General features: G+C 45.3%; 61 protein-coding genes (1 of these 61 cut by a window edge). 37 read left to right on the top strand and 24 right to left on the bottom strand.

Annotation, left to right across the window (positions count from 1 at the left end; translation table 11 throughout):
- Together V6D44_RS15545 and V6D44_RS15540 are read right to left on the bottom strand one after the other, a co-directional pair.
- On the bottom strand, positions 1–518 hold the beginning of the coding sequence (locus V6D44_RS15545; protein WP_202328278.1) for a hypothetical protein. The gene continues 706 nt to the left of window position 1, outside the view; 518 of the gene's 1,224 nt are visible here — the first part of the coding sequence; the start codon lies at positions 516–518; the stop codon falls past the left edge of the window.
- Positions 519–523: 5 nt separating this feature from the next.
- Positions 524–838, bottom strand: a complete 315-nt coding sequence (locus tag V6D44_RS15540) for a WXG100 family type VII secretion target (protein WP_087992581.1) — start codon at positions 836–838, stop codon at positions 524–526.
- Between the two features lie 335 nt (positions 839–1,173).
- Here V6D44_RS15540 and glvA point away from each other — a divergent pair, with 335 nt between their 5' ends.
- The 12 genes from glvA to V6D44_RS15480 all read left to right on the top strand — a co-directional run bounded on the left by glvA (position 1,174) and on the right by V6D44_RS15480 (position 15,454).
- Positions 1,174–2,523 carry a maltose-6'-phosphate glucosidase gene (gene glvA / locus V6D44_RS15535; protein ID WP_333516698.1) on the top strand — a complete coding sequence of 450 codons (1,350 nt, stop codon included), beginning with the start codon at positions 1,174–1,176 and terminating at the stop codon, positions 2,521–2,523.
- 64 nt (positions 2,524–2,587) lie between these two features.
- Positions 2,588–3,352 carry a MurR/RpiR family transcriptional regulator GlvR gene (gene glvR, locus V6D44_RS15530; protein ID WP_333516697.1) on the top strand — a complete coding sequence of 255 codons (765 nt, stop codon included), beginning with the start codon at positions 2,588–2,590 and terminating at the stop codon, positions 3,350–3,352.
- A gap of 15 nt (positions 3,353–3,367) precedes the next feature.
- A complete protein-coding gene (malP, locus tag V6D44_RS15525; RefSeq protein WP_333516696.1) occupies positions 3,368–4,954 on the top strand; it encodes a PTS maltose transporter subunit IIBC in 1,587 nt (528 codons plus the stop codon).
- A gap of 105 nt (positions 4,955–5,059) precedes the next feature.
- Complete coding sequence (locus V6D44_RS15520; protein WP_333516695.1) at positions 5,060–6,781, top strand: ABC transporter ATP-binding protein; 1,722 nt, start codon at positions 5,060–5,062, stop codon at positions 6,779–6,781.
- Positions 6,775–8,589, top strand: a complete 1,815-nt coding sequence (locus tag V6D44_RS15515) for an ABC transporter ATP-binding protein (protein ID WP_087992586.1) — start codon at positions 6,775–6,777, stop codon at positions 8,587–8,589. Before V6D44_RS15520 ends, V6D44_RS15515 begins: the two co-directional genes overlap by 7 nt.
- Positions 8,590–8,742: 153 nt before the next feature.
- Complete coding sequence (gene catD, locus V6D44_RS15510; RefSeq protein WP_148963640.1) at positions 8,743–9,147, top strand: DoxX family oxidoreductase CatD; 405 nt, start codon at positions 8,743–8,745, stop codon at positions 9,145–9,147.
- A 17-nt stretch (positions 9,148–9,164) separates the two neighbouring features.
- Positions 9,165–10,022, top strand: coding sequence for a VOC family protein (locus V6D44_RS15505; protein ID WP_333516694.1), 858 nt, complete (start codon positions 9,165–9,167; stop codon positions 10,020–10,022).
- A 117-nt stretch (positions 10,023–10,139) separates the two neighbouring features.
- The gene (locus V6D44_RS15500) at positions 10,140–11,342 is read left to right on the top strand and encodes a sensor histidine kinase (RefSeq protein ID WP_333516693.1); all 1,203 of its coding nucleotides are present in this window, start codon (positions 10,140–10,142) and stop codon (positions 11,340–11,342) included.
- A complete protein-coding gene (lnrK, locus tag V6D44_RS15495; protein WP_148963643.1) occupies positions 11,339–12,001 on the top strand; it encodes a two-component system response regulator LnrK in 663 nt (220 codons plus the stop codon). The genes V6D44_RS15500 and lnrK overlap by 4 nt, the downstream gene beginning before the upstream one ends.
- A gap of 143 nt (positions 12,002–12,144) precedes the next feature.
- Complete coding sequence (locus V6D44_RS15490) at positions 12,145–13,080, top strand: ABC transporter ATP-binding protein (protein ID WP_333516692.1); 936 nt, start codon at positions 12,145–12,147, stop codon at positions 13,078–13,080.
- Between the two features lie 11 nt (positions 13,081–13,091).
- A complete protein-coding gene (locus V6D44_RS15485) occupies positions 13,092–14,282 on the top strand; it encodes an ABC transporter permease (RefSeq protein ID WP_333516691.1) in 1,191 nt (396 codons plus the stop codon).
- A 14-nt stretch (positions 14,283–14,296) separates the two neighbouring features.
- A complete protein-coding gene (locus V6D44_RS15480) occupies positions 14,297–15,454 on the top strand; it encodes an ABC transporter permease (protein ID WP_333516690.1) in 1,158 nt (385 codons plus the stop codon).
- Positions 15,455–15,490: 36 nt separating this feature from the next.
- Here the strand turns inward: V6D44_RS15480 and V6D44_RS15475 are convergent, their stop codons facing one another.
- The 6 genes from V6D44_RS15475 to V6D44_RS15450 form a co-directional block, all read right to left on the bottom strand.
- A complete protein-coding gene (locus tag V6D44_RS15475) occupies positions 15,491–16,090 on the bottom strand; it encodes a GNAT family N-acetyltransferase (RefSeq protein WP_202328269.1) in 600 nt (199 codons plus the stop codon).
- Positions 16,091–16,139: 49 nt separating this feature from the next.
- A complete protein-coding gene (locus V6D44_RS15470) occupies positions 16,140–16,688 on the bottom strand; it encodes a PadR family transcriptional regulator (RefSeq protein ID WP_333516689.1) in 549 nt (182 codons plus the stop codon).
- Between the two features lie 48 nt (positions 16,689–16,736).
- Positions 16,737–17,390, bottom strand: coding sequence for a TetR/AcrR family transcriptional regulator (locus V6D44_RS15465; protein WP_087992595.1), 654 nt, complete (start codon positions 17,388–17,390; stop codon positions 16,737–16,739).
- 74 nt (positions 17,391–17,464) lie between these two features.
- A complete protein-coding gene (locus tag V6D44_RS15460) occupies positions 17,465–18,103 on the bottom strand; it encodes an NAD(P)-dependent oxidoreductase (RefSeq protein ID WP_087992596.1) in 639 nt (212 codons plus the stop codon).
- Between the two features lie 16 nt (positions 18,104–18,119).
- Complete coding sequence (locus V6D44_RS15455; RefSeq protein WP_289346715.1) at positions 18,120–19,127, bottom strand: ABC transporter permease; 1,008 nt, start codon at positions 19,125–19,127, stop codon at positions 18,120–18,122.
- Entirely contained in the window at positions 19,124–19,843 is a 720-nt protein-coding gene (locus V6D44_RS15450) for an ABC transporter ATP-binding protein (protein ID WP_333516688.1), read from the bottom strand. The genes V6D44_RS15455 and V6D44_RS15450 overlap by 4 nt, the downstream gene beginning before the upstream one ends.
- Before the next feature lie 502 nt (positions 19,844–20,345).
- Here V6D44_RS15450 and V6D44_RS15445 point away from each other — a divergent pair.
- Entirely contained in the window at positions 20,346–21,434 is a 1,089-nt protein-coding gene (locus tag V6D44_RS15445; protein ID WP_202328265.1) for an acyltransferase family protein, read from the top strand.
- 35 nt (positions 21,435–21,469) lie between these two features.
- On the opposite strand, the gene V6D44_RS15440 is transcribed toward V6D44_RS15445, so the two are convergent.
- Entirely contained in the window at positions 21,470–22,087 is a 618-nt protein-coding gene (locus V6D44_RS15440) for a TetR family transcriptional regulator (RefSeq protein ID WP_087992600.1), read from the bottom strand.
- Positions 22,053–23,306: an MFS transporter gene (locus V6D44_RS15435; RefSeq protein WP_202328264.1), complete on the bottom strand. Its 1,254-nt coding sequence runs from the start codon at positions 23,304–23,306 to the stop codon at positions 22,053–22,055. Before V6D44_RS15435 ends, V6D44_RS15440 begins: the two co-directional genes overlap by 35 nt.
- A 123-nt stretch (positions 23,307–23,429) precedes the next feature.
- Between V6D44_RS15435 and bstA the strand changes: the two genes are divergently transcribed.
- Positions 23,430–23,966 (top strand): bacillithiol transferase BstA, encoded by a 537-nt coding sequence (bstA, locus tag V6D44_RS15430; protein WP_289346720.1) that lies wholly within the window; start codon positions 23,430–23,432, stop codon positions 23,964–23,966.
- On the opposite strand, the gene V6D44_RS15425 is transcribed toward bstA, so the two are convergent.
- Positions 23,963–25,519 carry an MFS transporter gene (locus tag V6D44_RS15425; protein WP_333516687.1) on the bottom strand — a complete coding sequence of 519 codons (1,557 nt, stop codon included), beginning with the start codon at positions 25,517–25,519 and terminating at the stop codon, positions 23,963–23,965. The genes bstA and V6D44_RS15425 overlap by 4 nt on opposite strands.
- A gap of 110 nt (positions 25,520–25,629) precedes the next feature.
- Complete coding sequence (locus tag V6D44_RS15420; protein WP_087992603.1) at positions 25,630–26,112, bottom strand: MarR family transcriptional regulator; 483 nt, start codon at positions 26,110–26,112, stop codon at positions 25,630–25,632.
- Positions 26,113–26,283: 171 nt separating this feature from the next.
- On the opposite strand from V6D44_RS15420, the gene mprF reads away from it, so the two are divergent.
- Positions 26,284–28,854, top strand: a complete 2,571-nt coding sequence (gene mprF / locus V6D44_RS15415) for a bifunctional lysylphosphatidylglycerol flippase/synthetase MprF (RefSeq protein ID WP_087992604.1) — start codon at positions 26,284–26,286, stop codon at positions 28,852–28,854.
- Between the two features lie 17 nt (positions 28,855–28,871).
- Here the strand turns inward: mprF and V6D44_RS15410 are convergent, their stop codons facing one another.
- Positions 28,872–29,849 carry an ABC transporter substrate-binding protein gene (locus V6D44_RS15410; protein ID WP_087992605.1) on the bottom strand — a complete coding sequence of 326 codons (978 nt, stop codon included), beginning with the start codon at positions 29,847–29,849 and terminating at the stop codon, positions 28,872–28,874.
- A 130-nt stretch (positions 29,850–29,979) separates the two neighbouring features.
- Here V6D44_RS15410 and V6D44_RS15405 point away from each other — a divergent pair, with 130 nt between their 5' ends.
- From V6D44_RS15405 to V6D44_RS15390, 4 genes are all read left to right on the top strand, one after another.
- Positions 29,980–30,981, top strand: coding sequence for a FecCD family ABC transporter permease (locus V6D44_RS15405; RefSeq protein ID WP_202328260.1), 1,002 nt, complete (start codon positions 29,980–29,982; stop codon positions 30,979–30,981).
- A complete protein-coding gene (locus V6D44_RS15400; RefSeq protein ID WP_202328259.1) occupies positions 30,978–32,009 on the top strand; it encodes a FecCD family ABC transporter permease in 1,032 nt (343 codons plus the stop codon). Before V6D44_RS15405 ends, V6D44_RS15400 begins: the two co-directional genes overlap by 4 nt.
- A gap of 110 nt (positions 32,010–32,119) precedes the next feature.
- Complete coding sequence (locus V6D44_RS15395) at positions 32,120–33,001, top strand: PhzF family phenazine biosynthesis isomerase (protein ID WP_333516686.1); 882 nt, start codon at positions 32,120–32,122, stop codon at positions 32,999–33,001.
- A gap of 86 nt (positions 33,002–33,087) precedes the next feature.
- On the top strand, positions 33,088–33,672 hold the full coding sequence (locus V6D44_RS15390; RefSeq protein ID WP_087992609.1) for a nitroreductase family protein: 585 nt from the start codon (positions 33,088–33,090) through the stop codon (positions 33,670–33,672).
- A 38-nt stretch (positions 33,673–33,710) separates the two neighbouring features.
- Here V6D44_RS15390 and V6D44_RS15385 read toward each other — a convergent pair whose 3' ends face one another.
- The 3 genes from V6D44_RS15385 to V6D44_RS15375 form a co-directional block, all read right to left on the bottom strand.
- Positions 33,711–33,902 (bottom strand): YfhD family protein, encoded by a 192-nt coding sequence (locus V6D44_RS15385; RefSeq protein WP_087992610.1) that lies wholly within the window; start codon positions 33,900–33,902, stop codon positions 33,711–33,713.
- 66 nt (positions 33,903–33,968) lie between these two features.
- Positions 33,969–34,079: a YfhE family protein gene (locus V6D44_RS15380; RefSeq protein WP_003223230.1), complete on the bottom strand. Its 111-nt coding sequence runs from the start codon at positions 34,077–34,079 to the stop codon at positions 33,969–33,971.
- A 53-nt stretch (positions 34,080–34,132) separates the two neighbouring features.
- Positions 34,133–35,044 carry a TIGR01777 family oxidoreductase gene (locus V6D44_RS15375; protein ID WP_333516685.1) on the bottom strand — a complete coding sequence of 304 codons (912 nt, stop codon included), beginning with the start codon at positions 35,042–35,044 and terminating at the stop codon, positions 34,133–34,135.
- A gap of 88 nt (positions 35,045–35,132) precedes the next feature.
- On the opposite strand from V6D44_RS15375, the gene recX reads away from it, so the two are divergent.
- The 3 genes from recX to V6D44_RS15360 all read left to right on the top strand — a co-directional run bounded on the left by recX (position 35,133) and on the right by V6D44_RS15360 (position 37,583).
- On the top strand, positions 35,133–35,924 hold the full coding sequence (gene recX / locus V6D44_RS15370) for a recombination regulator RecX (protein WP_087992612.1): 792 nt from the start codon (positions 35,133–35,135) through the stop codon (positions 35,922–35,924).
- A 7-nt stretch (positions 35,925–35,931) separates the two neighbouring features.
- Positions 35,932–36,252: a YfhH family protein gene (locus tag V6D44_RS15365; protein ID WP_087992613.1), complete on the top strand. Its 321-nt coding sequence runs from the start codon at positions 35,932–35,934 to the stop codon at positions 36,250–36,252.
- 137 nt (positions 36,253–36,389) lie between these two features.
- On the top strand, positions 36,390–37,583 hold the full coding sequence (locus V6D44_RS15360) for an MFS transporter (RefSeq protein WP_253268956.1): 1,194 nt from the start codon (positions 36,390–36,392) through the stop codon (positions 37,581–37,583).
- Between the two features lie 32 nt (positions 37,584–37,615).
- Here the strand turns inward: V6D44_RS15360 and V6D44_RS15355 are convergent, their stop codons facing one another.
- Complete coding sequence (locus V6D44_RS15355) at positions 37,616–37,768, bottom strand: small, acid-soluble spore protein K (RefSeq protein WP_010330867.1); 153 nt, start codon at positions 37,766–37,768, stop codon at positions 37,616–37,618.
- Between the two features lie 124 nt (positions 37,769–37,892).
- Here V6D44_RS15355 and V6D44_RS15350 point away from each other — a divergent pair, with 124 nt between their 5' ends.
- Complete coding sequence (locus V6D44_RS15350; RefSeq protein WP_010330866.1) at positions 37,893–38,162, top strand: YfhJ family protein; 270 nt, start codon at positions 37,893–37,895, stop codon at positions 38,160–38,162.
- A 31-nt stretch (positions 38,163–38,193) separates the two neighbouring features.
- Here the strand turns inward: V6D44_RS15350 and V6D44_RS15345 are convergent, their stop codons facing one another.
- Both V6D44_RS15345 and V6D44_RS15340 read right to left on the bottom strand, forming a co-directional pair.
- Positions 38,194–38,577 carry a hypothetical protein gene (locus V6D44_RS15345; RefSeq protein WP_087992616.1) on the bottom strand — a complete coding sequence of 128 codons (384 nt, stop codon included), beginning with the start codon at positions 38,575–38,577 and terminating at the stop codon, positions 38,194–38,196.
- Position 38,578: 1 nt separating this feature from the next.
- Positions 38,579–38,791, bottom strand: coding sequence for a helix-turn-helix transcriptional regulator (locus tag V6D44_RS15340; protein WP_087992617.1), 213 nt, complete (start codon positions 38,789–38,791; stop codon positions 38,579–38,581).
- A gap of 191 nt (positions 38,792–38,982) precedes the next feature.
- On the opposite strand from V6D44_RS15340, the gene V6D44_RS15335 reads away from it, so the two are divergent.
- From V6D44_RS15335 to V6D44_RS15315, 5 genes are all read left to right on the top strand, one after another.
- A complete protein-coding gene (locus V6D44_RS15335; RefSeq protein ID WP_202328256.1) occupies positions 38,983–39,501 on the top strand; it encodes an SH3 domain-containing protein in 519 nt (172 codons plus the stop codon).
- Positions 39,502–39,585: 84 nt separating this feature from the next.
- Positions 39,586–39,918: an SdpI family protein gene (locus tag V6D44_RS15330; protein ID WP_202328255.1), complete on the top strand. Its 333-nt coding sequence runs from the start codon at positions 39,586–39,588 to the stop codon at positions 39,916–39,918.
- The gene (locus tag V6D44_RS15325; RefSeq protein WP_202328254.1) at positions 39,905–40,765 is read left to right on the top strand and encodes an alpha/beta fold hydrolase; all 861 of its coding nucleotides are present in this window, start codon (positions 39,905–39,907) and stop codon (positions 40,763–40,765) included. The genes V6D44_RS15330 and V6D44_RS15325 overlap by 14 nt, the downstream gene beginning before the upstream one ends.
- 228 nt (positions 40,766–40,993) lie before the next feature.
- Entirely contained in the window at positions 40,994–41,983 is a 990-nt protein-coding gene (locus tag V6D44_RS15320; protein ID WP_087992620.1) for a glycosyltransferase family 2 protein, read from the top strand.
- 63 nt (positions 41,984–42,046) lie between these two features.
- Entirely contained in the window at positions 42,047–44,632 is a 2,586-nt protein-coding gene (locus tag V6D44_RS15315; protein ID WP_253268957.1) for a YfhO family protein, read from the top strand.
- Here V6D44_RS15315 and V6D44_RS15310 read toward each other — a convergent pair.
- On the bottom strand, positions 44,625–45,608 hold the full coding sequence (locus V6D44_RS15310; protein ID WP_087992622.1) for a metal-dependent hydrolase: 984 nt from the start codon (positions 45,606–45,608) through the stop codon (positions 44,625–44,627). The two genes, V6D44_RS15315 and V6D44_RS15310, sit on opposite strands and share 8 nt — an antisense overlap.
- Before the next feature lie 215 nt (positions 45,609–45,823).
- Here V6D44_RS15310 and mutY point away from each other — a divergent pair, with 215 nt between their 5' ends.
- Positions 45,824–46,933: an A/G-specific adenine glycosylase gene (mutY, locus tag V6D44_RS15305; protein WP_253268958.1), complete on the top strand. Its 1,110-nt coding sequence runs from the start codon at positions 45,824–45,826 to the stop codon at positions 46,931–46,933.
- Between the two features lie 6 nt (positions 46,934–46,939).
- On the opposite strand, the gene V6D44_RS15300 is transcribed toward mutY, so the two are convergent.
- Positions 46,940–47,164, bottom strand: a complete 225-nt coding sequence (locus tag V6D44_RS15300; protein ID WP_148963672.1) for a hypothetical protein — start codon at positions 47,162–47,164, stop codon at positions 46,940–46,942.
- An 82-nt stretch (positions 47,165–47,246) separates the two neighbouring features.
- Between V6D44_RS15300 and fabL the strand changes: the two genes are divergently transcribed.
- The 5 genes from fabL (at position 47,247) to V6D44_RS15275 (ending at position 51,256) form a co-directional block, all read left to right on the top strand.
- Positions 47,247–47,999, top strand: coding sequence for an enoyl-[acyl-carrier-protein] reductase FabL (gene fabL, locus V6D44_RS15295; RefSeq protein WP_087992625.1), 753 nt, complete (start codon positions 47,247–47,249; stop codon positions 47,997–47,999).
- A gap of 67 nt (positions 48,000–48,066) precedes the next feature.
- The gene (locus V6D44_RS15290) at positions 48,067–48,321 is read left to right on the top strand and encodes a gamma-type small acid-soluble spore protein (protein ID WP_148963673.1); all 255 of its coding nucleotides are present in this window, start codon (positions 48,067–48,069) and stop codon (positions 48,319–48,321) included.
- 172 nt (positions 48,322–48,493) lie between these two features.
- Positions 48,494–48,754 (top strand): YgaB family protein, encoded by a 261-nt coding sequence (locus V6D44_RS15285; protein ID WP_087992627.1) that lies wholly within the window; start codon positions 48,494–48,496, stop codon positions 48,752–48,754.
- 144 nt (positions 48,755–48,898) lie between these two features.
- Complete coding sequence (ntdP, locus tag V6D44_RS15280) at positions 48,899–49,429, top strand: nucleoside tri-diphosphate phosphatase (protein ID WP_003223272.1); 531 nt, start codon at positions 48,899–48,901, stop codon at positions 49,427–49,429.
- A gap of 84 nt (positions 49,430–49,513) precedes the next feature.
- Entirely contained in the window at positions 49,514–51,256 is a 1,743-nt protein-coding gene (locus V6D44_RS15275) for an ABC transporter ATP-binding protein (protein ID WP_141113416.1), read from the top strand.
- A 74-nt stretch (positions 51,257–51,330) separates the two neighbouring features.
- Here the strand turns inward: V6D44_RS15275 and V6D44_RS15270 are convergent, their stop codons facing one another.
- Together V6D44_RS15270 and V6D44_RS15265 are read right to left on the bottom strand one after the other, a co-directional pair.
- A complete protein-coding gene (locus V6D44_RS15270) occupies positions 51,331–52,392 on the bottom strand; it encodes an aromatic acid exporter family protein (protein ID WP_087992629.1) in 1,062 nt (353 codons plus the stop codon).
- A 219-nt stretch (positions 52,393–52,611) separates the two neighbouring features.
- Positions 52,612–53,901 (bottom strand): glutamate-1-semialdehyde 2,1-aminomutase, encoded by a 1,290-nt coding sequence (locus tag V6D44_RS15265; protein ID WP_253268959.1) that lies wholly within the window; start codon positions 53,899–53,901, stop codon positions 52,612–52,614.
- Between the two features lie 152 nt (positions 53,902–54,053).
- Here V6D44_RS15265 and bcp point away from each other — a divergent pair, with 152 nt between their 5' ends.
- Both bcp and perR read left to right on the top strand, forming a co-directional pair.
- A complete protein-coding gene (gene bcp / locus V6D44_RS15260; RefSeq protein ID WP_003223280.1) occupies positions 54,054–54,527 on the top strand; it encodes a thioredoxin-dependent thiol peroxidase in 474 nt (157 codons plus the stop codon).
- 114 nt (positions 54,528–54,641) lie between these two features.
- Positions 54,642–55,079: a peroxide-responsive transcriptional repressor PerR gene (gene perR, locus V6D44_RS15255; RefSeq protein ID WP_003223285.1), complete on the top strand. Its 438-nt coding sequence runs from the start codon at positions 54,642–54,644 to the stop codon at positions 55,077–55,079.
- A gap of 34 nt (positions 55,080–55,113) precedes the next feature.
- Here perR and V6D44_RS15250 read toward each other — a convergent pair whose 3' ends face one another.
- The gene (locus V6D44_RS15250) at positions 55,114–55,467 is read right to left on the bottom strand and encodes a YgzB family protein (RefSeq protein WP_253268960.1); all 354 of its coding nucleotides are present in this window, start codon (positions 55,465–55,467) and stop codon (positions 55,114–55,116) included.
- Positions 55,468–55,674: 207 nt separating this feature from the next.
- On the opposite strand from V6D44_RS15250, the gene V6D44_RS15245 reads away from it, so the two are divergent.
- Positions 55,675–56,559: a nucleotidyltransferase-like protein gene (locus V6D44_RS15245; RefSeq protein ID WP_087992632.1), complete on the top strand. Its 885-nt coding sequence runs from the start codon at positions 55,675–55,677 to the stop codon at positions 56,557–56,559.
- Positions 56,560–56,818 lie beyond the last annotated feature (259 nt).

Genomic DNA, 56,818 nt, shown 5'->3' with positions numbered 1-56,818 from the left:
AATGGCCGGTTTGTCTTTTTAAACAAATATTTAGGATTCAAAAGCACTCTGGCGGCTTTTTGATAACGTGACCTGTCGACGGCTCCGGAAATATCCAAGAGAAGCTTGGAATGACGGGCGGTATGTAATCCGCTTGGCTGTTTTTCGAATTTCGTAAGCCCGAGCCCGTAGTATTTTCCCTGCGTCAGCATAAGAGCGGTTAAGCTTGTCATTGTCCCATATTTGTCATAAGCATGATAAAGCTTTCGTAACATATCATCCTGTTCAACAAATTTATCGCCCGTTTTCCTGATGAAAATGTCATTGTCACTCAGCTTGGTGACAAGCGCTTTTCCTGAACTCCACGCATCGCCGACTCCGGAAAAACAGCTGCTGTAGCGGGGATCGCATTGCAAAATCATCTGCCCCAGCTCCACATGCAGGTCCTTATATTTGTTTTCCATATCGGTTAATTCAGTGACAACATCATTTGCCAGCTGTTCGAGCTTATCCGGATCAACTGCAATGTTTCCTGACACACTGTTCACCCCCTGAGTTTATGTCTTTCCTCTCTGGCTTTACGTTCCATTTCTTCCATTCTGGCAATCTCTGCTTTTCGTTCTTCTATTTTGACGGCGGCTGCTTTAAGTTCTTGGCTTGTTTCAAGCAGTTCCAGTTCGAATTGATCGTAGGCCGCTTTCGTTTCCTCGAAATCCTGGTCGAACGAATCTCTTGCTTTCCCCTGCCAAGCATCCCCTAATGCAGATAACCGGGATTCAAGGAGCATTTTGGAGCTTCTGACCTCTTCCGCGGCCGCACTGTACTTGTTTGCCAGCTCAATGACTTTATATGAGTCCAACTTTTGTCCCCTGCCTTTCCTAAAATCACGCACAAATGGATGTTTTCTATAAATGATTATAAATAATTCGGCATGTATCCGAATCGTACAAAAGAACCTTTTCATAAGAACTGGAAGGGTGTATATTCACTTAAATTTCACAGTTGGTGAGACTTTAAGATTACAAAAAAGGTAAAAAAACCAAATCTATCAGACGCAAGGTAAATGAGAAATTTCCCGCTCTATGAGAAAAAACACTAAAGTTGATTAAATGATCTAAGTGGCCCAAACGTGTTACGGGACGGGCTCTCCCATGGTATAAATAAAAATGTAAACGTTATCAAGGAGGTCGTCATATGAAGAAAAAATCATTCTCAATCGTAATAGCGGGCGGAGGAAGCACATTTACTCCCGGGATTGTTCTGATGCTCTTGGACCATTTGGAGGAGTTTCCGATCAGAAAGCTCAAGCTGTATGATAATGATAAGGAAAGACAGGATCGCATTGCGGGCGCCTGTGATGTTTTTGTTAGAGAAAAAGCGCCGGACATTGAATTTACAGCGACAACTGACCCGGAAGAAGCTTTTACAGATGTCGATTTTGTCATGGCGCACATTAGGGTAGGGAAATACGCGATGCGTGCGCTCGATGAGCAAATTCCGCTGAAGTACGGAGTTGTCGGCCAGGAGACGTGCGGGCCGGGCGGTATCGCATACGGCATGCGTTCGATCGGCGGCGTGCTTGAAATAGTAGATTACATGGAAACATACTCGCCTGATGCATGGATGCTTAATTACTCCAACCCGGCGGCGATTGTAGCCGAAGCTACGAGACGCCTCAGACCGAATTCGAAAATTCTTAATATCTGTGATATGCCGGTCGGAATCGAAGACCGGATGGCGCACATTCTCGGCCTGTCCTCAAGAAAAGACATGAAGGTCCGCTATTACGGTTTAAATCATTTCGGCTGGTGGACATCGATTCATGATCAAGAGGGCAACGATTTAATGCCGAAGCTGAAGGAGCATGTATCTCAATACGGGTATATTCCGAAGACGGATGCTGAAGCTGTAGAGGCGAGCTGGAATGATACGTTCGCCAAAGCGCGTGACGTACAGGCCGCAGATCCTGACACACTGCCGAATACGTATTTGCAATATTATTTGTTCCCGGAAGATATGGTGAAAAAATCAAATCCGAATCATACGCGGGCAAACGAAGTGATGGAAGGGCGCGAAGCCTTCATTTTCAGTCAATGTGACATGATCACACGCGAGCAGTCCTCGGAAAACAGCGAAATCAAAATAGATGATCACGCATCATATATCGTTGATCTGGCCCGGGCAATTGCCTACAACACAGGTGAAAGAATGCTGTTGATCGTTGAAAACAACGGCGCGATTGCGAACTTTGACCCGACTGCGATGGTCGAGGTGCCATGTATCGTCGGCTCTAATGGGCCTGAACCGATCACAGTCGGCACCATTCCGCAATTCCAAAAGGGGCTGATGGAGCAACAGGTATCGGTTGAAAAACTAACTGTTGAAGCGTGGGCAGAGAAATCGTTCCAAAAGCTCTGGCAAGCGCTGATTCTGTCAAAAACAGTGCCGAACACGCGTGTGGCAAGGCTCATTCTCGAGGATTTAATAGAGGCCAACAAAGACTATTGGCCACAGCTTGATCAAAGCCCAATCCGCATTTCATAACTGAAATTCCCCCATTTTTGAATCTGTAATTGTATATAATAGAAAGAAAATGGGGGAATCTGATATGCAGCTCGAAGAACTGATTAATCAGCACTATAACAAATTAAATGACAACGATTTTCATATTTTAAAATATATATTGAATCACAAGCACACGTGCTATCACCTGGGAATCGACGCCATGGCCAAAGCCTGCAGCGTATCGCGTTCCTCGATTTTGCGGCTTGCCCAAAAGCTCGGTTTCAGCGGCTACAGTGAATTTCGCGTTTTTTTAAAGTGGGAAGATCAGCCGGAAGAAGGCGAGAATATGAGTTTTCAAAAGCTGCTTGACGATATTGAATCAAATCTGAAGTTCTTGAGGACAAAGGACATGACGGAGATGTGCCAGCTGATTGATGAAGCAGACCGCATTTTCGTGTACGGATCAGGAAATGCGCAAAAGATCTGCGCTCGTGATCTGCAAAGAATGTTTATTCCGCGCCATCGGTATCTCATTTTGATTGAAGACAGAAATGAATTTAATCTGATGCGGGACGATTTTAAAGTAAACGATCTGTTTATCATCATTTCTCTTTCCGGAGAAACACCGGAGCTGATTCCTCAGGCAAAAATGCTTTCTGCAAAGGGTATTCCTTTTATTTCCATTACGAATTTAAAAAACAATGTCCTCGCCCAGCTGACTCCGCACAATCTTTATGCGACAAGCAAACCTGTGACATTAAGCGATAAAACGGAAATTGTCGCTTTTGCACCTTTTTTTCTCGTTGGCGAAGCATTGTTCCGCGCATATGTTGATTACAAAGAGGCAGAAAAAAATGACATTGAGTAACAGGGGGTTTCTGGTATGATGCAAAAAATTCAGCGCTTTGGAAGCGCGATGTTTGTGCCTGTTCTATTATTCGCGTTCTCCGGCATCATCGTAGGGGTTAGTACGCTATTTAAAAATCAAACCCTCATGGGTCCGCTCGCCGATCCAGACGGGTTGTGGTACCAGTGCTGGTATATCATTGAGCAGGGCGGCTGGACAGTATTTAATCAAATGCCGCTCTTATTCGCCATCGGAATCCCGGTTGCTTTGGCGAAGAAAGCTCAGGCTCGCGCTTGTTTGGAAGCGCTTACGGTTTACTTGACATTCAATTACTTTGTGAGCTCAATCTTGACGGTATGGGGAGGCGCATTTGGCGTCGACATGAACCAAGAGGCCGGCGGAACGAGTGGGTTAACGATGATCGCGGGCATCAAAACGCTTGATACCAACATTATCGGGGCCATCTTTATTTCTTCGATTGTCGTCTATTTGCATAATCGTTATTTCGATAAAAAACTGCCCGATTTTCTCGGCATCTTTCAAGGCTCAACGTATATTGTGATGATTTCCTTCTTCATTATGATCCCGATTGCCTTGGCCGTGTCTTATATTTGGCCGATGGTTCAGACGGGAATCGGCTCGCTGCAAAGCTTCCTGGTTGCTTCGGGGGCGGTGGGCGTTTGGATTTATACGTTTTTGGAACGGATTTTGATTCCGACCGGGCTTCATCACTTTATTTACACGCCGTTTATTTACGGGCCTGCTGTAGCGGAAGGCGGGATCGTCACGTATTGGGCACAGCATCTCGGTGAATATTCGCAAAGTGCCAAATCGCTGAAGGAGCTTTTCCCGCAAGGCGGCTTCGCGCTCCACGGCAACTCGAAAATCTTCGGCATTCCGGGGATCGCCCTGGCGTTTTATGCCACAGCCAGCAAGGAAAAGAAAAAACTCGTCGCAGGACTGCTGATTCCTGTTACGCTGACGGCGATTGTCGCCGGTATTACAGAGCCGATTGAGTTCACTTTCTTATTCATTTCTCCTTTCTTATTTGCGGTTCACGCCGTGCTTGCGGCATCAATGTCGACCGTCATGTATTTGGCTGGTGTCGTCGGAAACATGGGAGGCGGGCTGATCGAAGCGGCTACCTTGAACTGGATTCCGCTCTTTGGCAGCCACGGTATGACGTATGTGTATCAAATTTTGATCGGGCTCTCTTTTACAGCTATTTATTTTTTCGTCTTCCGATTTTTAATCCTCAAATTCAATATCGCCACACCAGGACGGGAAAAGGATGACCAGCAGGAAACAAAGCTGTATTCGAAACAAGAATACAAAGACAGAAAAAACAAGAGGGACGAAACGGCCGCCGCTGCTGAAACGGCAGATGACACCGCTTTTCTGTATGTTGAAGCGCTGGGCGGAAAAGACAACATCACAGAAGTCACAAACTGCGCCACCCGCCTCAGAGTCAGTGTCAAGGATGAAACAAAGGTTGAATCCGACAGCGTATTCCGCGCGCTTGGCGCACACGGGGTCGTCAGGAATGGGAAAGCGTTTCAGGTGATTATCGGATTGAGCGTTCCGCAGATGCGGGAGCGTGTGGAAAAAATATTGAATCAATAAAGCCAGCCCTCCTTTTCGGGAGGGTTTTCGTTTGCCGTCAAAAAGACCATCATAGTAAAGTAAAGAAAGAGACAATCGAGTAAAAAGGGGTTTGGAGGCTTTTACATGCAAAAGGCTTTATCATTTTTAAAACCACATTCATTCCTGGTGGGAATTGCCCTGGTTCTCATGCTGACGGAGCTTGCGGTTGAACTGGTGCAGCCTCTATTGATCGCAAAAATCATCGACGATGGGATATTGAAGCAAGATCTCCGGCATGTGTGGACATGGGGCGCGGTCATGATTGGACTGACCGTGTTATCATTTGCGGGGGGAATGCTGAATTCCTTTTATGCCGCCCATGTCAGCCAAAGCTTTTCCTATGATACGAGAAAAGGGCTTTTTCAAAAAATCCAGTCCTTCTCCTATTCGACATTTGGACAGTTTTCGTCCTCTTCTTATATCACAAGGCTGACAAACGATGTCACACAGGTTCAAAATATGATTTTTATGAGTTTGCGGTTTATGCTGCGGGCTCCGTTAATGATTGCAGGCGGCATTGTGCTGTCGCTGGCCGTTAATGTGAAGCTCGGCTTTTTTCTGCTTGTGACCATTCCGATCTTGATCTTGTTTTTGCTATGGGTATTAAAGAAAGGCGGGGCGCTGTTCCGCTCAGTGCAGAAACGGCTGGATCAGGTGAACACCGTCATGCAGGAAAACTTAACCGCAATCAAGCTGATCAAAGCGCTGCTTCGCGGCAGCCACGAGGTCAAAAGATTTATCAAAGCCAACACAAGGCTGATGGAAAAAACAGTTTCAGCATTTCAGCTTGTGGAATTCACGATGCCTGTGCTGATGCTGCTGATGAACCTCTGCATTCTTTTGATTTTGTGGGCAGGGGCCCACAGTATCACGAGCGGAAGCACTCAGGTCGGTGATGTTGTCGCGATTATTAACTACGCAACACGAATTACGGGCGCGCTTTCGATGTTTCCGTTTTTGATTATGATTTTCACCCGGGCTAAAGCTTCTGGAGATAGAATCGGCGAGGTGCTTGAAACGGAGGGCGACGAAGGAGAGGAAGGGATCATAACTGATCGTTTGTCGGGACGGATTGTGTTTCAGCATGTATCCTTCCGTTATCCTGACATGGACAGAGAAGCGCTGCGAGATGTTTCATTTTCCGTAAATCCAAGGGAAACAATCGCGATTCTCGGTGCGACGGGAGCGGGCAAATCCACGCTCTTTCAGCTCATTCCGCGGCTTTATCAGCCGGATTCAGGCAGCATTTACATAGATGAAAAGCCGATTCGTGATGTTCCGGCCGAGGGGCTTCGCAAGCAAATTGGATATGTACCGCAGGAAGTGCTCCTGTTTTCCGGCACAATCAAAGAAAATATCGCTTGGGGCAAAGAAAATGCTTCACTTGATGAAATAATGGAAGCGGCCAAACATGCGCAGATTCATGAAACGATTATGAAGCTCCCGAATGGATATGACACTGTATTGGGACAAAGAGGCGTCAACCTGTCCGGCGGCCAGAAGCAGCGGATTTCCATTGCGCGGGCGCTGATCCGAAAGCCGGCCATCCTTCTTTTAGATGACAGCACAAGCGCACTCGACCTGCAAACGGAGGCAAAGCTGCTTGAGGCGATCAGCACCTATGAGTGCACAACTTTGATCATTACGCAAAAAATGACCACGGCGATGAAAGCTGATGAGATTTTGCTGCTTGAGGATGGCGAACTGATTGAAAAAGGCACGCACAGTGAGCTGCTTTCTGAATCTCAGTTATACAAGCGCATTTACGAGTCGCAATTCGGAAGGGAGGGGAGTGAGTCGTGCTAAAAGACATCCGCAAGCCTTTCCAATATCCTAAACTGCCAATCGACAAAAAAGAAAGCGCGAAAAAGCGGACGAAAGCAAAGGATGCAAAAGGCACACTGAAGCGAATCTGGTTTTACTTGGCTGAACGAAAAGGACTGCTCATCCTTGTCATGCTGATGGTTGTCATCAGCGCGATATTCGGGCTCCTCGGCCCCTTTGTGATCGGAAAGGCCATCGACCATTTCATTGTCGGGCGAACGGTAAGCGGACTGGTTCCCGTTTTGCTTCTTCTGCTTGTCATTTATGTAATTCAGTCCCTGTCACTCTGGTTTCAAAACTATTGGATGATTACGATTTCCCAAGGCACTGTTTTCAGAATGAGAAGCGAGTTGTTTACCCATCTGCATGAGCTGCCGATTCCGTTTTTTGATAAACAGCGGCACGGCGAGCTGATGAGCCGGGTGACAAATGACATCGAAAATGTCAGCTCGACCTTAAACACGTCAGTCATTCAAATATTGTCAAGCGTCATCACCTTTGTCGGGACGGTTGCGGTCATGCTGTACTTGAGCCCGCTCCTTACAGTGATTACCCTGACCATCATTCCGGTGATGGCTGTGAGCCTGAAATGGATCACCAACCGGACGGGAAAGCTGTTTAAAGAACAGCAGAAAAACCTTGGTGAGCTGAATGGATATATTGAGGAATCCGTTTCCGGCGCAAAGGTCATCAAAGCCTATTCGCGTGAAAAGCAAATCACAGCCGAATTTCTCGAAAAAAACGCCGCACTCAAGACGTCGGGCTTCTGGGCACAGACGATTTCCGGGTTTATCCCGAAAGTCATGAACTCTTTGAATAACCTAAGCTTTACGATGATTGCGGCAATCGGCGGTCTGTTCGCGCTGAAAGGCTGGATCTCGATCGGCTCCATCGTCGTCTTTGCCGAGTATTCAAGGCAATTCACACGCCCTTTAAACGATCTGGCTAACCAGTTTAATACAATGCTGTCCGCCATTGCCGGTGCTGAACGGGTGTTTGACGTGCTTGATGAAAAAGAAGAGCGCGAGGATGAAAAGAACGCCGTTCATCAGCCGTTCCAAACAGGCAGTATTGAATTCCGGGATGTGTCCTTCGGTTACGATGAAGGGCAGCAGACACTGCAGCATTTACAGTTTACCGTGCCTGCCGGACAGTCCATCGCGTTTGTCGGCCCGACGGGAGCGGGGAAAACAACCGTCACGAACCTGCTCGCCCGTTTTTACGAACCTAATGAGGGAAGGATTTTAATCGACCGTACAGATATTAAAACCCTTACTAGAGCAAGCCTTAGGAAAAACATGGGGTTTGTGCTTCAGGATTCGTTCTTGTTTCAGGGAACGATCAGAGAAAATATTCGCTACGGCAGGCTCGATGCTTCTGATCAGGAAGTCGAAGCCGCTGCAAAAACAGCGAACGCCCATAGCTTTATTGAAAGGCTGCCAAAAGGATACGAAACCGTGTTGACGCAAAACGGATCAGGCATCAGCCAAGGACAAAAACAATTGATTTCTATAGCGAGGGCGGTGCTTGCCGACCCGGTTCTTCTCATATTGGATGAAGCGACAAGCAACATTGATACCGTAACAGAAGTCAACATTCAAGAAGCGCTCGCCCGTTTAATGGAGGGGAGAACAAGCGTCATCATTGCCCACAGGCTGAATACCATTCAAAGAGCGGATCAGATTGTGGTGCTAAAAGACGGCGAAATGATTGAAAAAGGCAGCCATAGCGAGCTGCTTCGGCAAAAAGGATTTTACAGTGACTTATATGAAAGCCAATTTGAGAAATAGACCTTTGTCCTGCACAAAGGTCTTTTTTGTTACAGTTTTATAGTTCTTTTATTTCATTTTTGTAAAATGTAACGAAATTACTTGACGTAAATAAGTTATGTATATATACTAACTTACATTAAGTAACTGATAACATTTATCAAGGAGGATAAAATGAATAAATCATTTGAAATTGGCACATTACTTTTAAGAGTTATGACAGGTATTATCTTTTTTGTTCACGGTTTATCAAAGTTTCAGGGAATGGAGGGCACCATCCAATTTTTCGGCAGCATAGGCCTTCCAAGCTTTATGGCGTATGTCATCGCAGCAATTGAACTCGTTGGCGGCGTGCTCGTCTTCTTCGGATTGGCTACACGTATTGTCGGTGTTCTGTTTGCGCTCACGCTGATCGGAGCCATCATCACAGTCAAGCTGAAAGCGCCTTTCATGGGCAATGCAGAATTTGATTACCTTCTGCTTTTGACATCCATCCACCTGGCGCTTTCAGGAAGCCGTTTCTTGGCACTGGATCCATTTGTGTTTAAAGGAAAAAAGAGCGAAAACGTAGCAGCATAAGAAAAGAGGCATTCAGCATGACCAGCATTCATGATGATACAAATATTGGCTATGTCAAACTCACAATCCGCAGTCTCGAGCGTTCTCTTCAGTTCTACTGTACCGTCATCGGCTTTCAAGTCTTACAAAAGACGGATCGGCAAGCTGAATTAACGGCTGATGGAAAACGAGTACTGCTTATTCTTGAAGAAAATCCGAGCGCCGTCGTCTTGCCTGAACGGTCTGTTACGGGCCTATATCACTTTGCAATTCTTCTTCCGAACAGAAAAGAACTTGGTATCGCGCTTGCCCGGCTGATTGAATATAGCATTGCGATCGGACAAGGGGATCATGCAGTCAGCGAAGCACTCTACCTGTCTGATCCTGATGGGAACGGCATTGAAATGTACGCTGACCGCCCCCGCAGCACGTGGCAGCGTGATCGTGAAGGAAACTACGTCATGAGGACAGCCGCTGTTGACATCGAAGGTCTATTGGAAGAAGCCGGAGATGAGCGGAAAACAGCGCTTCCGGACGATACCATCATCGGACACATTCATTTGCATGTCAGTGATTTGAACGAAGCAAAAGCGTTTTATACAGATGTGCTGGGCTTTGATATTGTCGGAAACTATGCTGGCATGTCCGCCCTCTTCGTTTCAGCAGGAGGCTACCACCATCATATCGGCTTAAACATTTGGGCGGGAAGAAACGCGCCGCCTAAACCGACAAATGCCAGTGGATTAGACGATTACACTGTTGTCTTGCCTCATCAAGAGGAACTGGATCGAGTGGCAGACCGAGTCAAACATGCCGGATATTCGATCGAAGAAACGGAAAACAGCTTCCGTGTGAAAGATCCTGTTTCCGGCGTCCAAATTATGTTTGTTAGTTAACTGTAATCTCCTTGCCGAAAAAACGGCAGGGGGATTTTTTGATTTCCAGAAACTCCTGTCAAAAATACCTTGAGGCAGGTATGATAAGAAGGGAATTGGGTAACGGGAGTGATGAGCGTGAAGGCTCTGTTTTTGACGAGAATGTTCACCCTGATGGTGAGCTGTTTGATGTATCTGTCCATTGTGAAAGAGAATAACTGGTTTGAATATGCATTTATATCAGCAGGTGCTGCCGTGTATGCAGCCAATCATTTATTACAGAAGCCAGAGACAAATGCCGTTTGGTTTTGTTTAATTGATATCGCGGTCGGCTTTTCGTTCGGATTTATCTTTCCCGGCACAGGTTTATTCATTATCATGCTCTGTCCGGTTGCAGTCGCCTTTTTTCTGTGCGGGTTTCATAAAAGAATCGCTTGGTCTGTCTTATGTCTATGCTCTATTTTGTTTTTGATCGTCCTCATCCGTACATATTTGATGTTCGGCAATGAATCTGTCATCGATCATTTGTCGAGCATGACATTCGTCGTCTTCTGCGGAGTCGTCGGCAAATTAATCCGCAAGCTGCTGGATGCGCAGGAAACGGCAAAACAGCAGTATCAGGAATTGACGGAATCCCATCTGGCGCTGTCTGCTGCGCACCAGGAGCTGCATTTATATGCGAAGCAGGTTGAAGAGCTGACTGCCATTTACGAGCGGAACAGAATGGCAAGGGAAATCCATGATACAGTGGGGCATAAAATGACGGCGCTGCTCGTCCAGCTGCAGCTTCTGCGTGAATGGCAAAAAAGAGACGGCCAAAAAGCTGAGGAGACGGTCGGGGTATGTGAAACGCTTGCCCGTGAAGCGCTTGATGATGTCCGCTTATCAGTGCGCACTCTGCAAACGGAAAATGCTCCTTCGGTCATCGATTCACTAAAACAGCTGACAGAAGACTTTTACAAAAATGCGGGCGTCACAACCGAATTTGAGGTCAGCGGTGATCCGGCGACGATCCCGCTGTCTCTTCATCCGACTCTGGTCAGGACGGTGCAGGAAGCTCTCACCAATGCCAAACGGCATGGCGGCGCCACAGCCTGTTCGATCCAGCTTGCCTGCACCACAGACAGCATCAGCCTTGTCATTAAGGATGACGGAAAAGGAAATCCCGAGGCGGTACTCGGCTTTGGCCTTTTGAATATGAAAAAACGGACAGCGGAGCATGGCGGAATGATCCGCTTTGAGAGCGAACGGGATCAAGGATTTACTGTAATCGCGGAATTTTCACTTGCCAATAAAAAATGGAGTTTCGGGCCCGCGCAGCAAAAGGAGAGTTTATCATGATTAAGATCATCATTACCGACGATCAGGATATCGTCAGAGAAGGCCTGGCATCGCTGCTTCAGCTTAGAGAAGAGCTTGAGGTGATCGCAACAGCGCGAAACGGGCAGGAAGCCTTCGAAAAGGCGAAAGAATTTGAGCCGGATATTGTGTTAATGGACATCCGAATGCCGGTGTCCAACGGAGTTGAAGGGACAAAACTGATTACAAGCTCGCTGCCCGGCGTAAAGGTTTTGATGCTGACAACCTTCAAGGATTCAGAGCTGATTGCAGAAGCGCTAGAAGAAGGAGCGAGCGGGTACCTGCTGAAGGACATGTCAGCCGATACGATTGTCAAAGCGGTGATGACCGTTCAATCTGGCGGAATGGTGCTTCCCCCGGAACTGACTGCCCAGATGCTGAATGAATGGAAGCGCGAAAAACAGCTGAAAGGAATAAACGAGACAGATAAACCTAAGGAGTTGCTCGACCTGACCGAGCGCGAATTGGAAGTTCTGGCTGAGCTGGGGTACGGGCTGAATAACAAAGAAATTGCCGAAAAGCTGTACATTACAGAAGGCACAGTGAAAAATCACGTGTCGAACATTATCAGCAAGCTATCTGTCAGAGACAGAACCCAGGCCGCTATCTATTCGGTCAGACATGGTGTATCTGACTTTTGACATATGACATTCAGCATATGCGTTTCTCTGAAAAGGCCTGCAATAGGCCTTTTTTTCATGCCTTACATTCTATCTGCCGCTACATGCCGCACGCCTTGCTTTTTTCTACAATGACAATGGGTATAAAAAAGGAGTGAAACGACGTGCTGCAAGCAGAAAACATCAAAAAGGCCTATGGAAAAAAAATAATCGTGAAAGGCATCTCTTTTTCCCTCCAAAAAGGGGAGTCGTTCGGGCTGCTCGGGCCGAACGGTGCGGGGAAGTCCACAACCATCTCGATGATTTCCGGCCTCATACCGCATGACAGCGGGAATATCACAGTGGGCGGCTATATAATTGGCAAAGAAACCACCAAAGCGAAACAAAAAATCGGCGTTGTGCCGCAGGAAATTGCTTTATATCCGACGCTGACGGCCCATGAGAATCTTATGTTTTGGGGGAAAATGTACGGACTAACGCACGGCGAGGCTAAAAAAAGGTCGGCAGAGGTCCTTGATTATGTCGGCCTGACTGAGCGGGCCAAAGATAAAATTGAAACATTCTCAGGCGGAATGAAACGGAGAATCAACATCGGTGCCGCCTTAATGCACAAGCCTGAGCTGCTGATCATGGATGAACCGACTGTCGGCATCGATCCTCAATCGAGAAATCATATTTTAGAAACGGTGAAACAGCTCAATGAAACGGGCATGACGGTGATCTATACGAGTCATTACATGGAAGAGGTCGAGTATTTATGCGACCGGATCGGCATTATTGATCAGGGAGAAATGATTGCGATCGGCACAAAAAGCGATTTATGCACCCGCCTTGGAGGCGATACCATCATTCAGCTCACTGTCAGCGGGCTCGATGAAGCATTTCTTTTTGCGATCCGTTCTCTGGCCCATGTGAATGATGTGACCGTACATGAGTCAGGACTCAAAATTGACATTTCTGCGGCCCGCCATGAGAAAGTCGTCACCGGTCTGCTTGCGGAGGCCGCTGCCCATCATATCAACCTGCTGTCTCTTCAAGTGCAGGAACCAAATCTGGAGCGCCTGTTTCTGAATCTGACCGGCCGCACGTTGCGGGATTAGGAGGAACGGCTATGAAAAAAAGCATGTGGATCGCATGGAAAGATCTCAAAATCAGAATCACGGACAGAAAAGGGTTTATGATGCTGATCTTAATGCCGCTGATCTTGACCTGTATTTTAGGGGCGGCGCTCGGATCGGTTGTTGACGGAGGCAATCAGATTGAAGACATCAAAGTCGGCTATGTCCAATCAGACCAGTCAGATGCAGCGAACATGTTTAAAACAGATGTGCTCAAAAAAATGAAGTCGATAAAGGTCACACAAGCCGGCAGCGAAAACGGGATGAAGAAACTGCTTGAAGAAAAGAAAATTGATGTCGGCATCGTCATCCCGAACGATTGGGAAGCCGGCAAAACTTCAGCTTTTGTTTATGCTGATCCTGATCAAACATTAAAAAGCTCCGTCATCGATACAGCCGCCGCATCTTTCATAGACCAATATAAAGCGGTAAAAGAAGCCGCATCAGCCTCAATGGACTACGTCAGTGAAACAGCAGCTGTCAAACAAGGAAAACTTGAACCTTCACAGCTTGCCGAAAAGCTGGTAAAGACGCTTGAAAAAGAAACGGGTGACAAGATTACTATTAAGGAACAATCAGTCGGCAGCAAGGCTGTTACCAGTTTTCAATACTATTCGGCGGCCATGCTTTGCATGTTTATGCTGTTTCATATGACAGTCGGGGCGAAATCATTTTTACAAGAAAAGGATACGGAAACGCTTGCCAGAATGCTGATGACGCCTGCGCAAACATACGCCATCCTCTTCGGAAAATGGCTCGGAACCTATCTGTTTGCCATCATACAATTTTTTATATTTCTGATTGTCACGATCAATGTATTTGGTGTGGATTGGGGCGGCAACCTGCTGTTTGTGAGTGTGCTCGGGCTTTCATACGCTGCCGCTGTATCCGGCATTTCAATGCTGCTTGCATCGTGTATCAGCGACATGAAATCGGCCGATGTGATAGGCGGCTTCGGCATTCAATTGCTTGCGGTTCTTGGCGGGTCCATGCTGCCGCTGTACCAATTTCCGGACTTCTTACAGTCTGTATCCAAAGCGGTGCCGAATCGATGGGCGCTTGACGGCTTTCTTTCTTTAATGGAAGGGGGAGGCTGGGCTGACCTTCAAAAGCCTGTGCTTCTTTTTGCGGCGATCGGCCTTTGTTCACTCGTGCTAGGTATCAGACGGCTTCATACAAGATAAGGAGGTACACCGAGATGAAAAAAATCATAGCCATTTGCGGTATTGAGCTTTCTCTTATTTTCAAGAAGCGGCAGAACTATTTGATGATGTTCGCTGCCCCGCTTTTGCTGACCTTTGTATTTGGAGGGATGCTCGGCAGCAGTGATGACAAGCTGCGCCTTGCGATCGTTGATCAGGACGACACGATTCTTTCGCAGCATTATATTCGGCAGCTGAAGGCACACGATGATATGTATACATTCGATAACATGTCTGAAAACAAAGCGTCAGAAAAGCTGAAACAAAAGAAGATTGCCGGGATCATCACCATTTCCCGCTCGTTCCAGGCACAGCTGGAAAAAGGAAAACATCCTGAGCTAATTTTCCGCCATGGCCCAGAACTGTCGGAAGCGCCGATGGCCAAACAATATGCGGAAAGCACATTGGCAAAACTCAATATTCAGGTTACCGCGGCGAAAACGGCAGCTCAGGCAGCGGGGGAGAACTGGAAGGCGGCGTATAAGACAGTTATCGCCAAAGATCATGAAGATGCGGCACCAGCCGTCAAACGAAAGACGCTCAGCGATAAAAAAGAAGGTGCGGGCGGAAGTGACACAGCCTCCAGAGCAGCCGGCTTTTCTATTTTGTTTGTCATGCTGACCATGATGGGGGCGGCGGGAACCATTTTAGAAGCAAGAAAAAACGGCGTCTGGTCCAGATTGCTTACAGCCTCTGTCAGCCGGGCGGAAATCGGTGCGGGGTATGTGCTGTCCTTCTTCGTCATTGGCTGGATTCAATTCGGCATCTTGCTTCTCGCTACCCATTGGCTGTTTGGCATCAGCTGGGGCAATCCGGCTGCGGTGATTGTGTTAGTGTCGCTTTTCCTGCTGACCGTTGTCGGCATCGGGTTGGCCATTGCGGCCAATGTCAGAACGCCGGAACAGCAGCTTGCGTTCGGCAACTTGTTCGTCATCGCAACGTGTATGGTAAGCGGAATGTATTGGCCGATAGACATTGAGCCGAAATTGATGCAGTCCGTTGCTGAATTTCTTCCGCAAAAGTGGGCGATGAGCGGGCTGACTGAGATTATCGCTAACGGTGCACACGTCACAGATATTCTCGGGATCTGCGGCATCTTGCTTGCTTTTGCGGCGGTTACCTTCGCAGCGGGGCTGAAAGCGCTCCGATCCTAAAAAACATCTGCCTTCGGGGCAGATGTTTTTTTAGGATCATTTTGCTTTTTCTGTAAGCTTCAGTCTCTGTTCCAAATGTTGTTTCACGGACGGCCAGTCACTGTCGATAATGCTGTAAAACACCGAATTACGGAATGTTCCGTCTTTTCTAATCATTTGGTTTCGCAATATGCCTTCTTTGACTGCTCCCAGCCGTTCAATCGCCTTTTGCGATCTGACATTCCGCTCATCTGTTTTAAACTGCACCCGAATCGTTTTGAGCTGTTCAAAGCAATACTGTAACAGCAAATACTTGCATTCTGTGTTGACCGAGGTGCCCCACACTGAAGGGTGCAGCCATGTCCAGCCGATCTCAAGGCTCCTTGAAGCGGATGACATATACAGAAATCGCGTCGTGCCGACGATTTTGCCAGTTTCACGATGAATCATCACGAATGGAAATTCTGCTCCGGACGCTTTCATTTGCAGCGCTTCCTCTATAAAATCCTCCATATCATGCAGTGTTGTAATCGTTTTCGGTAAATGAGCCCAGATGGTTTCATCATTTGCAGCTTCATATAAACCTTGAATATGGCTTTTGTCCATCGGCACCACCCGGATCAGTTCCCCTGTTAATTCACGCAATGTCACATTCATCGTTCGTCCCCCCGCATAAAGTATGGGAGTAGCCTGAAGGCTGCTCCCGCTAATCCTCATCTATCATCGCTAAAATCGATTCCAGCCAAGAAACGTAATTTTTCTCCCGCTCCAGCGCTTTCGTCAGCACGAGATAGTGGCCGAAGTCCGGTGAAGTAAACGACATCGTCTCCGCTGAAACCATAAGATTTTTATAGCTTTCCTGCAAATCAGACAGCTTGGCTTTGTGTTTTCGCAGCTGGTCTGTGAACAAATCAGAAGCCTCCTGCCGCGACAGGGAAGAAATGAAATAAGCCTTCAGCATAAATTCATCCTTCACCGTCTCCGGTATCGGCTGATGGCGGATCAGCCACTCATGCAGCTCCTGCTTTCCGCTGTCTGTCAGGGTGTACATCTTTTTCTCCAGCTTCGTGCCTTGAATCGTTGTGCGGAACGTGATAAACCCTTCATCCGTCAGCTTTTTGAGCTCAGGATAAATCTGGCTGTGCTTGGCGCTCCAAAATTGGCCGAGCTCCTCTTTAAAATAACTCGTAATATCATAGCCGCTCAATTCGCCTTTTCGCAAAAGCCCTAATATGGCGTATTTTAATACTCTCATGCTATCCTCCGTGTCTATGGCTGTTTCATAAAAAAGATGAGCCAGCGCTCATCTTTTTTGTTTAACTCCATACAAAATAAATTGAATCGTCCGCTCTTTTTCAAGCTCTTCATCCATTTCTTCTCCCATCAGCAAAAATCGAGTAATGATAAGTCCGATGATAGAAGAGATCGTCGTGCGGATGATGGTATCCGCCGGAAGGTCCCGCAGTTCGCCGGTGCTTTGGAAATGCTCGATAATGTGCTTGAACTTATCGTATACGTGTTCATTGAAGACCTGCTTATACACATTTCTGAATTCTTCCTGATAGAAGGCTTCCTGAATAAAAATCTTCAACACGGGGAAGTGCTTTTTAACAAATTCAAAGCGGTTGTTCAGCATTTCCCGAATGAACACCTCATAAGACGGATAATCCTGCTCAAACACTTCTTTGCTGAAGTTTTTGGCAAAAGCGGGAGCAACGACCTTTGTTACCGTCGGCATTACAATTGACAACAGCAAATCCTTTTTCGTCTTATAATGCCTGAAAATCGTCCCTTCAGCAACGCCGGCTTTTTTTGCTATTTCGCTTGTGGATGTTGAGGCAAAACCTTTTTCGGCAAACATTTCAATAGCCGCATTCAGAATGAGCCGCTGTTTTTCGCTCATTTTCATTTGTTCGCCTTCTATATACAATAATTCTTCAAGAGATTTCGCATCCATTGTTCGTACTCCTTCTGAAAGCCTGTTCCCTTTATTATAGAAAAGGCGGACAGGGAACACAACCAATCCCGCTGTTAATTTGAGATAAACGGTGTTTTTTGTGAAAAGGAATGACCCTCAATCTGCTGAACCAAAAAGGCAGCAATATCTGAATTGGTAATCCTCATTCCGGGTGAATTGAGGAAATCAACTTTTACAGCGCCTTGAGCCTGAGCTTCTGTTACAAAAGGAAGGCGGACAAGCGTCCAGTCCAATCCGCTGTCTATTACTATATGAAGCTCTTTCTTTTTGTCGGCGATCATTTGCGGATAGAGGAGGCGAAAGAGAAGCGCGCCTATTCTATAAACCAATGATTTTCGGTCGCCTTCGATATCTAACGAAGCGCCGGTCACACCGATATATCTGTCTATGTTGTATTCTTCCATGACAGTAAGGATGAGTTCTGTCACTGTACTGTATAACGGGACAGCTCTCTCAGGCTGTCCAAACGTATTGATGACGGCGCTGCATCCTTCCAGCAGCGTGCGGATGCTTTGGGGATGCTGGGCATCTCCGCGAATGACTTCTATTCTTTCATCAAGATGGGGATGCCGCTCCGGGTGCCGGACGAGCATGCGGACTTGATAGCCTTTTTCAAGAGCCTGACCGGCAATAAAGCGGCCGGCTTTACCCGTTCCGCCGATAATAGCGATTTTTTCACTTCGATTTGTCAATCAGAGAACACCTCTTTTACAGTCTTCGATATTTTTTCAAAATGAGAATGTTTAATAATGCGAATAAAATGGTGAAGCCCGCCAGTATAAGCAAATCAGACGTAATATGTGAGACGCCTTGACCTTTCATCATAATCAGCTGTAAGGCGTCGGCCCCGTAGTACAGGGGCATCACCAGCTGCAATGACTGTAGCCAGCTTGCCAGACTGTCCATCGGGAATAGGCCTGAGAAAAACACCTGCGGCACGATGACGAGCGGAACAAATTGAATCAGCTGAAGTTCGTTATTGGCAAACGCGGATAAAAATGTGCCAAGTGTTAGTGCTGTCAAAGAAAGCATGACCGTTACGAGCAAAACAAGCCAGAACGATCCATCCTGGTACAATCCGAGGATTTGAACAGCATACCAAGTGATCAACAAAGATTGGAGGGTTGTAAACAATCCAAACCCTAATCCATAGCCGGCCACAATTTCCCAGCGGCGCAGAGGCGTTGAGAGAATCCGGTCAAGCGTGCCGTTCGTCCGTTCTCTTAAAAAAGAAATACCAGCGATTAAAAAGACAAAGAAGAAAATAAATAAGCCGATCAATGTCGGACCGGTATAATCAAACGTGCTCAAATCCTCTTTGCCGTACGCATAAGAGATCTCTGCCGGCTGTTTTTGCTGATTGCCTTCAGCTGTGATGATCTGAAGCAATTGTTCATTCTTAGATTGGCTGCCATCAAGTGTTACTTTCATATGCTGATCCGTGAATGAAATAAACGCGTCCATCTGGTCATCATCTATATGCTGTTTTGCATCGGCGTTTGAAAATTCCGTCACTTTGATGTCTTTTGTCTCCAGCTGCTGTGTCATTTCGTCCGGCAGATGATACCCTCCGACATGAAATGAGTCCTCCTTATGATCAAGGATGAGGTGAACCAAAGTCAAGACCAAAAGCGGAGCCAGCAGCATCAAAAGAAGTGTTCGTTTATCCCGGTAAAATTGCAGAATGATTTTTACAGCAAGTACAGCTACTCTCATGTTGGGTTTCCTCCTGAAAGAAGAAAAACATCTTCAATAGATGCTGCTTCGTATTTGTTCATCAGTTCGTTAGGCGAACCGCTGTCAATCATCTTACCATCCCTGATCAGCCCAAGCCGGTCGCATTTTTCAGCCTCGTCCATAACATGTGTCGTCACAACAATGGCGGCTCCGTTTTCTTTCAGGCGGCCGAGTTCCTCCCAGATCGCCCGGCGCAAAACGGGGTCAATCCCGACCGTCGGTTCATCAAGAGCGAAAACGTCCGGCTCGTGAACGAGTGTTATCGCAAGGGACAGCCTTCTTTTCATCCCTCCAGAAAAAGCATTCACTTTCTTGTCGGCATGTTCAGTCAAGTCGACCAAGTGAAGAACCTGATTCATCCGCTCGCGCTTTCGTTTTCCCCTCATTCCAAACAGTCCGGCAAAAAATGAAAGATTTTCCTTTGCGGTCAAATCTTCATAAAGCGCGTCAGACTGGCCCATATAACCGATACGGTGAAACATGTTCAAATTCGGCATCGGCGTTTCGCACACAGCAACTGTACCTGTTGATGGCTTCAGCATCCCGATCATCATTTTAATCAGCGTCGTTTTTCCTGATCCGGAGGGGCCCAGCAATCCAAAGATTTCGCCCTGTTTCACAGAAAAGGTGAGAGGCTCTAAAACTGTTTTGGTGCTGAATCGTTTGCTGACATCCCGCAATTCTATGATGTCCATATTAATCTGACCTCCTTATTTTTAAAAGTGAGTAATCACTCATCTATAAATTATCATGAATGGAGGAGATTGTAAAGTGAGTAATCACTCACTTCTATACTATGGAAATATGTATTTGAAACATTCTATCGTATGTGACTATGGTTTTGAAGCATGAACAAGAAACCGAGGACGCTTCCTAAAGGTTATGAAAAGACGGCTGATGCGCCCGTATATGAATCGGATAAGACGTAATGCGGATCGGGTTACCGTTAAGAAAGGCATTTTGCAATTTTGCGGGTTCGAACATGTGAATAGGACTTTGTTTTCACACGTTAAACATAGCACTCTGGATGTACAGAACAAATGGCTGGAGAGCGCCTATCAAAAAATCAGGGATATATATGGCTGCTAGTCTTTCATGCATAGAGAAAGATAAGACATCAGCCACTTTTTCAATTAGAGCAGGTGTGTTAAGGTACAACCAACGATTTCTAAAAATTTGTAATAAAGGAGCGCTGTTATGCAAATTAAAGAAATTTTTATGATCCGTTGCATTTCGTGCTTATGTGTTGTCCTGCTCCATATCATTTCAATGGTCCTGATGCTTCAGGCAGAAGCTCTCGCTAATATTTCTCACACCGTAGATTCTTTTCGCACACTCCTGATGTTCAGCACGCCTGCTTTCATTTTCATCTCTGAATTTTTGCTGGCCCGTTCTTATCCTGATGGGGTTCCGGACGGTTTTTTAAAGAAACGGGGAAAAGTGATTTTCGTTCCTTTTTTATTTATCGCGTCTATTGATGCACTGTTGATGACCAGTGCGATGGGAGGAGAGGTGACCTTTCTCGCGTTTGTGCAAAAATACCTGGCGAACGTATTGTTAGGAAACTTTATCGGATACTTTATTCTCGTTATCTTTCAGTTTTACATTCTGCATATAATTTTTCATGAGTATTTGAAAAAAGCATCGCCGAAATGGGTGCTGTCCATCTCATTTGTGGTGACAGCCGCTTATTTAAGCTATTTCTCAGCAGCCAGCCCGGCTCCTGCTTCTGAAGAGGGAGGGGCGTTTCCATTCTTCTGGGTTCCGTTCACAGGCTGGCTTTTCTACTTTTGTCTGGCCTACTATTGCGGAAAAGAGTACAAGCGTTTTTTAGCGCTGCTGAACCAATACCGCTGGGTGATATACGGCGCCGCGCTAGCTTCTGCTGCGCTGGTTGTCACTGTTTCTTATGGCGGAGAAACCGGCATGATCAGTTCGAAACGGCCTGATATTATGCTGTATTCGACAAGCGTGATTTTCCTGTGCTTTCACTTGTTTTCTAACATGAAGCATGTGCCGAAAATCGTGATGTTTATCAGCAACTATTCCTTTTCGATTTATCTGCTGCATGCCTATTTTATGATCATAGGCTATGTTTTGTTTACAAACATGCCAGGAATTCCTGCCGTACCTGCTGTTCTTCTGTTGTTTGCCGTGTGCACAGCCGGTCCGATCCTGACCTCATGGGCATTGAATAAATTCAAATACGGTTATTTATTTGTTGGGAAGGTCTATCAGCCAAAACAGAAAAAAGTAACAGTAGAAGTGGGTGATCACGCAGGGTGAAAAACACGGCAGGAGCCTCTCTCCTGCCGTGTTTTTTATTTCTCATCCACTTGCAGTACCGTTTTGAAATATAATTTTGCAGATTCAGCAAGTCCAGATACATCAGCCTTTTCCTCATCGAAATAAAGCGCGTTCTGGATGATGCCGTCATTCATATTGAGGAAAAACTTCGCAATCGTCGCCAGCGGCTGCAGAGGCTGAAATTCCCCCTGATCAATTCCTTTTTGCAATAGCTTTGAAAACCTTTCTACAAAAAGATCATACCGTTTCTCCAAATACTGCCGCCGCTCTTCATTGCGCCAAGCTGTTACCAAATATTCAAATTGCACCGGCGCCAATGTATCCGCTGCATCAAGCAGGCCATCAGCCAGTTCATCCAAGTAGCTGGAAATGGCGGCCCAAACGCTTTGGTGCTCAGCTGATTTATCAAGCTTTCGGAGCCCTTCATCAAGCCCGGCTTCAATGATGCGGCGAAACATCTCCTCAGTGCTTGAAAAATAAAGATAGACACCGCCTCGGCTAAAACCTGACTCTTCCACAACGTCTTTCATTGTCGTTAATTCGAATCCTTTTCGTTTAAAAACGGTTTTGGCAGCCTCTAAAATCTCGGCCTGCCGTTTATCCTTGTGCTCCTTTGTTACTTTCGGTGACAAGATATCGCCTGCTTTCTGCAATTTTCTTACCTACAAGTGTAATCAACCCAACCATGATCAGCAAGCAGCCGCAGACAAGAAATGCAAGTGATACACCGATCCATTCCGCCAGTACACCCCCGCCCGCCATGCCGAGGATGGAGGCGAGGGTCGTCGCGCTCTGAATGGCGCCAAACACTCTGCCGCTGTAATCGACAGGCACTGTTGTCTGCACGAGAATTTGAAATGGAATATGGACAAGACCGAAAGCCGCTCCCATGATGAAAAAAGCGAAAATAAAAAGAGCGATGCCGGCTATTCCCATGCCGCTGAGAAATGGCACACCCCCAGCCGCTATTCCAAGCAGAAAGGTTCCAGCTGAGAAATAAAGTAAATAAGAAGTGATTCGCCGCCTGCCGGCAATTGCCGCTGTAAGGAGCATTCCGGCTCCGCTTACGGCCATGCACCAGCCTGCAAGCTCGGGAGGAGCGCCGGAAAAGGAGCGGATGAGAATGATCGCCTGCGAATCACCAATCTGCAAAACAAAGAGAACAATACAAGCGGTGAGCAAGCCTGTTAAAAGAAGCGGCACCCGTTTCATAAACTGAAGGCCTTCTTTTATAGAAGCAAGTGCCGATGTTTTTTCTTGAGGTGTATGGGCTTTTGGTAAAAAAGCATCTTTGGGGAGAAAAAACAAAATAACAGCGGATAGAAGAAAGGCGCCGGCGTTGATATAGAAAACAGAATGAATAGAGACTGTGCCGATCAGCATGCCGCCAAGGGCAGGACCGAAAATTTTAGAGCTGTTATCAATGATGCTGCTGACGGAAACGGCCTGCTGAATGTGCGCTTCTGGAGTCAATTCCTTAAGCTTCCCGTTTTTAGCAGGTGAAAAAAGTGAAGAAAAACAGCTCTGGAGGCTTAGCAATATGTAAAGATGCCAAAGCTCACTGACATAAACGCAGCTGATAACGGTGAGGGCACGGCCGATTTCCGATAGAAACATGATCGTTTTTCTGTCAAAGCGGTCGGCAAGCAAACCCGATACCGGACCGAGTACAATGACAGGCAAAGCGAAGGACATCATCAAAAATGACATATCTAACGGTGAAGCGTGAAGCTGAAAAGCGGCTAACGTTAGCACGGCCAAAATGTGAAGCCAGTCTCCAAGTGAAGAAATGGTTTGCGAGGCTAACAGTGTCATCAGCCCTTTTTGGTTGCGAAACAACGGTTTTTCCATGATTTATCCTCCTGTTTAATAAAAATGACAATAGTGTCGTTTTTATTGTATGAGAAATAATCGCAAGATACAATCTTTTTCTTGTAAAATAAAGGAGAAGATGAATCAGAAGGGGGAACGTACATGACTATAGCCAATCTAAGCTATCCAATTGGAGAATACAAGCCGAGGAAATCCGTATCGAAGGAGCAAAAAGCAGAATGGATTCAAGCCCTTGAAGAAGTGCCGGCAAAACTGAAACAAGCCGTTGAAGGCATGACGGACAGCCAGCTTGACACACCGTACCGGGACGGGGGATGGACCGTTCGGCAAGTTGTTCACCATCTGGCTGACAGTCATATGAACAGCTATATTCGTTTTAAGCTGAGCTTGACGGAAGAGACACCGGCCATCCGTCCATATGATGAAAAAGCGTGGTCGGAGCTAAAGGACCCGAAAACAGCTGATCCGAGCGGTTCACTCGCACTTTTGCAGGCGCTTCACGGGCGATGGGCGGCTCTTCTCCGCACCCTGACGGATCAGCAATTTCAGTGTGGTTTTTATCACCCCGACACAAAAGAGATCATGACCCTGGAGAACGCACTGGGGCTGTATGTCTGGCACTCACATCATCATATCGCCCATATTACGGAGCTTTCCAAACGGATGGGGTGGTCTTAACGCTTTTGCCGGCGGAAAGCCGGAAGAGTCATAGCGGCAATCACCAGCAGTGAAATCACAGCCGCCGCTGCATATAAATGATCATAGCCGCTGGCGACACTCGCGTGAATGGCATCGCTTATCGCGGTTTTGACTTCAGGCACGGGAATGCGTTCGATTTGTGCTTGTAAAGCAGAAACATCAGAACTGTCGATTTTCGGAATCGCTTGCATCGCCGTTTCTGATTGTCTGCTATCCGATAAGCGGTTTTTGATTTCATCACCGATTTGGTCAAAACCGGCTGTGATAAAACCTGCATAAAGAGTAGGCGCCAATGTCAGTCCGATTTGCCTCACCAATGAAAGCGTGCCAAGCGCTGTGCCTTTATTCGTTTTCGCCGCCTCTGATACAAGGACGTTCAGCGGGGCGCCTAACAGAAAGCCAAAACCGATGCCTGCCGCCACACTAGCGATTACAAACTCCCATTTCTCCGTCACCCAAAGCGGAAATAAAGCAAATCCCGCACATGAAATGATTCCTGAAAGAATAACGGTTTTCACCGGACCTTTTTTGTCGGTGAGCGCTCCGCCAAGCCAAGCGCCGATTCCTGAAGCTAACGCAAGCGGTGTCATCCAATAGCCTGCTTTTGCAGCAGGGACACCCAAATACTGCTCAACATATGACGGGATAAAAATGACCGCCGCCAAGAGTCCGCCAGATAACAAACCGATAATAAGCGTGCGCTGAAACATGTGGTTGCGCAGCAGAGAATACGCCAAAATCGGATCGCCCCCGCGCATTTCAATCCGCCTTTCAAACAAGATAAGCCCTGCAAAACAAAGAATGCCAAAACCAATACATCCATAAACCTCTAGATCTCCCAAGCTGTTTAAGAGATTTGCACCGTCAAGATTCGTCATGCCGTACATCACAGCTAAAATCGACAGGGATAGAAGGAGGATTCCCGCTGTATCAAGGCGTTTAGCTTCAGGCGCTTTTGTTTCTGCAATAAAACATGCACCGAAAACAACCAATAACACGGCAATCGGCAGATTAATCAAAAACAGCCAATGCCAAGATCCGGTCCAGTCAAGCAGAAAGCTTCCGATATTCGGCCCGAGAACAGCGGCCATCCCGTTCATCGCACCAAGTAGCCCAAGCGCCTTCCCCTGTTTTTCTTTTGGAAGAGTAGCGAGAATGTGTGAGCTGCCGATAATGAAAATCCCGCCGCCCCCAAGCGCCTGAATCAGCCGTGAGATCAGAAAGAGCGGGAAGCTTTGGCTCAAAGCAACAAGCAAAGAACCAAGTCCGAACAGGCAAACCTCAATGAGAAAGAGTTTCTTTCTGCCGTAGCGATCGGAAAGCTTTCCGACGATTGGCACACTGACGCTAAGGCCGAGCGTATAAAGGGTAATGCCCCACGACCCCCAGGAAGGAGAAACGGCAAACGACTCGTTTATCGTTGTTAAAGCCGCCGAAATAATTCCGTTATCCAGCGCAGCCATAAACACACCGATGGTAAACAGGCTGATCGCCCACTTTTGGCTTTTCTGCTCTACCGATGCTTCAGACATATTCATCAACCCCTTTTTATTCACTTTGAATATATTATTCATTCAAAATGAACTAAATGTCAAATAAAAAAAGCCTGCTTCCGCGGTTTGCGGAGGACAGACTTAAAAATTTATTCTTTTTTCACTTTCTCTAACGCTTTTGAAAGGATAGAAAGCCCTTCGGAAACAGCCCGCTTTTCTTCAGGAGACAGCAGTTCAAGGGAACGCTTTAATTTCAGGTGGCCCTTTTCATAAAGACCACGAAAAATATTTTTTGCATTCTCAGTCAACTGAACAACCACTGAGCGGCGATCCTCTTCAGAATGTGAGCGTTTGACAAACCCTGATTTCTCAAGGCGGTCAAGCAGCCCTGTTGTATTGGACAGGGAAGCCCCCATTTTTTCAGCAATGTCGCTTACTTTCAGTGTTCCATGGTTGTTTAATAGCATCAGCACTTTCATTTGCGGCATGCTCATATCCAGCTTCATCCACTCGGACACGTCACCGAGCCCGGCAGAGGTTAAGACTTTCATATAAAGCACCCATATTTCCCGTTCCTCAGATGAAAGAATGTTTTCGTTTAATACCGTTGTATCATGTAAATTATATTCCATTTCATCACTTCCTCATCATTCGCTCCTCTTACCATATTACTCGATTTTCACTCTCGAAAGAAAGTGAGCAGAAACCGCATGCGGGACTTTGTCCGAAAAATAACGGTAGTGTATAATGAGTGGGAGATTATTAGGGAAGCAGATTGAACTAGAATATGATTGGAGAGACCATTGCTGATTAAAAAGAATGCTTTATCCGTTTTAAAAATTGTTTTTCCTATTGCGGTTTTACTATTTGTTATTTATCAATCAAAAAAAGAACTGACAAATCTGTCATTCAAACGCACGCTCATGGTCATCAACGGCCTGGAACGTACGGACTTATTTATCCTTGTATTGGTCGGCTTGCTGGCTGTTGCGGCCATGTCGCTGTATGATTATGTCTTGAAATACTCACTGCGCCTTTCGATCACAAACGGAAAGGTATTCAGGGTTTCCTGGATCGCCAATTCATTTAATAATGTGCTCGGGTTCGGCGGTTTAGCCGGAGTCGGGTTAAGAATGATGTTTTATAAAGAGCATACGAAAGACCATAAGGCGCTCGTAAAAGGAATCGCCTGGCTTACATCCTCAATGCTTCTCGGGTTATCTGTTTTCAGCATTTTCGTCGCCGCACGAGTGCTGCCAGTGGATGAAGTGATTCATGAAAAGCCTTGGCTGTGGGCGGTCATTATCGGTTTCGCGCTGTTATTGCCGCTATCACTAGCGGTTTCTAAATTAAAAGGCCGTAAAACCGGAGACGAAGAAAATGCGGACAAAGTGAAAAATCCGATTTTCGCTTATATCGGCGCTTCCGTTGCCGAATGGCTAATGGCTGGAGGCGTCATCTATCTGTCTTTGTTCGCCATGGGTATTCATGCTGATATCCGGTATGTGTTCGGGGTATTCGTCATTGCGGCGATCGGAGGGATGATTAGTCTCGTGCCGGGCGGCTTCGGCTCATTTGACCTTTTGTTTTTGCTCGGGATGGAGCAGCTTGGCTATCATCAGGAGGCCATTGTGACATCTATTCTCTTGTACAGGATCGTCTATTCATTTATCCCATTCGGTCTGGGATTGTTCTTTGCTGCCGGCAACCTGACCGAAAATACAATGAGACGGCTCGAAACGAATCCGCGCATCGCACCGGCAATTGAGACGACAAACGTTTTGCTTGTCGTCCAGCGGGCGATATTACTAAGAATTTTGCAGGGCTCGCTTTCCCTTATTGTGTTTGTTGCCGGGCTGATTGTCCTGGCTTCAGTATCTTTGCCGATTGACAGGCTGACGGTTATTCCGCACATTCCGCGCCCGGCCCTTTTGCTGTTCAACGGCCTGTCCTTAAGCTCAGCGCTTATATTGCTGATTTTGCCGATCGAGCTTTATAAACGGACAAAACGCTCCTATACGATGGCGATTACAGCGCTTGTCGGCGGTTTTGTGTTCAGCTTCTTAAAAGGACTCAACATCAGTGCGATATTCGTACTGCCGGTGATTATTGTATTGCTTGTGCTATTGAAAAAACAATTTGTTCGAGAACAGGCATCCTATACGCTCGGACAAATGATTTTCGCTGCAGCGCTTTTCACTGTGGCGCTCTTTAACTATAACGTCATTGCAGGTTTCATTTGGGAACATATGAAGAAGGTGATGCGCCACGAATATTTCGTCCACAGCGACTCGCATATTACCTATGCAACTATCATGGCGATCATCATTGTGCCGCTGTTCTTCTTTTTATTTACAGTGGTGTATCATAAAAAGACAAAACCAATCGGGGAAAAAGCTGATCCCGATCGCCTTGCTTTATTTTTAAATCAAAATGGCGGGAACGCGCTGAGCCACCTCGGCTATCTTGGAGATAAGCGGTTTTATTTTTCAAGTGATGGGAATGCACTGCTTCTGTTTGGGAAAATCGCCAGAAGGCTGGTCGTGCTCGGCGATCCGTCAGGCCGAAGAGAATCGTTCCCGCTCGTGCTGGAAGAATTTCTGAACGAAGCGCATCAGAAAGGATTCAGTGTTCTGTTCTATCAAATTGAACGAGAGGACATGGCGCTGTATCACGATTTCGGCTATAACTTCTTTAAACTGGGCGAGGAAGCCTATGTGGATTTAAATACATTTACCTTGACCGGGAAGAAAAAAGCCGGTCTTCGGGCAATCAATAACCGCTTTGAGCGGGAGGGATATACCTTCCATATCGATCATCCCCCATTTTCTGATGCGTTTTTGGAGGAACTGAAACAAATCTCGGATGAATGGCTCGGCTCGAAAAAGGAGAAGGGGTTCTCGCTCGGATTTTTTGATCCTTCATATTTACAGAAAGCGCCGATCGCCTACATGAAAAATGCAGAAGGAGAGATCGTTGCCTTCGCAAATGTCATGCCGATGTATCAGGAAGGGGAAATCTCAGTCGATCTGATGCGCTACCGCGATGACGCCCCGAACGGCATTATGGACGCATTGTTCATCCGCATGTTTTTATGGGCGAAGGAGGAAGGCTGCACGTCGTTTAACATGGGAATGGCGCCCTTGGCCAATGTCGGCACCGCCTTTACATCCTTCTGGTCAGAAAGATTTGCCGCTGTCATTTTTAATAATGTCAGATACATGTACAGTTTCAGCGGGCTCAGGGCCTTTAAAGAAAAATATAAACCGGAGTGGCGCGGCAAATACTTGGCGTACCGGAAAAACAGATCTCTTTCTGTCACCATGTTCCTCGTTACGCGGCTGATCGGTAAAAGCAAAAAAGACTCCGTCTAACCAGACGGAGTCCTTTTTTATTTCGCCTTTAAGAAATAGGTTTCAATATCATCAAGCAGATAGTTTGCCGCTTTAATTCCGCCTGCGGTTGTCCATACGACGTCATCGACTTCATGGGCGTTACCTGACTTCACGGCCTTCAGGTTTTTCCATAGTGAACTGCTCGTCCACTGGCTGGCCCATTTTTCATTTTCTTTTGCGTTATCGGCTTTATACGTGAAATAAAACAGCACATCGGCATCCATTTCAGGAATGGACTCTTTACTGTCTGTTGAGAACGTAAATTGATCTTTCTGTTTCTTAAACAGCTCCACCTGTTTTTCAGGGCGTTTAAAGCCAAGCTGGTCTAAAATAATCCCCGAGAATGAATCGGTATAATAGATTCTTGACTCGCCGGATAAAAAGCGTACGACAGAAACGGTTTTATTTGTCTGATCGCCAAGCTTTTCTTTTAAATTGGCAGCGCGTTTATCAAAATCGGCAATGACTTCCTTGCCTTTGTCCGCCTTATTCAACGCGTTGGCATATAGAGTCAGGTTTTCCTTCCAGTTCCCAGCCAAAGATTCGGCGAAAACGGTCGGCGCAATCGCATTTAACTGATCATATATTTTTTCCTGGCGCACTTTGTTGCCAATAATCAAATCAGGCTTTAATTCTGCGATCGCTTCCACATTCGGTTCCGTTTCAAGACCGACGTTTTTAACACCTTTCATGTCATCTTTCAGATAGTCATACCACGGGTCGCCCTTCCATGACTTTACGGCTCCGACAGGCTTAATGCCAAGCGCTAAGAGCGCCTCTGTTCCTTCATTTGTTAAAACAACAATCCGTTTTGGATTGGCGGGAATGTTGTCTGATGTCCCCATTGCATGTTTAACCGTTCTGGTTTTGCTGCTTGTCCCCTCGCTGTCGCTTGAACTTTCTGAACTATTACAGGCAGAAAGCACCATAAGGGCCATTAAAAATACGAATAGCGTGCTGATGCGCTTTTTCATCTTTTTCCTCCCAATATTGAAATTCATTATCATTTAGATCATAATAAGCAGTGTTGAGAGTGTCAATCCCTAATTGAGGATTATTCTCAAAAACAAACATGACATAGTAAAAAACTAGGAGAATTAGATCATGATCTGCAAAAAGGCATCTTCAAAATGGATTGTGTTAGTATGTCTGATTTTGACTTTATTGGCGGCTGTCTGTGCAAGCGTTGTTTACGGCTATACAGGTACGTCATGGGGACAGGTCTATCAGGCGTTTACTTCTTTCAACGGTACAAATGAACATGTCATCATCAAAGACGTCAGACTCCCGCGTGCAGTAGTTGCCACAGTTGTCGGCGCCTCGCTTGCAGCCGCAGGCGTTCTCATGCAGGCGCTCACAAAAAATCCGCTCGCGTCACCGGGGATTTTCGGAGTTAACGCCGGTGCCGGTTTTTTTATTGTTGCCGGATCGTTTTTTCTGCATATTCAATCACCTCAGGCGCTAGTATGGAGCTCTTTTCTCGGTGCAACATTTACCGCTGCGATCGTCTATGCCGCAGGCTCGCTTGGAAGGGAAGGGCTGACGCCAATCAAATTGACGCTGGCGGGGGCTGCCATGGCGGCCATGTTTTCTTCTCTGACACAAGGCTTGCTTTCTGTCAATGAACTCGAGCTCGCTCAGGTGCTTTTTTGGCTGACCGGCTCTGTGCAGGGCAGGAGTCTGGATCTGCTGATGACAATGCTTCCATATGCAGCCGCAGCGCTTATGATCAGCTTCTTTCTTGGCCAGAAAATGAATCTCCTCGTTATGGGAGAAGATGTGGCAAAAGGACTCGGCCAAAAAACGGGCCTGCTGAAATTTGTGATGGCGCTTTGTGTTGTCTTGCTTGCCGGATCTGCTGTGGCCATTGCCGGGCCGATTTCCTTTATCGGCATCATTATTCCGCATTTTGCGCGGTTTATCGTCGGCAATGATTATCGCTGGATTCTGCCGTTTTCCGCTGTTTTGGGTGCGGTTATGCTTGTTGCCGCGGATATCGGGGCCCGATATATCATTATGCCTCAGGAAGTTCCTGTCGGGGTCATGACAGCCATCATCGGTATGCCTGTGTTTGTATACATCGCAAGAAGGGGGGCAAAACTATGAAACTTCGTTTTGGCGTTACCGCGGCTGAAAAGAAAGCATGGATCGTCTTTTTCGTTTTACTGGGATTAACAGCGGCTGTACTGATCATTAGCGCTGGTCTCGGACAAAGGTTTATTCCTCCCTGGGATGTGGCAAAAACATTTTTTGGTGCAGGCTCCAAGCTGGATGAACTGATGATCATGTCATTCCGCCTGCCAAGAATTTTGACCGCTTTATGCGCCGGCGTTTGCTTGGCGGCGGCAGGCGCGATATTGCAGGGGCTCGTCAGAAACCCTCTCGCATCTCCGGATATTATCGGAATAACGGGGGGAGCGGCGGTAGCAGTCGTGCTTGTGATGATGTTTTTTACAGACCGCAGCAGTTCACTTACGATCAGTCTGTCATGGCTTCCGGCGGCTGCATTTATCGGTGCCTCAGCTGTTGGGCTCATCGTCTATTTACTGGCATACAAAAATGGCGCCTCCACATTTCGGCTGGTGCTTATCGGGATCGGATTTTCAATGTCGGCACAGGCGCTGACCACCCTGCTGATGATCAAAGGCCCAATTTACCGAGCATCACAAGCCAATGTGTATATCACTGGATCAGTTTATGGATCAAACTGGCAGCATGTAAAAATAGCAATTATCTTATCTGTCATTCTCATTTTTATTTGTTTTATCGCGCTGAAAAATATGAATATACAGGTGCTGGGCGAAGATATTGCGGCGGGTGCGGGAAGCGCCGTGCAGCGCAATCGTTTTTTCTTGCTTCTTTTGAGCACGGCTCTTACGGGTTGTGCGGTTTCGGTTGCCGGCACAATCGGTTTTGTCGGGCTGATGGCGCCCCATATTGCAAGACGCCTCGTCGGCTCGTCTTATGGTGCGCTCCTCCCGGCGTCGGCACTCATAGGGGCGTTGCTCGTCCTAACAGCTGACATCGTCGGCAGAACCTTATTTGCTCCGGTGGAAGTGCCAGCCGGCGTTTTTACAGCCGCTATCGGCGCCCCTTATTTTATTTATTTGCTCTATAAAACGAGAAACACTTGATGGCTACACCCATTTTCAAAAGAAAATGGGTTTTTTTGATAATGACTGAAAATTCATAATCATTTTTGGTATACTGACAGAGACATTGATAAAGAAAGGGCGGCAGACAAGTGAAAGAAATAGAGGTATTAAAATATGAAGCATTTACAAGCAGTCCCGGCAAAGGAAACCCCGCAGGCGTTGTATTGGAGGGAGACCATTACACTGACGAAGAGATGCAGATCATAGCTGAGCGTGCCGGATATTCAGAAACCTCCTTTATCCGGAAAAGCGAGCCGGCTGATCTTGAACTCCGTTACTTTACCCCTGGACACGAAATGAACTTGTGCGGCCATGCAACAGTTGCTTCTCTTTACGCACTATGTGAAAAAGGAATGCTGGAGAGCGGTAAAACATACAGTATCCAGACAAAAGCCGGTATCCTGCCTGTGAAGACTTCTGAAAAAGAAGGCCGCATTCATATCACGCTTGAACAGGCATCTCCGCAATTCAAACCATTTACAGGCAATCGGGAAAAACTTGCGGGCGCGCTAGGAATCTCTGAAGAAGATTTGCATGAAGACCTTCCGATTGTGTTTGGCAGCACTGGCATATGGACAGCCATCGTTCCGCTTAAATCATTAGAGGCCTCCAAAAAAATGGTGCCTGATAACAAACAATTTCCGGAAGTATTAGTTGATCTGCCAAACGCTTCAGTCCACCCGTTTACCTTTGAAACCATTCATCCCGACAGCGACCTGCACGGACGGCACTTTTCATCCCCGTATTCGGGAACGATAGAAGATCCCGTGACGGGCACGGCATCCGGCGTGATGGGGGCTTATATGAAACAGTACGGCAATGCCGGGCAGCGAGAATTTATCATTGAACAAGGGCAGGAAATAGGAAAAGACGGGAAAGTGGAAATCGAAATGAACGAAGACGGCGGCCGTGTGAAAGTGAATATGACAGGAACGGCTGTTTACTCAGGAACCCGTATTCTAAAAATCTAATACGGATGATGGTTTACAAAAAGATGCACTATCCGTTATCATTATGAATGATAATCATTTTCAATTGCTTAGGAAGGTGAGACGGTATGCCTCAAACCGAACAGATACATCAACATTCAGCCCTGCGGGACATCATACGCAGCAGAAGATCGATTCGAAAATTTAAACAAGAGCCAGTACCTTCAGCAGATATTCTTGACATGCTTGAAACGGCGAAATATGCGCCAAATCACAGAGTGACAGAGCCATGGAGATTTATTTACGTTTCTAGTGAGACGGGAAAAGCAAATCTGATCAACACATTTGCAGCATTCTCTAAGAAATCCAAGCCGGATATAACAGAGGAAAAGCTTCAAAATTTCAAAAACACACTTGGACGCGTACCGGGATTTCTGCTCGTCGTGTTTCAAGAAGATGAAAACGAAAGAGCGCGAGACGATGATTTTGCGGCAACCAGCTCATTGATTCAAAATCTTCAGCTTCTTGCCTGGGAAAAAGGAATCGGCATGGTTTGGAAAAGCGGAAAAATCCTTTACGACAAAGAGGTGCATCAGGCCTTTGGTTTACAGGATCATGAACGATTCGCCGCTATCATACAAACGGGCTATCCTGACGAAGCGCCGGAAGTGAAAAAGCGCACGCCGATCCGTGAACGGTTCACCGACATGTAAAAAACCCCCTGTCTCAAACGGAGACAAGGGGTTTTTCGTTAACGAGTTTTCTTTTTCGCTCTGTTGTCTGCTGCTTTCGCACGCTCTTGCGCTTCGCGGTCATTCGCATCAGCAAGCTCGCTTGAATATTCTTCGTAAACACCGTCAGTTTCCCTTTTTAATGCGTCGGGAACTTGAGGAAGTTTTTGTTTGTTTTTATCACGGTTTTTGTGAATATGATTTCTGCCCATATCAAATTCCCCCTAAAAAGTGATATCAAACAAACATAGTATCTGGCATAAAGGGGCTATGTATTCCTACTTGCGCTTAGCAGCTTTTTCCGCTTTTTTAAATTCGCCTGAATAAAGAACTTCCTGCATTTTCTTCAGATTGGCGCCTTGCTGATGCTTCTCCCTCTTCTTTTCCATAAAAGGACCTCCTTCAACCATGTTATTCTTAAGGTTGACGCTTCCTTCCGTTTTTATACAGCCTTTCGGTTCGTAATCAACTGTGAGAGCGCGAATTCAAGATCCGAATATGCAAAACGAAATCCGGAGGTCATCGCTTTTTTAGGCAGGGCGCGCTGTCCTTTCACAATCAGAAGACTCATTTCACCCAATGCCTTTGATAAAAAGAATTCCGGGACGGGGAGCCAGTACGGGCTGTGCTTCACCCGCGCAATCGTTTTTCCGAATTGCTTCATTTCCACAGGGTTTGGCGCGGTGACATTCATGGGTCCTGAAATGTCGCTGTTTTCCATCGCATATCGGATCATCTGGGCCGCGTCCTCGACATGAATCCATGACAGCCACTGTCTGCCCGTCCCGATCGTTCCGCCGGCCAGAAGCTTATAGGGAAGAACCATAAGCGGGAGAGCGCCTTTTTCCCCAAGCATCACGCCAAATCTCGCATAAACCGTTCGGATGCCCATCGCCTCAATTTTCTGTCCTTCCTTTTCCCACAAATGTGCAGTATGGCTGAGAAAATCCTCATCTGACGTTGCGGAATCCTCTGTGAAGGTTTTCTCAAGACTTGTGCCGTATATGCCCACGGCACTGGCCTGAATCAGCGTCTTCGGTTTTTCCTTCTGTTTATGAATAAGCCGCTGCACTTCACGTGTCGCATTGATACGGCTGGAGAGGATTTGCTGCTTCGTTTTTTCTGTCCAGCGGCCAAAAATCGATTTTCCCGCAAGATTAACCCAGACATCAATATGAGGAAGTTCCTGCTCCGGCGCGGCTCCTTCCGTCAGCCATTGAACATATGTCATATTTTTTTGTTCAGTTTCCCTTGCGTTTCTTGATAAAATATAAACATGGTGTCCCTGGCGGGTAAGAACGCCTGTCAGATGCTGGCCGAGAAAACCGGTTCCGCCTGTCATTGCGATATTCATAAACATCTCTCCTCATCGTTCTAATAACTATACTTTACCTCATTTTAATCAAAGAAAACGCGTTTCAGGCCTGAGAAGGGAGATTAAGATGCCATTTATTACAAAAATATCAACGCAAAAAAAGAATACGGAACGCTTCAATATTTTTCTGGATGAAAAATACGCCTTCAGTGTGGACGCGGACGTGCTCGTGAAATTTGAGCTCAAAAAGGGAAAAGAGCTTGATGACCTTGATATCATTGAGATTCAATACGGTGATGAAGTAAAAAAAGGCTTCAACCGTGCGCTTGACTTTTTATCCTACCGAATGAGGTCAACGAAAGAGGTCGAGGACCACTTAAAGAAAAAAGAAACCTCAGCGCCTGCAATTGCGGAAGTCATCCATAAGCTCAACGACTATAAGTACCTAAACGACCAGGAATTTGCCGCGGCCTATGTCAGCACCCACAAAAAAACGAACGGAAAAGGCCCTGATGTTTTGTTCAGAGAGCTGAGAGCGAAGGGGATCGACGACGATACAATTAAGGAGGCATTAAGTTCCTTTTCCTTTGAAGATCAGACGAGAGAAGCAGTGAAGCATGTTGAAAAGCTTCTCAAAAAAGATAAAAAACTTTCGACGAAAGAACTCAAACAGCGCGCTCAGATGCAGCTTCAGCGCAAGGGCTTCTCATTTGATGTCATCAGCGCTGCGCTAGAGCAGATTGAATATGAAAATGATGAAGACACAGAGAAAGAAGCGCTGCGCCTTCACGCCGAAAAAGCGTTTAGAAAATACCGCTTTGACGGCTCATATGAAAGCGCCATGAAGGTCAAACAATTTTTATTCCGCAAAGGATTCTCACTCGATTTAATCGAGAAATTTCTGCAAGAAGAGGAGTAGCTGAAAAATGGAGAAACGATACAGTCAAATGACACCGCACGAACTCAATACCGAAATCGCATCACTTTCTGAAAAAGCAAGAAAAGCGGAACAGCATGGGATCATCAACGAACTGGCAGTGCTCGAACGGAAAATTACGATGGCAAAGGCATATTTGCTGACTCCGGAAGATTTCTCACCGGGAAAAACGTATCGTGTGGAAGACACTGAGGACGAGTTTACCATCAGTTATTTAAATGGCGTTTTCGCATGGGGATACAGAACCTCGTCTCCTCAGCGAGAAGAAGCGCTGCCAATCTCAGTATTGCAAGAAAAGAAGCAAGTGTAACAGAGAGGCTGAATATCAGCCTCTTTTTATTTGCAGCACATTTACACTGAATCTTAAAGAAAAAATCATTGAATTCACTCCATAAATCTTTTAAGATGAAACTCGTTGTTTTTTAAAATCGAAGGAGGCGATCGACGTTGAGTATCAAAAAACCATCAGTGAAATTTATTATTTTTGTTCTTATGATTTGTACCTTTTCAATCGGATACACAGAATACGCTGTGATGGGGACTTTGACGTCGATTGCCAATGACTTTCATATACAGGTTTCATCCGCGGGGCTTCTTGTCACGGCCTATGCGGCAAGCGTCTGTCTGACAGGCCCGCTCGTCACCATCATTTCCGTCAAGCTCCCGAGAAAGCCTGTGCTGCTTGGGCTGATGGCGATTTTTATCCTTTCAAACCTGATGAGCGCGCTGGCACCTAATTTTGCGGTATTGGCCGTCTCAAGAATTTTATCCGCGTCCATTCACGGCGCTTTCTTTGCGATCGCCATGGTATTTGCCAGTGAAATGGTTCCGCCGGAAAAGCGTGCCGCAGCCGCAGCCTCAATGAACGGCGGACTGACAGTGGCTCTGATGCTTGGTGTTCCCTTCGGCTCTTATCTCGGAGATGTCCTGAATTGGAGAGCGGTATTTTCTATCATTACCGCACTTGGGGGCATCGGATTCTTGGGCCTCATGGCTGCCGTTCCGAACAGAAAACCAAAAGTGATCCCCACGCTTATGAATGAGTGGGGGGTATTTAAAAACAAACAAGTGCGGTATTCCTTCGCGATTACGATTTTAGGCTATTCCGGCGTCTTTATCGCCTACACCTTTATCGAACCCATTTTGAGACATTCAGCGGGATTCAGCACAGTCGGCATTACAGGCGCTCTCTTTGCGTACGGATTGGGAGGCGTTGCGGGGAATTTCTTTGCGGGAAAAGTGCCGCTTCCTCTGCTCACTCGGACGATGATCGGTGTGATGATCGGGTTGATCGGTGTCCTGACTGTATTTCCTTACATCGCCATTTACTCGGCCGCAGCCATTGTTGCAACATTCTTATTTGGGGCTTGCGCATTCGGCACACCACCTCTGCTGCAAACGAAGGTCATTTCCTCTTCTGAGAGCGGCACAACGATTGCCGCCGCTGTCAGCGTGTCGGCGTTTAACCTTGCTAATGCGCTCGGTGCGTGGATCGGCGGGATGATTTTGAGCGGAACAGGTTCTTATTCCTGGCTATTTGCGGGCGGAGCGCTTATGACCGCATGCGGACTCGTGCTTTCAACCCTTGCCCACTTATCAGAAAAGAAGAACGTCTATGAGTATCAGGTCAATAAAGGGTGAAAAACAGCTGCAGCGCATGCAGCTGTTCTTCTTTACCGTTTGCCGGAGGCTCTCATTTTTTCTTGAGGATGCTGATTGATTGAACCGTCAGCACGCTTTGAAGCATAGTCGTCCTTTGCTCTCGGTTCACCCTGAAATTTGTTTTCGTTTTCGTAAGGAAATCCTTTTTCTTTATTCCGGACCATGTCATTTCCCCCTAGGTTCGAGATCAAAAAGTTGCGTCTTTCCAGATGAAGACGTAAGGTTAGTATATGGAGAACAGCACGTTTTAAAGCGTCATTTTTTTCCTGAAGAAAGGAGACTGCACACATGAATACGTACATTGAGAAACTGACAAATCTGCTTCTGGAAAAGAACGAGATGATCAGCTATATACAGGCAAAAACATGGGTGGAGTTGTTATGGAGCGACTTCGAAGCAACCTATGCAAAAGCCGGACACGCCTATCAGGGTGAAAAAATGACCGAAAAAATCGTTACACAATGGATCGAAAACTATGGCGGCCAGCTCCACCTCTTCCAAAGCTCCCGTGACAACGTGAATGATTACTTAAACCAAAGCAGAGGCCTTTTGCATTAAAAAACCTGCCGTTATCATCCGGCAGGTTTTTTTATACATTTGTATTCAGTACATCTTTGACCACCATTCTAATTAAAAAACCAAGAAGAGCAGTATAAGTAATCAGCTGCAGATATGATAGAGGAAGCATAGACTGATGAATCAATATAACCCCTAGAAGTAAAACAACAATCATTACCCAATGAGATATGTAACCGGCAAAATGAGAATTTGATCGAGTTCGCTGGTCATTTTGCAAATGTACTTTTCTCCATAGTTTATTTTTATGGATACGCAGGGCAGAATAGAGAACTCTTGAAGTTCCAATAAATGCTAATAAGAGTGTCAACCTTGATGGTGAATGCCAATAAAGGACATATAATAAAATAGGAAGCAGTGCTTGAAAAAATAATCCGGTACGATACGTCATGTTCATATTACCTTTCTCCTTCTATCCAGAATAATTGATCTAATGAGCAGTTCAGCACGGTAGATAATTTAATTGCAGTACCAATTGAAGGTTCATATCTTTGTTTTTCAATCGCGATAATTGTCTGTCTTGTGACTTGGATTTGTTCTGCAAGCTGGTCCTGTGTCCACCCTTTGTCTTTTCTGTATTCTTTTACGCAATTGCGCACCCCATGCTTCATCTTGATAGGTCCTCTCCATATGTAACGTCTACTTTACAAAAATAACGATACAGGAATTATTACGTAATGTACACCTTACATTCCTTAAAATTACCTTAACAGGATAAAAAAATAAACAATATGTGTTTCACCCGCCTGTCAATCAGGGAATACCACCTATATCTTGGTCAAATTGCGAGGAGGAGCTTTGTATGAAAAAGAAACAAGTAATGCTCGCTTTAACAGCTGCAGCAGGACTGGGTTTTACAGCACTTCACTCCGTGCCCGCAGCAAAAGCTGTGCCCCTTCACAACATATCTGTCAGCATGCCATCATCCGATTCTTACATCATAAAAGCAGGAAAGCTGAATGTCCGGACTGAGCCAAATCATAAAGGCAAAATTCTTGGCACTTTATCATCAGAACAAAAAGTTACAGTCAATGGTTTCGCAAATGCCGATTGGGCTCAAATTCACTTCAAAGGAAAAAAAGCATATATTTCAACACACTTCTTAATGAAAACCGCAAGCCAAGCGAAAACGGCAAAACAGACAGCCTTTTATGCACCGACACCCGAAAACGGAAAAGCCAAACAGCTCTCATCTGGAACAGAGGTAACATTACTCGGATGGGGATTCAGTGAAAACGGCGGATTTGACTTCACCTGGGCATTTGTTGATTACGGCGGAGTCATGGGCTATGTTCAGACAAAGGACTTACACCTACGATAAAAAAGGCAGGCCGAGGCTTGTCTTTTTGCTGAGTATGAAACATTTCTTCTTTCTGTACGTAACAATGAGAAAGGAGATGATGATATGGTTGGTTTAGTAGGCGGAGGCCTTATGGTCATAGCAGGTATTCTGACCAAGCTGTTTCCTCCCAAATCCATCAACAGTGTGTACGGATATAGAACGAGACGCTCAATGTCAGATGAAAAATTATGGAATGAAGCGAATCGTTACAGTGCATCATTGATGATCCTGTCAGGCTTGTTGATTGCGGGAATGGGTGTGCTGCTGAAGTCGAACTTGATCATTCTTCAGCTTAGCCTTCTGGTAACGGCCTGTGTCATCACAATGATGCTAACGGAGAAAAGGCTGAAAAACATGACGCACAGTCAAGGAGGAGATAGAAGTGGACGGAGTTAAATGCCAGTTTGTCAAAACAAATGGAATCACGCTCCACGTTGCAGCCGCAGGGCCGGAGGACGGCCCGTTAATTGTCCTGCTCCATGGATTTCCTGAGTTTTGGTACGGCTGGAAAAACCAAATCAAACCGCTCGCCGATGCGGGTTACCGAGTCATTGCTCCTGATCAGCGAGGCTACAATCTTAGTGATAAACCGGGGGGAATTGAATCATATCGGATTGATACATTAAGAGATGATATCATCGGGCTTATCACCCAATTCACAGATGAAAAAGCAATTGTTATCGGGCATGACTGGGGAGGTGCTGTCGCATGGCATCTGGCTTCAACACGCGCCGAATATCTTGAAAAGCTGATCGCCATTAACATCCCGCACCCACATATCATGAAAAGTATAACGCCGGTTTATCCTCCACAGTGGCTGAAAAGCTCATACATCGCCTTCTTCCAGCTGCCTGACATACCTGAGGCATCATTAAAGGAAAATGATTATAAAACATTAGATCAAGCGATTGGATTATCGACACGTCCTGAGCTTTTTTCGTCCGAGGATGTCAGCAGGTACAAAGAAGCGTGGAAACAGCCTGGCGCGCTGACGGCTATGCTGAACTGGTACAGAGCCCTCAGAAAAGGAAGCCTATCAGAGAAAGCAACTTGCGAAACAGCACCTTACCGGATGATCTGGGGAATGGAAGACCGCTTTTTAAGCAGAAAGCTTGCGAAAGAAACGGCAAGGCATTGCCAGAATGGGCATCTCATATTTGTTGATGAAGCTTCCCATTGGATTAACCACGAAAAACCAGCCATCGTCAATCAGCTTATTCTCGAATATCTTAAAAAAACATAAGTCAGAATGCCTCCCAATTGTCTGTCGTAATGGCAGACTTTTTCTGTGCGTTTTTTTCATAGTCTGTTTTAAACATGACAAAATAACATTAAAAATCATGAATGTCACCATAAAATGTAACAAAAAACAGGTTTAAACGACTTTTAAAAAAGGAATAGCCTTACTGAAGATTTGTGTAAAACTCCCCTAAGGCAGTGCTTAAAAAGAATATAAAAAGAAGGTGCCTTAATGAAACAAGGTTTAATCTCGATTATTATCCCGTCTTACAATGAAGGGTATAATGTCAAACTCATTCATGAATCCTTGAAAAAGGAATTCAAGAGCGTTCATTATGACTACGAAATTTTCTTCATAAACGACGGAAGTGTCGATGACACGCTTCAGCAGATCAAAGATTTAGCAGCCGTATCCAGCCGTGTTAAATACATATCTTTTTCACGGAACTTTGGAAAAGAAGCTGCGATTCTGGCGGGCTTTGAGCATGTTCAAGGCGAAGCGGTAATTGTCATGGACGCAGACCTGCAACATCCGACCTATTTGTTGAAGGAGTTTATCAAAGGCTACGAAGAAGGCTATGATCAAGTCATTGCCCAAAGGAACAGAAAAGGCGACAGCCCTGTCCGCTCATTCCTGTCATCTCTGTATTACAAGTTCATCAATAAAGCGGTGGAGGTTGATTTGCGTGACGGTGTCGGAGACTTTCGGCTGTTAAGCCGCCAAGCTGTGGACGCTCTTTTGAAGCTGAGCGAGGGCAACCGCTTTTCAAAAGGTCTGTTTTGCTGGATCGGCTTCGATCAGAAAATCGTGTTTTATGAAAATGTTGAAAGAAAAAACGGCACATCAAAATGGTCGTTCAGCAGTCTGTTTAACTACGGAATGGACGGCATCGTTTCATTTAATCATAAGCCGTTGAGAATATGCTTTTATACCGGCATTTTCATCTTACTGCTTTCCATCATTTATATCATTGCCACATTTTTTAAAATTTTGACGAACGGCATTTCTGTGCCCGGATATTTCACGATTATCTCAGCAGTGTTATTTCTCGGCGGAGTACAGCTGTTAAGCCTCGGAATCATAGGCGAATATATCGGGCGAATCTATTATGAAACAAAAAAACGCCCGCATTATTTGATTAAAGAAGCGAATATCCCGAACAAAGACATGCCTGAAACGAACGAACTGAAAAGCATGCGGCGCCTGACAAAAATGCACTGAAATCACCGAGCAGTGCTTTTTTTTGCCTGTTTACCATCTCAAAAGCAAGACTGGAGAATTCATATGAAAAGAAAATATGTCATGATCTATGCGGCCAGTCTGCTGGTTTCCGTTCTGGCACACGCTTTTTTTGTGAAAGAATGGACGGACGGCAGATATATGACGGGTCCTGGTGACGGGCTTGCGCAAATGATCGTATTTAAAAAAATATTATTTGAACAATATACACATGGGAATTTTTTCTACAATTATTCATTCGGACTCGGCGGCGGTACGTTCAGTCAGCTTGGCTATTATTTTTCTGCTTCCTTTCTTTTTCTTGCGGCGTCCGCCGTCGTTTGGCTGCTTCAAGCCGTCCAGCTGATCGGAGAAGCGGATACGCTTTTTTGGGCGGAATCAGCTGTTTTTATCAGTATTTTTAAACTGAGCCTGATCATCTTTACGGCCGCTTCTGTTTTTCACTATCTTCTCATACACAGAGCGGCGTCGTTTACGGGGGCCGTATTATATGGTACCTCAATCATTTATTTCCGACACGAAGCGTATTGGGAATTTTTTACCGATACAATGATCTGGCTTCCGCTGTTAGTGCTCGGAGCGGAAAAAGTCATTAGGGAACGGCGTCCGGCATGGTTTATCATTGCGTCTTCGCTGACGTTAATCAACAATTTTTACTTTGCATACATAAACTTGATATTCATCGGAATTTACGTGCTGTTCAGATGGCTCATCCGGCTGGAAAAGCATGAAGAGAAAAGATGGATTCAATGCAGAATGTTTGTCGTTTCAGGCCTGATTTCTTTTGGTATTAGTGCGGCGGCGTTTATGCCGGTGGTATACGGGTATTTAAACAACCTGCGCCCTCCGTACAGCCAGAACATAGAGTGGCTTAATTTCGATGATAATATCTTATTTACAAGCCGGATCATCATTTTGCCGGCTGCCTTTCTGCTGTTTTTATTTATTGTTTCTTTTTACAAAAACCGCGTGTTTCGTCTCTTTGCCGGATTGAGCCTGCTGTTTATTCTGTTTCATTTCAGCCCGTATGCGGCAAGCGCATTTAACGGCTTTTCCGCCCCGCAAAACCGGTTTGAATATGTTCTGGCCTTTACCATCGCGGGAGCCGCTGCGGCGGGCCTGACACAGCTGTCGGAACTGAAATGGAAAGAACTGCTCCCGGCTGCGTCCGTTGTCCTGCTTTTGTACTTATATCATATCCAAAGGGATAAGATTGATATATGGAAGCCTGCGAATGAATGGATTCTATTACTTTTATTCCTGACAATCGCTGCCTTGTTTACTTCAGCCATTGCGAAAAAACGGGCAACGGTAGCTGTGTACGGTGTGGTCATTCTTTCTTCACTGCTCGTCGCTAACACCTATCAAAAATACGCACTCTCAGAAGGCGGCGGTCTGGACAGAGTGACAAGAGCATATCTCACGGGTGAGGAGTACAGAGGGGAAGAATCTTCTGAGCTCATCAAGCGTTTACAGAAGGAAGACGATGATCCGCTCATGAGAATCGACTGGATGAACGGGGTCCGCAATAACACGCCAATCATTTACGGGTTTAATGGCTTCAGCGCCTATTCCAGCATTTTAAACAAAGATCTGCTGACCTTTTATTGGAATGATTTGAGCATCGATATGGGGAGGGAAAGCGTCAGCCGTTATGCGTCATTAGGAGACAGGGCGAATTTATACAGCCTGCTTTACGGCAAATACTACATGACGGAAAAAACAAACGAAGCCAATGTCCCGTACGGCTTCAAAAAGCACTTGGAATCAGAGCATTATGCGGTTTATGAAAATCAATACATGCTTCCTTTTGTCAAAACAGCCGATGCCATATACAGCGAAACCGAGCTGGACAAATTGCCCGCTCTTGCGAAAGAACAGGCGATGCTGCAAGGAATTGTAGTAGCAGATCCAGCGGAGAAAACGGAGCAGGCACCAAAACTGGCCAATCTAATTCACAAGTCGGACATCACCGCAAAGCATGCCCAGTATCAAAACGGACTGCTCACTGTGTCTGGAGAAAACGGAGGAGAACTGATCATTACCCCGCAAGAGGCGTCATCCTCTCCCGGAGACTACTATGTCAGCTTTTATTTAAAAAGCAAAGCAAAGGACAAAGGATTTACGTTAAGAGTCAATGATTATGCCACAACAAGGAAATCGAACCAATCGATTTATAAAACCGGAGTAAATGAGATCACGGTCAGAGTGCCTAAATCAGGCCATATCTCGATCAAACTTCCGAAAGGATCATATGAACTGAGAAACATAGCGCTCTACGAAGAAAATTATCAAATACTGAAAAGCGCTGTGCGGAAAAATAAAACAGAAGAAGCAGACAATCTGAAATGGGATAAAAACAAACTGATGTTTGCCTATCATCTGTCAAAAGACAAGTACATCATGCTTCCCATCCCTTATGAAAAAGGCTGGGAGCTGAAGATTAACGGGAAACCACAGACGATCGAAAAAGCGGACTATGCTTTCATAGGCTTTAAGGCGCAAAAGGGAGACAATCACATTGAGCTGGCCTACTATCCGCCATACTTTAAACGATCGGCGCTCATATCTCTAGTCAGTCTGCTGCTTGCTGTTTTATATATAAGACGAAAAAAGCCCGGCTCTAAATAGAGCCGAGCTTTAATTTTTTCTGGAGCTTTTCTTCGCTGAATATCCATCCCGTATAGGATGAGCGAATCTTGAGATCATGGCCGATATGAACGATGGCCACAAACGGATAATGGCCTTTGCTTCGGTAACGCAGGTCAATAAATCTCACCTCATAATGATCTTTAAACGTATCCACTTCCCATCGGTAAACAGGAGAAAATGACAGAAACGCCGCAATGTTATCATCCTGCTTTGCGGCATGCATCACTTCGGTTTCAGGAACAGGCACCCGATTAAACGTATCCAGAATCACGACATGCCCTTCCATGCTTCTTCCCACATAGAAAGCATGGGCTGTCGTAACTGCGATCCGCCATTGCCTGAATTTCATCGTCGGAGAAATAATGATGCTTTCGATTTCATCATGAATCATCTCATGAAGCTTCCGTTTAATTCTCAGCTGCATGATCAGGCGCACCATATAATAACCTGCCAATATGATATATAAGCTGAGAAACGTGATGCCGGGACTGCCGCCCGCGTACCATATCGCAATAGCCGCCAGATGGCTGATAAAAATAAACGGATCAAACGTATTAATCAGCCCGAGTGCAACCCACTTTTTCGAAAACGGACGTATGGCTTGTGTTCCGTATGCGTTAAAAATATCAACAAAAACATGCAGAACGACTGCCAGCAGCGTCCACAGCCACAGATGCAGAAAATCGCCCTGCGGATAAAATAAATACAGAATGACCGGGATGATCACAGACCAAAACAAAACAGCGGGAATTGAATGGGTAAATCCTCTGTGATTTCTTATATAAACAGCATTATTTTTAAGCTTTAACACAGTATCAATATCCGGAGCCTGAGAGCCCGCAAGCGTTGCGATCATAACAGCGTGAGCCATTGCCGGATCTGATCCGACAACAGGGTCAAGCGTCGCAATACCGCCAAGTGCGATGCCCATGACGACATGTGTGCCCGTATCCATAGGTGACCTCCTTGCAGGATTGTCCTGCACATTGACTTTATAAGATATTCCCCATTTTCATATACCCAATTTTTCAACCGATTTAATCGTTCTCATATGTTTCCGCTTTTTCTTTACTTCTATTTAATGTAACATATTATCGTACTGTGCCCTTAGTGTACAACAAAAAACAGTCTAAAGAAAAGCGGGGCGCGAAAGACTGGGGAGAAACACATATGAACGTACTTGAAGACAAATTAAAACAAAAAGACATACAGCAATTTCGCGATGATTTAATCTCATGGTTCGAACGAGAGCAGCGCATTCTGCCGTGGAGAGAGGATCAAGATCCATATAAAGTGTGGGTATCTGAAGTGATGCTGCAGCAAACAAGAGTAGATACAGTGATTCCTTATTATCTGCGGTTTGTGGAACAATTCCCGACAGTGGAAGCGCTCGCTGATGCTGATGAAGAAAAAGTGCTGAAAGCATGGGAGGGGCTCGGCTATTATTCGCGAGTCCGAAATCTGCAAAGCGCGGTAAAAGAAGTCAAACAGGAATACGGGGGCATTGTTCCTCCAGACGAGAAAGATTTTGGCGGCTTAAAAGGCGTCGGCCCTTATACAAAGGGAGCTGTGCTCAGCATCGCCTACAATAAACCCGTCCCTGCGGTTGACGGAAATGTGATGCGTGTCATGTCCAGAATTCTTTCCATTTGGGATGACATAGCCAAACCAAAAACAAGGACGATCTTTGAAGATGCAGTTCGTGCATTTATTTCAAAAGAAAAACCATCTGAATTTAATCAAGGGTTGATGGAGCTGGGAGCCTTGATCTGTACGCCGAAATCACCTTCATGCCTGCTATGCCCGGTTCAGCAGCATTGCTCAGCATTTGAAGAAGGCACTGAACGGGAGCTTCCCGTAAAAAGCAAAAAGAAAAAGCCAGGGGTCAAATCAATGGCCGCGATCGTTCTGACTGATGAAGACGGACAAGTGTATATACACAAACGCCCGTCAAAAGGTTTGCTCGCCAACCTGTGGGAATTCCCTAATCTTGAAACACAGAAAGGAATCAAAACCGAGCGTGAACAGCTCACTGCATTTTTAGAAAACGAATGTGGGATACAAGCTGAGATCAGTGATCTGCAAGGTGTAGTCGAGCACGTTTTCACCCACCTGGTATGGAATATTTCTGTGTTTTTCGGTAAAGTAAAACAAGTGTCGGATACCGCAGAGCTGAAAAAAGTAACGAAAGAAGAGCTTGAACAATTTGCGTTCCCGGTGTCACATCAAAAAATCTGGAAGATGGCAGTGGAAGCAGCCGAATACAAGGCTGCTCCGTAAACGTTCTTAATCGTAAGTGACGCGCGTGCCGTGGGTGTAGTCCGCTTCATTTCGTTTCATCCCGCCTCGCGCTTCAATTTCTTGCGCTAATTCCCGGTATTTTGATTGGCCTTCTTCGTTTAAATAAGGCATAATTTGCTGAAAGGCATGATGAAAATAGGCGAGTTCACTGTTCTTCCAATCTTTTTTGGAAACCATGTTTAATTCGCTCATATCACGTCCGACATACATAACAGAAGATCCCCCTTTACGTTCTTGCCATTATTGTTTGTGGAAAAAAAAAAACTATACGCTACAAGGAGATGAGGAAAAAATGGAACAAAATAAATGCGCACTCGTAACAGGAAGCAGCCGAGGTGTCGGAAAAGCGGCAGCGATCAGGCTCGCTGAGAACGGTTATAACATCGTCATTAACTATGCACGCAGCAAAAAAGCCGCTTTGGAAACAGCGGAAGAAATCGAAAAGCTTGGTGTCAAAGTGCTTGTCGTAAAAGCAAACGTAGGACAGCAGGCAAAAATCAAAGAAATGTTTCAGCAAATTGAAGAAACGTTCGGCAGACTTGATGTTTTTGTTAATAATGCCGCTTCAGGCGTCCTGAGACCTGTCATGGAATTAGAAGAAACACACTGGGATTGGACGATGAACATTAATGCGAAGGCATTGCTTTTCTGCGCTCAGGAAGCGGCCAAGCTAATGGAAAAGAACGGAGGCGGGCATATCGTCAGCATCAGTTCACTAGGTTCTATCCGCTACCTGGAAAACTACACGACAGTTGGGGTATCTAAAGCGGCATTAGAAGCGTTAACCCGTTATCTCGCGGTTGAGCTTTCTCCAAAACAAATTATCGTCAATGCCGTATCGGGCGGAGCGATTGACACAGACGCGCTCAAACACTTCCCGAATAGAGAAGACCTGCTCGAGGATGCGCGTCAAAACACGCCGGCAGGACGCATGGTTGAGATTAAAGACATGGTTGATACTGTCGAATTTTTAGTGTCATCTAAGGCTGACATGATTCGCGGACAGACCATTATCATCGATGGCGGACGCTCGCTGCTCGTTTAAAAATTTTAAAAAAGAGGAATAGCCATACCGTCACCTGCACATTCTAATGACCGTGGAGGTGATAACAATGGCAAACCAAAATTTCAGCAAAACAAACGCACAACAAGTCAAAAAACAAAACCAACAATCAGCTGCTGGTCAAGGCCAATTCGGCACTGAATTTGCTAGCGAAACAAACGCTCAGCAAGTCAGAAAACAAAACCAGCAATCAGCTGCTGGCCAACAAGGTCAATTCGGCACTGAATTCGCTAGCGAAACAAACGTACAGCAGGTAAGACAGCAAAACCAATCTGCTGAACAAAACAAACAACAAAACAGCTAATCACTGAAACAGAAAAAAGCACTTCATCTTCGGGTGAAAGTGCTTTTTTCTGTTTGTAAAACGACAAAACTTGTGCAAGGTCTACAGAATGAGTCAAAGGGTTTGCTTTCTTGAGATCGAAATAATGAAAGGAGGAAACGTTTAGACTTTCACCAGGCTGAAGGAGGAACCGATGACGGAATTTGAAAAGCTGGTAAGTGAACAGATGAAAACGATGGACAAGCTTCTCGAGCTCCAATCAGAGCTCGACCGCTGCAAACAAATTGAAGCAGAACTCCGGCATTTGGAAAGAGATGCAAGGCTGCGCGGTATTCAGAATGAAATTGCGGTAAAACGGAAACATCTTGCCGATATAAAGGATATGTTTCAAAAACAGACAGAGCAGGTGATTCGTTCATATCGCAGCTCAGAAAAGCCGTCTTCCTTTGTGTAGAGCAGGAATGTGCCATTCCCCGGCCGGAATGGCTCTTTTATTTTCATTTTTCAATTTGTAACGTTATAATAGGTAAAAGACGTTGTCGGTAAGCAAAATTTGGACATACTAACTGTAGGGCTTTATAGAAAGTAGGGGAGAAATATGGGCTATCCCAAGGAAGGAGAAACCATTCAAATTCACAGCTATAAGCATAACGGGCTGATTCATAGAATTTGGAATGAGACGACAATCTTAAAAAGTACAGAAATGTGTGTCATTGGAGCCAATGACCGGACGATGGTTACCGAATCAGACGGCCGGACATGGATAACCAGAGAGCCCGCAATCTGTTATTTTCACGCAAGACAATGGTTTAATGTCATCGGGATGCTGAGGGAAGACGGAGTTCATTACTATTGTAATATCAGTTCTCCATTTGCCTACGATGGCGAAGCAATTAAATATATTGATTATGACTTAGATGTTAAGGTTTTTCCTGACATGACCTACAATATTCTCGATGAAGACGAATATGATGATCATCGGAAAGCCATGAATTATCCAAAAGAAATCGACAGTATTTTAAGAGACTACCTAAACACGCTGCTCCATTGGATTCACCAGCGTCAGGGACCGTTTGCTCCCGAGTTTGTCGATATGTGGTATGAACGGTATTTGCGCTATACAAAATAATGGTTATGTAAAAACCTGTTGGGGGGTACAACAGGTTTTTCACATGGGCTCACACACATCATGATAAAGAGAGGGGGAATCAACGTGGGGGTTATGAAACGCTACATGCAGTTCGTCAAGCCTTATAAGAAGCAAATTTTCGTTACAGTGTTAATTGGAATCGTAAAATTCTCCATTCCGCTTGCTCTCCCATTGCTTTTGAAGTACGTAGTTGACGATATTATTCAAGGAGGCGGCACAGCAAGTGACAAAACAACGTCATTGTTGACCATTATGGCGATTATGTTCGCCTTATTTTTAATTTTGCGCCCGCCTGTTGAATACTATAGGCAATATTTTGCCCAGTGGACAGCCAGCAAGGTGCTCTACGATATAAGAGCCAAGCTATTTGACCATATACAGAAACTGAGCCTTCGTTTTTATGCGAATACAAGAACAGGGGAAGTCATTTCCCGGGTGATCAATGATGTGGAACAAACAAAGGATTTTGTCATCACAGGTCTGATGAATATATGGCTTGATATGCTGACGATTTTGATTGTGATCTCTATCATGCTGACACTGGACATTAAATTAACGCTGATCTCTATCGTATTATTCCCATTATACGGCATATCAGTGAAGTATTTTTACGGCCGTTTAAGAAAGCTGACAAGGGAGCGCTCGCAGGCGCTAGCTCAAGTGCAGGGGCATTTGCACGAGCGCATTCAAGGCATGCCGGTTATCAGAAGTTTTGCGATAGAAGATCATGAACAAGCTAATTTTAATGAGAAAAACAGCCATTTCTTAAATAAAGCCATCAGCCACACGAATTGGAATGCCAAAACCTTTGCAGTCGTTAATACCATTACAGATTTGGCACCGCTCATCGTAATTGCTTGCGCCGGCTATTTTGTCATTAATGGGCCGCTGACAGTCGGCACAATGGTCGCGTTTGTCGGATATATTGACAGAATGTACAACCCAGTTAGAAGGCTGATTAATTCCTCTACAACATTAACGCAGTCAATCGCATCAATGGACAGGGTGTTTGAATTTATTGACGAGCCGTATGAACTCACTGACAAGCCAAATGCCATTAAGGCCGGTCGGATTCGCGGAGAAGTGGAATTTCAAAACGTTTCTTTTCAATATGAAAAGGAAAAAGAAAACATTCTCCATGATGTCTCTTTAAAAGTACATAGAGGAGAAACCGTAGCCCTTGTCGGCATGAGCGGAGGAGGTAAATCAACACTCGTCAGCCTGATCCCGAGATTTTATGATGTGACAAGCGGCAGACTGCTGATTGACGGGTCAGATATTCGCGATTATGAAGCGAGAAGCCTTCGCAACCAGGTTGGTATGGTGCTTCAGGATACCTTTTTATTCAGCGAAACGATTCGGGAAAACATCGCAATCGGCCAACCTGATGCCACGCTGGAAGAGATTATCGAAGCCGCCAAAGCTGCCAATGCCCATGAATTTATTATGAGTTTTCCAGAAGGGTATGAGACCCGGGTGGGAGAAAGAGGCGTGAAGCTGTCAGGCGGACAAAAGCAGCGGATCTCAATCGCGCGGGTATTTCTGAAAAATCCGCCGCTCCTCATTTTAGATGAAGCGACATCAGCTCTTGATCTGGAAAGTGAGCATTACATTCAAGAAGCGATGGATAAACTGGCAAAGGACAGAACAACCTTTGTTGTCGCCCACCGCTTATCAACCATCACACATGCGGATAAGATTGTGGTTATGGAAAACGGCACAATCACCGAAACAGGAACCCATCATGAACTCATGGACTATGACAGTCAGTACAAGCACTTATTTACCATTCAAAATTTGAGTTGAACATCAATCTTATATCCTTTCAACGAAGGATATAAGATTTTTTTGTATATTAAAAACCCGGCTGTTCAACCGGGTTACTCTTCTGTCTCTATTTCGCAGTCTTTCGGATGATACGTTTGAAAACTTGTAATCAGAGTTTCTAAATGTTCAAGCTGATCACGATATTCTACGGCGCTTGCCATAATACTGAGCATATTGTAATCGATTAGCTCATCATCTGTGTTCTGCTGATTTTTTAAAAATGACTTTGTTAAAAGCTGTTTATATTGAATGCCTTCTTCATCTGCGTCATCATGCGGCTTAATTTTTCCGACAAACCGCATCAAAATCCGTTCATGCCAGTAAAGCAGGTAATCAAGTTCTTCAGTCAGTGTTTCTTGAAACTCTTCCGGCATATGATAGATGTCGTTTTCAAGACGATGCAGCTTCTTCAATGTATCAAGCGCCCTGTTTCCAGTAATAATTGCCTGTCTGAACAGGACAAGCTTTCTTGATTTCACATAAGTCGTTTTCTTAAAGTAACTTCTTTCTTCTTTATATAGAAGATAAGTCTGATCAAGCTTGATCATTTTTTCTTTCAGCTTTTCAATATCCTCTTTCAAAATCGAATGCTCTGTTGACTGCCGCATGCTCAGCCTGATCCATTTCATAATTTCTTCTGTATTTTCAACGGTATTGTGAATCAGCTTTGTTTCGTACTTAGGAGGCAAAAACACAAGGTTGACGATAAAAGAAGACAGCACCCCCAAGATGACTGTGCTTGTTCTGATCAGCGCGAACATTAAAAAGTCGTCACCGGCGGATTCTAAAATCGCGATAACTGTTACAAGTGCAATTGAAATGGTATGTTCAATTTTAAGCTTCAGCATGATTGTAATGACAATAACTGCTGTCAACCCGATCATAATCGGGCTGGGTCCAAAAATAAGGCCGAACACTGTGGCGATAACAGCTCCGATAATATTGGCCTGAACCTGATCAATAATAATAAGAAAAGAGCGGTAAATCGACGGCTGAATCGCAAATATCGCTGCAATCCCAGCGAAAATCGGCGCGGGAAGCCCGATCCACGAAGCCAAATAAAGAGCCAGTGTAATCGCAATCCCGGTTTTGAAAATGCGGGCACCAAGTTTCATTGGTTTGTGCGTGCATTCCTTTCTATAATAAATTATGTGACAAAGCAAATGGGCTATCCTTAAAATTCCCGGTCAGTTTATTTGCTAAACAATTAAGTAATATACAGGGATCAATACAAATATTCAAGCTATTTTTTCAAGAAAAAGACCAAAATCTTACACGCTGTGGGAATGAATGAAAAAACAGGAGCTTTATGCTCCTGTCCAAGGGGTGTGATCCTAGTTTTTAAGATGTTTAAAAGCATCCTCGACAGCTGCAAGCGTGTCTTTAATATCCTGCTCTGTGTGTGCTGTTGTAATAAACCAGGCTTCATATTTAGATGGTGCTAAATTAATTCCGCGTTCCAGCATCAGCTTGAAAAACGTAGCGAATGTTTCACCGTCACTGCGTTCAGCCTGCTCGTAATTTTCGATTTTCTCCTCAGAGAAATAAACCGTGAGTGCACCCTTTAACCGGTTGACAGTAATCGTGATGCCATGTGTTTCTGCGTGCTGTAAAATGCCTTCCTCCAGCATAGCGCCAAGATGATCAAGCTTTTCATACACGCCTTCCTCTTTGAGCACTTCCAAACAAGCGATGCCTGATAGGATGGAAGCGGGATTACCGGCCATTGTTCCAGCCTGATAAGCCGGTCCGAGCGGAGCTACCTGCTCCATAATTTCTTTTTTACCCCCATAGGCGCCAATTGGAAGTCCGCCGCCGATAATTTTTCCGAGTGCGGTTAAATCCGGTTTCACCTGTAAGAGATTCTGCGCGCCGCCATACATAAAGCGGAAAGCCGTAATGACTTCATCGTAAATAACGAGAGCGCCCGCATCGTGTGTCAATTCATTTACTTTTTCCAAGAAGCCCTCTTTCGGCTCAACAATTCCAAAGTTGCCGACAATCGGCTCAACGAGAACCGCCGCGATTTCACTGCCCCATTTATCAAGGGCTGCTTTATAGCTTGCGATATCATTAAATGGAACTGTGATTACTTCGTTTGCGATGCTTTTCGGTACGCCGGCTGAGTCTGGCGTGCCGAGAGTAGACGGGCCAGAGCCGGCTGCGACAAGAACAAGATCCGAATGCCCGTGATAACAGCCTGCAAATTTAATGATTTTTGTCCGGCCTGTATATGCGCGAGCCACGCGGATGGTTGTCATCACAGCCTCTGTTCCTGAATTGACAAATCTTACTTTGTCCATAGCGGGAATGGCTTCTTTGAGCATTTTTGCAAATGTAACCTCATGTTTTGTCGGTGTTCCATATAATACACCGTTCTCTGCCGCTTTTTTAATCGCTTCTGTAATATGCGGGTGGGCATGCCCTGTGATGATCGGACCGTACGCCGCTAAATAATCGATGTACTTATTGCCGTCAACATCCCAAAAATAAGCGCCGTTTGCTTTCTCCATTGCGACGGGAGAACCGCCGCCGACCGCTTTATATGATCTAGACGGGCTGTTTACTCCGCCGACAATGTGCGTTAATGCCTCGTTGTGAAGTTCAATTGATTTTGTATGCAAAAATAAAAACCTCCTATATCTCCATGCGTCCTTTCTATTGTAGCATGCTTCCCAATAAGAACAACGGATTCGGGCTTAAGATGGAGAGGACGATGGTTGTAATCTGTACAAGAATTGGATACGCTTAATAAAAAACATTCGGAGGTAAAGCAATGACTATAGAAATCGGACAAAAAGCGCCTGATCTTGAGTTAAAGGGCGATCATGGGGAAACAGTAACATTATCGGATTATAAAGGGAAGTATATCGTGCTTTACTTTTATCCAAAAGACATGACACCGGGATGCACAACTGAAGCATGCGATTTTCGGGACAGCCATGAAAGCTTCGCTGAACTTGATGCTGTTATTATCGGCGTCAGCCCGGACAGCCAGGAAAAACACGGAAAATTTAAAGAGAAGCATAACCTTCCATTTCTGCTTCTTGTTGATGACGAACATAAGCTGGCGGAAGCATTTGATGTTTGGAAGCTGAAGAAAAACTTTGGAAAAGAATATATGGGAATTGAGCGCTCTACTTTTTTGATTGATAAGGAAGGTCGGCTCGTTAAAGAATGGAGAAAGGTAAAAGTAAAAGACCATGTAGCCGAAGCGCTTCAGACACTCAAGGATATGTCGGAAAAGTAAACTGATTTGGTTACTTTCACCCTGATATCAATTGACAAATTATCGTAAAAAGAGTTACACTAATTATAAACATTACAATGTAAGAATTTTTTTTAGAAGAGAGGTGCATGACGGATGGCTGCACATGAACTAAAAGAAGCCTTAGAAACGTTGAAGGAAACCGGAGTTCGCATTACTCCTCAACGTCATGCGATTCTGGAATATCTCGTTAACTCTATGGCTCATCCAACAGCGGACGATATATATAAAGCTCTGGAAGGGAAGTTTCCTAACATGAGCGTAGCGACGGTATATAACAATTTGCGTGTGTTCCGGGAATCCGGTTTGGTAAAAGAGCTCACATACGGTGATGCTTCCAGCAGATTCGATTTTGTCACATCCGATCACTATCACGCGATCTGTGAAAACTGCGGCAAAATTGTGGACTTCCACTACCCGGGCCTTGACGAAGTGGAGCAGCTTGCTGCACATGTCACGGGCTTTAAAGTAAGTCACCACCGTTTAGAAATTTACGGCGTCTGCCAAGAGTGTTCAAAAAAAGAAAACCATTAAAAATAAGCTGACCGTTTCGTACGGTCAGCTTATTTTATTTGGACATTTTCTTTTTATTATAAGCCTCATCAAATTCTTTTCCTTCTAAGCCCCTATCTAAAGTCAGCGGCTCTCTGCAATGCATGCACATATCTACTCTTCCCAAAACCTTTGTCTCTTTTTCACAGCCCGGACATATGACGCGGACCGCTTTGGTCGAAAGCATACCGATCCAAAAGTAAACAACCGTGCTGAGCCCGATGGATAAAAGCCCTAGTATCATAAACAAACTAGAAATCAAAACGGACTCCTTGAAAAAGATCCCGATGTACATAATGACAAACCCAACGAAAACCAAACTTAACGCAAATGTTCTGATTTTATTAATTTTGCTGGAGTATTTCGCCATGTCCATCCCCCTCTGACTTTAACTATAGCACAAACCCAATGGGATTTTCTTCATGTTTTCGGTTGAACTGGAATTTACATATGGAGACTTACTGTGAAATTGTTTATAATAGTTCAATGTGTTTAGAATAAAGGAATTTCGTTTTAACCATAGAATTGAATCAAATAGAAAATAAAAAAATTGAACATTTGCATTGGAGGAATAGTGATGGATAATCTTCTCCGTCCAATTTACCAAGAAAGAGCAAGTCATCCCAACACATTGGCTGTCATTATGATCGAGAGAAGAAACAAAACATCTTCCTTAACAGATAACTTTGATGCCGCTTTGCTTGTGATTGTAAAGGAGGCTGACGAGCCTGTTTTTATAAAGCATTATGAATTTGATCAAAAAACAGCTTCTTTGCATGTGGTAACAGATTCTCAGATTCAAGAATGGATTTTGCTCGGGACAAATAGAAGAATCATAGATTGGATTGTAAATGGCAAAGTCATGTTTGACCGCAATGAATACATTGCCGAGCTGATTGACAGGCTGAATACATTTCCGTTTGCCGAACGCAAACTGAAGATCGGACTTGAATACGGCAAATTAATCAGAAGATATGTTGAAGGAAAAGCTTTTTTTGAAGCCAATCAATTTTTAGATGCCTACAACGCGGTTGTTCATGCGCTGCATCATTTAGCGCGTATAGAAGTAATCGACAGAGGATTCCATCCGGAAACCACGGTATGGAGCCAAGTGCGCCAGATGGAGCCTCAAGTATACAAATTATATTCCGAGCTGATTGAAAGTCACGAGAGCTTGGAAAAAAGACTCGAATTATTATTCTTAGCAAATGATTTCCTCATCCATTCTAAATCTGAAATCGGTTCGGCACATCTTTTCGAGGTGATGAAAGAAAGAGACATTTGGCAATTCGGTGAGCTTCTTCAGCATCCTGACTTAAAGCACTTTACCCAAGACCTTGGCGTTATACTGGATTACCTGACTGACAAGGGACTTATTAACGTCTGCCAGATAGAAACGAAAGGACAGGCTGTCTATCACCGAGGATATTCTTTTAAAAAAGGTGTTGACTCTGATTCTTGACCATGGTATATTATTAAACGTCGCTGATGCGCTTCTAAAAAAACAAGCTCACAGCGGCGGAGAAATAAAATAAAAAACATTTGACAAAAGAAAGTTGAAATGTTATATTAATAAAGTCGCTTCAACAAGAAGTGAGAATGATCTTTGAAAACTAAACAAGACAAAACGTACCTGTTAATTCATTTTTTTAAAAATCGTACAGCAATGTGCGTAGTCAGGGGCCTGCACGATGCAGGTCATGCAGATGTTGTCACAGGAT

Origin of the sequence: Bacillus sp. 0209A, from assembly GCF_036765095.1 — a bacterium.
GTDB lineage: Bacteria > Bacillota > Bacilli > Bacillales > Bacillaceae > Bacillus > Bacillus subtilis_G.
This window is presented reverse-complemented; position numbering and strand designations above follow the sequence as displayed.

Bases quoted from the DNA above. Each gene is read 5' to 3' on its own strand.
- V6D44_RS15290 (WP_148963673.1), top strand. From the start codon at position 48,067: ATGGCAAACCAAAATTTCAGCAAAACAAACGCACAACAAGTCAAAAAA.
- perR (WP_003223285.1), top strand. From the start codon at position 54,642: ATGGCTGCACATGAACTAAAAGAAGCCTTAGAAACGTTGAAGGAAACC.
- V6D44_RS15400 (WP_202328259.1), top strand. From the start codon at position 30,978: ATGAAACTTCGTTTTGGCGTTACCGCGGCTGAAAAGAAAGCATGGATC.
- V6D44_RS15355 (WP_010330867.1), bottom strand. From the start codon at position 37,768: ATGGTCCGGAATAAAGAAAAAGGATTTCCTTACGAAAACGAAAACAAA.
- catD (WP_148963640.1), top strand. From the start codon at position 8,743: ATGAATAAATCATTTGAAATTGGCACATTACTTTTAAGAGTTATGACA.
- V6D44_RS15445 (WP_202328265.1), top strand. From the start codon at position 20,346: ATGCAAATTAAAGAAATTTTTATGATCCGTTGCATTTCGTGCTTATGT.
- V6D44_RS15375 (WP_333516685.1), bottom strand. From the start codon at position 35,044: ATGAATATCGCAATGACAGGCGGAACCGGTTTTCTCGGCCAGCATCTG.
- bstA (WP_289346720.1), top strand. From the start codon at position 23,430: ATGACTATAGCCAATCTAAGCTATCCAATTGGAGAATACAAGCCGAGG.
- ntdP (WP_003223272.1), top strand. From the start codon at position 48,899: ATGGGCTATCCCAAGGAAGGAGAAACCATTCAAATTCACAGCTATAAG.
- V6D44_RS15455 (WP_289346715.1), bottom strand. From the start codon at position 19,127: ATGAGAGTAGCTGTACTTGCTGTAAAAATCATTCTGCAATTTTACCGG.
- V6D44_RS15480 (WP_333516690.1), top strand. From the start codon at position 14,297: ATGAAAAAAATCATAGCCATTTGCGGTATTGAGCTTTCTCTTATTTTC.
- mutY (WP_253268958.1), top strand. From the start codon at position 45,824: ATGAACGTACTTGAAGACAAATTAAAACAAAAAGACATACAGCAATTT.
- V6D44_RS15390 (WP_087992609.1), top strand. From the start codon at position 33,088: ATGCCTCAAACCGAACAGATACATCAACATTCAGCCCTGCGGGACATC.
- lnrK (WP_148963643.1), top strand. From the start codon at position 11,339: ATGATTAAGATCATCATTACCGACGATCAGGATATCGTCAGAGAAGGC.
- V6D44_RS15270 (WP_087992629.1), bottom strand. From the start codon at position 52,392: ATGAAACTTGGTGCCCGCATTTTCAAAACCGGGATTGCGATTACACTG.
- V6D44_RS15410 (WP_087992605.1), bottom strand. From the start codon at position 29,849: ATGAAAAAGCGCATCAGCACGCTATTCGTATTTTTAATGGCCCTTATG.
- V6D44_RS15465 (WP_087992595.1), bottom strand. From the start codon at position 17,390: ATGGATGCGAAATCTCTTGAAGAATTATTGTATATAGAAGGCGAACAA.
- V6D44_RS15470 (WP_333516689.1), bottom strand. From the start codon at position 16,688: ATGAGAGTATTAAAATACGCCATATTAGGGCTTTTGCGAAAAGGCGAA.
- V6D44_RS15425 (WP_333516687.1), bottom strand. From the start codon at position 25,519: ATGTCTGAAGCATCGGTAGAGCAGAAAAGCCAAAAGTGGGCGATCAGC.
- glvA (WP_333516698.1), top strand. From the start codon at position 1,174: ATGAAGAAAAAATCATTCTCAATCGTAATAGCGGGCGGAGGAAGCACA.
- malP (WP_333516696.1), top strand. From the start codon at position 3,368: ATGATGCAAAAAATTCAGCGCTTTGGAAGCGCGATGTTTGTGCCTGTT.
- V6D44_RS15385 (WP_087992610.1), bottom strand. From the start codon at position 33,902: ATGGGCAGAAATCATATTCACAAAAACCGTGATAAAAACAAACAAAAA.
- fabL (WP_087992625.1), top strand. From the start codon at position 47,247: ATGGAACAAAATAAATGCGCACTCGTAACAGGAAGCAGCCGAGGTGTC.
- V6D44_RS15350 (WP_010330866.1), top strand. From the start codon at position 37,893: ATGAATACGTACATTGAGAAACTGACAAATCTGCTTCTGGAAAAGAAC.
- V6D44_RS15285 (WP_087992627.1), top strand. From the start codon at position 48,494: ATGACGGAATTTGAAAAGCTGGTAAGTGAACAGATGAAAACGATGGAC.
- bcp (WP_003223280.1), top strand. From the start codon at position 54,054: ATGACTATAGAAATCGGACAAAAAGCGCCTGATCTTGAGTTAAAGGGC.
- V6D44_RS15475 (WP_202328269.1), bottom strand. From the start codon at position 16,090: ATGAATGTGACATTGCGTGAATTAACAGGGGAACTGATCCGGGTGGTG.
- V6D44_RS15320 (WP_087992620.1), top strand. From the start codon at position 40,994: ATGAAACAAGGTTTAATCTCGATTATTATCCCGTCTTACAATGAAGGG.
- V6D44_RS15435 (WP_202328264.1), bottom strand. From the start codon at position 23,306: ATGGAAAAACCGTTGTTTCGCAACCAAAAAGGGCTGATGACACTGTTA.
- V6D44_RS15250 (WP_253268960.1), bottom strand. From the start codon at position 55,467: ATGGCGAAATACTCCAGCAAAATTAATAAAATCAGAACATTTGCGTTA.
- glvR (WP_333516697.1), top strand. From the start codon at position 2,588: ATGCAGCTCGAAGAACTGATTAATCAGCACTATAACAAATTAAATGAC.
- V6D44_RS15340 (WP_087992617.1), bottom strand. From the start codon at position 38,791: ATGAAGCATGGGGTGCGCAATTGCGTAAAAGAATACAGAAAAGACAAA.
- V6D44_RS15335 (WP_202328256.1), top strand. From the start codon at position 38,983: ATGAAAAAGAAACAAGTAATGCTCGCTTTAACAGCTGCAGCAGGACTG.
- V6D44_RS15245 (WP_087992632.1), top strand. From the start codon at position 55,675: ATGGATAATCTTCTCCGTCCAATTTACCAAGAAAGAGCAAGTCATCCC.
- V6D44_RS15520 (WP_333516695.1), top strand. From the start codon at position 5,060: ATGCAAAAGGCTTTATCATTTTTAAAACCACATTCATTCCTGGTGGGA.
- V6D44_RS15450 (WP_333516688.1), bottom strand. From the start codon at position 19,843: ATGGACATCATAGAATTGCGGGATGTCAGCAAACGATTCAGCACCAAA.
- recX (WP_087992612.1), top strand. From the start codon at position 35,133: ATGCCATTTATTACAAAAATATCAACGCAAAAAAAGAATACGGAACGC.
- V6D44_RS15405 (WP_202328260.1), top strand. From the start codon at position 29,980: ATGATCTGCAAAAAGGCATCTTCAAAATGGATTGTGTTAGTATGTCTG.
- V6D44_RS15330 (WP_202328255.1), top strand. From the start codon at position 39,586: ATGGTTGGTTTAGTAGGCGGAGGCCTTATGGTCATAGCAGGTATTCTG.
- V6D44_RS15300 (WP_148963672.1), bottom strand. From the start codon at position 47,164: ATGTATGTCGGACGTGATATGAGCGAATTAAACATGGTTTCCAAAAAA.
- V6D44_RS15485 (WP_333516691.1), top strand. From the start codon at position 13,092: ATGAAAAAAAGCATGTGGATCGCATGGAAAGATCTCAAAATCAGAATC.
- V6D44_RS15380 (WP_003223230.1), bottom strand. From the start codon at position 34,079: ATGGAAAAGAAGAGGGAGAAGCATCAGCAAGGCGCCAATCTGAAGAAA.
- V6D44_RS15505 (WP_333516694.1), top strand. From the start codon at position 9,165: ATGACCAGCATTCATGATGATACAAATATTGGCTATGTCAAACTCACA.
- V6D44_RS15310 (WP_087992622.1), bottom strand. From the start codon at position 45,608: ATGGATACGGGCACACATGTCGTCATGGGCATCGCACTTGGCGGTATT.
- V6D44_RS15420 (WP_087992603.1), bottom strand. From the start codon at position 26,112: ATGGAATATAATTTACATGATACAACGGTATTAAACGAAAACATTCTT.
- V6D44_RS15315 (WP_253268957.1), top strand. From the start codon at position 42,047: ATGAAAAGAAAATATGTCATGATCTATGCGGCCAGTCTGCTGGTTTCC.
- V6D44_RS15345 (WP_087992616.1), bottom strand. From the start codon at position 38,577: ATGAACATGACGTATCGTACCGGATTATTTTTTCAAGCACTGCTTCCT.
- V6D44_RS15365 (WP_087992613.1), top strand. From the start codon at position 35,932: ATGGAGAAACGATACAGTCAAATGACACCGCACGAACTCAATACCGAA.